This window comes from Nonomuraea sp. NPDC050691 (assembly GCF_040654455.1).
In the GTDB taxonomy this organism is placed as follows: domain Bacteria; phylum Actinomycetota; class Actinomycetes; order Streptosporangiales; family Streptosporangiaceae; genus Nonomuraea.
In genome coordinates, this window is the sequence record NZ_JBFAIA010000059.1 from 1 (window position 1) to 44,574 (window position 44,574).

The 44,574-nt window shown below is 68.9% G+C and carries 41 protein-coding genes, 1 tRNA gene and 4 pseudogenes; 27 read left to right on the top strand and 19 right to left on the bottom strand.

All coding sequences use genetic code 11. From position 1 onward, the window contains the following. From AB0H81_RS21820 to AB0H81_RS21835, 4 genes are all read left to right on the top strand, one after another. The coding region (locus AB0H81_RS21820; RefSeq protein ID WP_358377322.1) for a thiolase family protein at positions 1-796 on the top strand (796 nt) is incomplete at its 5' end. Beyond that, on the top strand, positions 797-1,471 hold the full coding sequence (locus AB0H81_RS21825) for an ABC transporter ATP-binding protein (RefSeq protein WP_358377325.1): 675 nt from the start codon (positions 797-799) through the stop codon (positions 1,469-1,471). Then, positions 1,468-2,073 (top strand): energy-coupling factor transporter transmembrane protein EcfT, encoded by a 606-nt coding sequence (locus AB0H81_RS21830; protein ID WP_358377328.1) that lies wholly within the window; start codon positions 1,468-1,470, stop codon positions 2,071-2,073. The genes AB0H81_RS21825 and AB0H81_RS21830 overlap by 4 nt, the downstream gene beginning before the upstream one ends. A 165-nt stretch (positions 2,074-2,238) precedes the next feature. Beyond that, the gene (locus AB0H81_RS21835) at positions 2,239-3,141 is read left to right on the top strand and encodes a GNAT family N-acetyltransferase (protein WP_358377331.1); all 903 of its coding nucleotides are present in this window, start codon (positions 2,239-2,241) and stop codon (positions 3,139-3,141) included. A 71-nt stretch (positions 3,142-3,212) separates the two neighbouring features. On the opposite strand, the gene AB0H81_RS21840 is transcribed toward AB0H81_RS21835, so the two are convergent. The 3 genes from AB0H81_RS21840 to AB0H81_RS21850 are packed head-to-tail and all read right to left on the bottom strand — an operon-like array spanning position 3,213 to position 5,618. Beyond that, a complete protein-coding gene (locus AB0H81_RS21840; RefSeq protein ID WP_358377334.1) occupies positions 3,213-3,920 on the bottom strand; it encodes a TIGR04282 family arsenosugar biosynthesis glycosyltransferase in 708 nt (235 codons plus the stop codon). After that, positions 3,917-4,582, bottom strand: coding sequence for a glycosyltransferase family 2 protein (locus AB0H81_RS21845; protein WP_358377337.1), 666 nt, complete (start codon positions 4,580-4,582; stop codon positions 3,917-3,919). The genes AB0H81_RS21840 and AB0H81_RS21845 overlap by 4 nt, the downstream gene beginning before the upstream one ends. Before the next feature lie 31 nt (positions 4,583-4,613). Continuing rightward, the gene (locus AB0H81_RS21850; RefSeq protein WP_358377340.1) at positions 4,614-5,618 is read right to left on the bottom strand and encodes an NAD-dependent epimerase/dehydratase family protein; all 1,005 of its coding nucleotides are present in this window, start codon (positions 5,616-5,618) and stop codon (positions 4,614-4,616) included. A 191-nt stretch (positions 5,619-5,809) separates the two neighbouring features. On the opposite strand from AB0H81_RS21850, the gene AB0H81_RS21855 reads away from it, so the two are divergent. The 7 genes from AB0H81_RS21855 to AB0H81_RS21885 all read left to right on the top strand — a co-directional run bounded on the left by AB0H81_RS21855 (position 5,810) and on the right by AB0H81_RS21885 (position 14,735). Next, the gene (locus tag AB0H81_RS21855) at positions 5,810-7,309 is read left to right on the top strand and encodes a hypothetical protein (protein ID WP_358377342.1); all 1,500 of its coding nucleotides are present in this window, start codon (positions 5,810-5,812) and stop codon (positions 7,307-7,309) included. Positions 7,310-7,491: 182 nt separating this feature from the next. Further along, positions 7,492-8,877, top strand: a complete 1,386-nt coding sequence (locus AB0H81_RS21860) for a molybdopterin-dependent oxidoreductase (protein ID WP_358377345.1) — start codon at positions 7,492-7,494, stop codon at positions 8,875-8,877. A gap of 8 nt (positions 8,878-8,885) precedes the next feature. Further along, positions 8,886-9,440, top strand: coding sequence for a hypothetical protein (locus AB0H81_RS21865; RefSeq protein WP_358377348.1), 555 nt, complete (start codon positions 8,886-8,888; stop codon positions 9,438-9,440). Between the two features lie 10 nt (positions 9,441-9,450). Continuing rightward, positions 9,451-11,253 carry a glycoside hydrolase family 15 protein gene (locus AB0H81_RS21870; RefSeq protein WP_358377351.1) on the top strand — a complete coding sequence of 601 codons (1,803 nt, stop codon included), beginning with the start codon at positions 9,451-9,453 and terminating at the stop codon, positions 11,251-11,253. A 116-nt stretch (positions 11,254-11,369) separates the two neighbouring features. Further along, a complete protein-coding gene (locus AB0H81_RS21875) occupies positions 11,370-11,894 on the top strand; it encodes a LacI family DNA-binding transcriptional regulator (RefSeq protein ID WP_358377432.1) in 525 nt (174 codons plus the stop codon). A 60-nt stretch (positions 11,895-11,954) separates the two neighbouring features. Next, entirely contained in the window at positions 11,955-14,225 is a 2,271-nt protein-coding gene (gene yicI, locus AB0H81_RS21880) for an alpha-xylosidase (RefSeq protein ID WP_358377354.1), read from the top strand. Positions 14,226-14,504: 279 nt separating this feature from the next. Further along, entirely contained in the window at positions 14,505-14,735 is a 231-nt protein-coding gene (locus AB0H81_RS21885) for a hypothetical protein (RefSeq protein WP_358377358.1), read from the top strand. 165 nt (positions 14,736-14,900) lie between these two features. Here AB0H81_RS21885 and AB0H81_RS21890 read toward each other — a convergent pair whose 3' ends face one another. From AB0H81_RS21890 to AB0H81_RS21910, 5 genes are all read right to left on the bottom strand, one after another. After that, positions 14,901-15,815 (bottom strand): LLM class flavin-dependent oxidoreductase, encoded by a 915-nt coding sequence (locus AB0H81_RS21890; protein WP_358377360.1) that lies wholly within the window; start codon positions 15,813-15,815, stop codon positions 14,901-14,903. 67 nt (positions 15,816-15,882) lie between these two features. Beyond that, positions 15,883-16,974 carry an FAD-dependent oxidoreductase gene (locus tag AB0H81_RS21895; protein WP_358377363.1) on the bottom strand — a complete coding sequence of 364 codons (1,092 nt, stop codon included), beginning with the start codon at positions 16,972-16,974 and terminating at the stop codon, positions 15,883-15,885. Between the two features lie 100 nt (positions 16,975-17,074). Then, complete coding sequence (locus tag AB0H81_RS21900; RefSeq protein WP_358377366.1) at positions 17,075-17,545, bottom strand: MarR family transcriptional regulator; 471 nt, start codon at positions 17,543-17,545, stop codon at positions 17,075-17,077. 44 nt (positions 17,546-17,589) lie between these two features. Beyond that, a complete protein-coding gene (locus tag AB0H81_RS21905; protein WP_358377369.1) occupies positions 17,590-18,633 on the bottom strand; it encodes a Gfo/Idh/MocA family oxidoreductase in 1,044 nt (347 codons plus the stop codon). A gap of 106 nt (positions 18,634-18,739) precedes the next feature. Beyond that, positions 18,740-19,000: a hypothetical protein gene (locus tag AB0H81_RS21910; protein ID WP_358377372.1), complete on the bottom strand. Its 261-nt coding sequence runs from the start codon at positions 18,998-19,000 to the stop codon at positions 18,740-18,742. 348 nt (positions 19,001-19,348) lie between these two features. On the opposite strand from AB0H81_RS21910, the pseudogene AB0H81_RS21915 reads away from it, so the two are divergent. After that, positions 19,349-20,379: pseudogene (locus AB0H81_RS21915) on the top strand (cytochrome P450). A 117-nt stretch (positions 20,380-20,496) separates the two neighbouring features. Continuing rightward, complete coding sequence (locus AB0H81_RS21920; protein WP_358377375.1) at positions 20,497-23,655, top strand: BTAD domain-containing putative transcriptional regulator; 3,159 nt, start codon at positions 20,497-20,499, stop codon at positions 23,653-23,655. Here AB0H81_RS21920 and AB0H81_RS21925 read toward each other — a convergent pair. Together AB0H81_RS21925 and AB0H81_RS21930 are read right to left on the bottom strand one after the other, a co-directional pair. Beyond that, positions 23,639-24,334, bottom strand: a complete 696-nt coding sequence (locus AB0H81_RS21925) for an ABC transporter permease (RefSeq protein ID WP_358377377.1) — start codon at positions 24,332-24,334, stop codon at positions 23,639-23,641. The genes AB0H81_RS21920 and AB0H81_RS21925 overlap by 17 nt on opposite strands. Before the next feature lie 50 nt (positions 24,335-24,384). Continuing rightward, positions 24,385-24,480, bottom strand: a pseudogene (locus AB0H81_RS21930) (ABC transporter); the annotation flags it as partial. A 17-nt stretch (positions 24,481-24,497) separates the two neighbouring features. Between AB0H81_RS21930 and AB0H81_RS21935 the strand changes: the two are divergent. Both AB0H81_RS21935 and AB0H81_RS21940 read left to right on the top strand, forming a co-directional pair. Next, positions 24,498-24,785, top strand: coding sequence for a hypothetical protein (locus AB0H81_RS21935; RefSeq protein ID WP_358377380.1), 288 nt, complete (start codon positions 24,498-24,500; stop codon positions 24,783-24,785). A 151-nt stretch (positions 24,786-24,936) separates the two neighbouring features. Beyond that, a pseudogene (locus AB0H81_RS21940) lies at positions 24,937-25,811 on the top strand (amidohydrolase family protein). A gap of 85 nt (positions 25,812-25,896) precedes the next feature. On the opposite strand, the gene AB0H81_RS21945 reads toward AB0H81_RS21940, so the two are convergent. Continuing rightward, positions 25,897-26,463, bottom strand: a complete 567-nt coding sequence (locus tag AB0H81_RS21945) for a GNAT family N-acetyltransferase (RefSeq protein WP_358377383.1) — start codon at positions 26,461-26,463, stop codon at positions 25,897-25,899. Between the two features lie 166 nt (positions 26,464-26,629). Between AB0H81_RS21945 and AB0H81_RS21950 the strand changes: the two genes are divergently transcribed. The 9 genes and pseudogenes from AB0H81_RS21950 (at position 26,630) to AB0H81_RS21990 (ending at position 31,970) form a co-directional block, all read left to right on the top strand. Then, a complete protein-coding gene (locus AB0H81_RS21950) occupies positions 26,630-27,217 on the top strand; it encodes a CGNR zinc finger domain-containing protein (RefSeq protein ID WP_358377386.1) in 588 nt (195 codons plus the stop codon). A gap of 159 nt (positions 27,218-27,376) precedes the next feature. Next, positions 27,377-27,961, top strand: coding sequence for a hypothetical protein (locus tag AB0H81_RS21955; protein WP_358377388.1), 585 nt, complete (start codon positions 27,377-27,379; stop codon positions 27,959-27,961). A gap of 143 nt (positions 27,962-28,104) precedes the next feature. Beyond that, positions 28,105-28,671 (top strand): DUF4291 domain-containing protein, encoded by a 567-nt coding sequence (locus AB0H81_RS21960; RefSeq protein ID WP_358377391.1) that lies wholly within the window; start codon positions 28,105-28,107, stop codon positions 28,669-28,671. A 169-nt stretch (positions 28,672-28,840) separates the two neighbouring features. Further along, positions 28,841-29,209, top strand: coding sequence for a nuclear transport factor 2 family protein (locus AB0H81_RS21965; protein ID WP_358377393.1), 369 nt, complete (start codon positions 28,841-28,843; stop codon positions 29,207-29,209). Positions 29,210-29,262: 53 nt separating this feature from the next. Further along, positions 29,263-29,624: pseudogene (locus AB0H81_RS21970) on the top strand (DUF1330 domain-containing protein). A 66-nt stretch (positions 29,625-29,690) separates the two neighbouring features. Continuing rightward, positions 29,691-29,978, top strand: a complete 288-nt coding sequence (locus tag AB0H81_RS21975; protein WP_358377396.1) for a hypothetical protein — start codon at positions 29,691-29,693, stop codon at positions 29,976-29,978. An 84-nt stretch (positions 29,979-30,062) separates the two neighbouring features. Next, entirely contained in the window at positions 30,063-31,115 is a 1,053-nt protein-coding gene (locus AB0H81_RS21980) for a protein kinase family protein (protein ID WP_358377399.1), read from the top strand. Positions 31,116-31,149: 34 nt separating this feature from the next. Further along, positions 31,150-31,752, top strand: a complete 603-nt coding sequence (locus tag AB0H81_RS21985; protein WP_358377402.1) for a helix-turn-helix domain-containing protein — start codon at positions 31,150-31,152, stop codon at positions 31,750-31,752. Next, the gene (locus tag AB0H81_RS21990) at positions 31,749-31,970 is read left to right on the top strand and encodes a DUF4267 domain-containing protein (RefSeq protein WP_358377405.1); all 222 of its coding nucleotides are present in this window, start codon (positions 31,749-31,751) and stop codon (positions 31,968-31,970) included. Before AB0H81_RS21985 ends, AB0H81_RS21990 begins: the two co-directional genes overlap by 4 nt. Positions 31,971-32,033: 63 nt before the next feature. Here AB0H81_RS21990 and AB0H81_RS21995 read toward each other — a convergent pair whose 3' ends face one another. Continuing rightward, complete coding sequence (locus AB0H81_RS21995; protein ID WP_358377407.1) at positions 32,034-32,285, bottom strand: DUF2637 domain-containing protein; 252 nt, start codon at positions 32,283-32,285, stop codon at positions 32,034-32,036. 371 nt (positions 32,286-32,656) lie between these two features. Between AB0H81_RS21995 and AB0H81_RS22000 the strand changes: the two genes are divergently transcribed. After that, positions 32,657-33,229 (top strand): Pycsar system effector family protein, encoded by a 573-nt coding sequence (locus tag AB0H81_RS22000; protein ID WP_358377409.1) that lies wholly within the window; start codon positions 32,657-32,659, stop codon positions 33,227-33,229. A 38-nt stretch (positions 33,230-33,267) separates the two neighbouring features. Here AB0H81_RS22000 and AB0H81_RS22005 read toward each other — a convergent pair whose 3' ends face one another. The 4 genes from AB0H81_RS22005 to AB0H81_RS22020 are packed head-to-tail and all read right to left on the bottom strand — an operon-like array spanning position 33,268 to position 37,614. After that, complete coding sequence (locus AB0H81_RS22005; protein WP_358377412.1) at positions 33,268-34,038, bottom strand: hypothetical protein; 771 nt, start codon at positions 34,036-34,038, stop codon at positions 33,268-33,270. 4 nt (positions 34,039-34,042) lie between these two features. Continuing rightward, positions 34,043-36,130, bottom strand: coding sequence for a hypothetical protein (locus tag AB0H81_RS22010; protein WP_358377415.1), 2,088 nt, complete (start codon positions 36,128-36,130; stop codon positions 34,043-34,045). Next, on the bottom strand, positions 36,127-36,885 hold the full coding sequence (locus AB0H81_RS22015) for a hypothetical protein (RefSeq protein ID WP_358377418.1): 759 nt from the start codon (positions 36,883-36,885) through the stop codon (positions 36,127-36,129). The genes AB0H81_RS22010 and AB0H81_RS22015 overlap by 4 nt, the downstream gene beginning before the upstream one ends. Positions 36,886-36,942: 57 nt before the next feature. Continuing rightward, positions 36,943-37,614 (bottom strand): Crp/Fnr family transcriptional regulator, encoded by a 672-nt coding sequence (locus tag AB0H81_RS22020; RefSeq protein ID WP_358377435.1) that lies wholly within the window; start codon positions 37,612-37,614, stop codon positions 36,943-36,945. Between the two features lie 1,259 nt (positions 37,615-38,873). Here AB0H81_RS22020 and AB0H81_RS22025 point away from each other — a divergent pair. Beyond that, a complete protein-coding gene (locus AB0H81_RS22025) occupies positions 38,874-40,394 on the top strand; it encodes a hypothetical protein (protein ID WP_358377420.1) in 1,521 nt (506 codons plus the stop codon). A gap of 33 nt (positions 40,395-40,427) precedes the next feature. On the opposite strand, the gene AB0H81_RS22030 is transcribed toward AB0H81_RS22025, so the two are convergent. Both AB0H81_RS22030 and AB0H81_RS22035 read right to left on the bottom strand, forming a co-directional pair. Further along, a complete protein-coding gene (locus AB0H81_RS22030) occupies positions 40,428-41,948 on the bottom strand; it encodes an AAA family ATPase (protein ID WP_358377423.1) in 1,521 nt (506 codons plus the stop codon). A 756-nt stretch (positions 41,949-42,704) separates the two neighbouring features. After that, positions 42,705-42,776, bottom strand: a tRNA-Arg gene (locus AB0H81_RS22035). A gap of 116 nt (positions 42,777-42,892) precedes the next feature. On the opposite strand from AB0H81_RS22035, the gene AB0H81_RS22040 reads away from it, so the two are divergent. Continuing rightward, entirely contained in the window at positions 42,893-43,279 is a 387-nt protein-coding gene (locus AB0H81_RS22040; protein WP_358377426.1) for a response regulator, read from the top strand. On the opposite strand, the gene AB0H81_RS22045 is transcribed toward AB0H81_RS22040, so the two are convergent. Beyond that, positions 43,276-44,574: response regulator transcription factor (locus tag AB0H81_RS22045; RefSeq protein ID WP_358377429.1), on the bottom strand; the 1,299-nt coding region annotated here is incomplete at its 5' end. The genes AB0H81_RS22040 and AB0H81_RS22045 overlap by 4 nt on opposite strands.

A 44,574-nucleotide genomic window follows, 5' to 3' on the forward strand; every position in this document is an offset into this window, starting at 1 on the left:
CACCGCGCCGCTGCGGGCGCACCGCGGCGGAGGGGACGCGCCGCCGGTGCCGTACGAGCGGGCGCCGTTCGCGCCGGACGGACACCCGGACCCCGACATGGGCCCGGCGGCCGAGGCGCTCGCGGCCTCCCGCGGCGTGAGCCGCGAACGCCAGGACGCCTACGCCCACCAGAGCCACGCCAAGGCGCTGGCCGCGCGGGACGCGGGCCGCTTCGACCGGGAGATCGTCGCCGTCGGCGGCCGGACGGCCGACCAGCGGCCCCGGCCCCTGCGGCTGGAGTCGCTGTCGCGGCTGCCGCCCGCGTTCGTCGCCGGAGGCACGGTGACCGCCGGCAACTCCTCCCCGGTCAGCGACGGCGCCGCAGCGGTCGCCCTCGTCCCCGAACGGTTGCGGGCCGGCCTGCCCGGGCTGCGGCTGCGGGCGGGCGCGGTCGTCGGCTGCGACCCGTCGCTGCCCGGGTGGGGGCCGGTGCCCGCCGTCCGGCGCGTGCTCGACCGCGCGGGCGTCACCCTGGGGCAGGTCGCGGCCGTGGAGATCGTGGAGGCGTTCGCGGCGCAGGTTCTGGCGGTGACCGACGCGCTCGGGCTCGACCCGCTGGACGGCGACCGGGCGCGGGTGTGCGCCGACGGAGGCTCCCTCGCCCTCGGCCATCCCTGGGGCGCCAGCGGCGCCGTCGTGGTCACCCGGCTGTTCGGCAGGCTCGTACGGGCGGGCGCACCCGTGGGAACTCTGGGGCTGGCGACGGCGGCGGTCGGCGGGGGCCTCGGGGTCGCCGCGCTGTTCGAGGTGGTGTGAGTGATCGAGTTCACCGACGTCCATGTCCGGCTCGGGCGGCGCGACGTGCTGCGCGGCGTCACGCTGTCGCTCGCGGAACGGCGCGTCGGCGTGATCGGCGCCAACGGCTCCGGCAAGAGCACCCTCGCCCGCCTGATCAACGGGCTGGCCCTGCCGAGTTCGGGCAGCGTGACGGTGCTCGGGCGCGACACCCGTAAGCACGGCGCCCGGATCAGGCGCGAGGTGGGATTCGTCTTCACCGACCCGGACGCCCAGATCGTCATGCCGATCGTGGCCGAGGACGTGGCCTTCTCGCTGCGCCGCAAGGGGCTGCGGCCCGAGGAGGTGGAGCGGCGGGTCCAGGCCGTGCTGGCCGAGAACGGCCTGTCGGAGCACGCCGACCATCCCGCCCACCAGCTCTCCGGCGGCCAGAAGCAGCTGCTGGCCCTGTGCTCGGTCCTGGTGCTGGAGCCCCGCGTCCTGGTGATGGACGAGCCGACGACGCTGCTCGACCTGCGCCACTCCCGCCAGTTCGCGGGCCTCCTGCGCGGCCTGCCGCACCAGGTGGTGGTGGTCACCCACGACCTCGCGCTGCTGGAGGACTTCGACCGCGTCGTGGTGCTGGACGACGGCCGCGTGGTCGCCGACGACGAGCCCGGCGCGGCGATGCGTCACTACCGGAAGCTGATGGCGTGAGCGGGCTCACCGGCGCCTACGTTCCGGGCCGGTCACCGCTGCACCGCCTCGGCGCCGGCGTCAAGCTGCTCGGGCTCGCGCTGTCGTGCACGGCGCTCGTGCTGATGGGCTCCCCACCGGCGCTCGGGGGCGCCGCGGTGGCCGTGGCCGTGCTGTACGCCGTCTCGGGTGTCGGCTGGGCGGCGGGCTGGGCGCAGATCCGGCCCGTCCGCTGGTTCGCCGTCGCCCTGTTCGCCGGGCAGGCCCTGACGGCGGGGCTGCCGGTCGCGGTGACGTCCACGCTGCGGATGGTGCTGGCCGTCGCCCTGGCGGGACTGGTGACGCTCACCACCCGCACCGCCGCCATGATGGCCTGCCTGGAACGCTGCCTGGCGCCCGCGAGGTTCGTCGGCCTCGACCCGTTCCGGCTGTCGCTGCTGCTGTCCCTCACCGTGCGCAGCGTGCCGGTCGTCTCCGGCCTCGCGACGCGGGTCAGGGAGGCCCAGCGGGCCCGGGGGGTCGAGTGGAGCGTCCGCGCGTTCGCCGTACCGCTCCTGATCAGCGTCCTGCGGCACGCCGACACCCTGGGCGAGGCGCTGCGCACCCGCGGCGTCGACGACTGACCCGTGATCCTTCCTGCTATGCTGCTCCGGCGCTCTCGATGAGACGAAGTGAGACCGAGGAGGTGGAGACCATGACCACGATGACTGTCATGCGCTTCCGCCTCGTTCCGAGGGCGCCGAGGGTCTGAACGGGAGCGCGTCGCCACCCGTAGAAGGACTTTTCGCATGACCGATCTGGTGATCCGTCCCCTCGTGGCAGGGGAGGAAGACCTCTTCGACTCCTTGCCGGACCCCGGGCTGGTGGGCTTCGCCGCGTTCGGCGACACCTACGCCGCCATGGCCGCCGCCGGCGAGTACCGGCCGGAATGGTCGTGGGTGGCCCTGCGCGACGGCAAGGTCGTCGCCCGAGCCGCCTGGTGGGCCGGGCCGGACGACGCCGAGCCCATGGCGCTCGACTGGTTCGACTTCACCGACGCCGGCGCGGCGGTGGAACTGCTGCGCACGGCGCCGCTGCGCGCCGAGTACTCCATCAAGCTGCCGACGGGCTGGCGGGAGAACCCCGAGGCGCGCGAACAGGTGCAGGCCCGCATCGACGCGGCCGTGACCGCGGGCATGTCCGTGCTCGTCGAACGCTACCGGTATGAGTGGACGCCCGACTGCGGCCTGCCCGAACGTCCGGGCCGGCTCCGGTTCCGGCCCGAACCCGACGACGAGGTGATCCTGGAGGTCCTCCGCCGCGTCGGCCAGGGCAGCCTCGACGCGCACACGCGCCGTACCGTCGCCGAGTCCGGGGTGGACGCGGCCGCCCGGGAGGAGCTCGACCTGCTGCGCTGGCTGCCGAGCCCGCGCGAGTGGTGGCGGCTGGCCTGCACGCCCGGCGGGGACCTCGTCGGGCTGACCGTCCCCGCCGCCAACCACAGCGCCCCGATCGTCGGCTTCATCGGCGTGGTGCCCGAGCACCGCGGCAACGGGTACGCCTACGACCTGCTCGCCGAGGCCACGCACCTCCTGGTCGCCGAGGGGGTGGAGCGCATCGTGGCCGGCACGGACCAGACCAACCTGCCGATGGCCGCCACGTTCGCCAAGGCCGGCTACCCGATCGCCCAGGAACGCATCGACCTGGTCTGAGCCGAGGATCCCGGTCCGCGAGCCGGAGCACATCGTCGCATCGGACCGCCGGGAGTGCGCGGGCGCTCCCGTCAGTCGAGGTGCGGACCTGACGTCGTTCCGGCGAGGGCGGCGGCGAAGGCGGAGCGTGGAGCGAGAGCCGCCACCGCGTACGCGTCCGCCGCGGTGTCGACGTCCGTCAGGCACGGCAGCATGGCCACGCTCAACCCGGCCTCGGTGAGCCTGCGCAACTGGGCCTCACCCGTGGTCGGCTCCGACATCGGGACGCCGAGGAGCAACGCCGGTTCGGGAACGCGCAGCCCGAGCAGCCAGAATCCGCCGTCCTCCGCCGGGCCGAACACCGCGTCGTGGGGGCCGAGCGAGGACAGGGCGGTGGTCAGCAGGTCGGGCGTGACCTGCGGCGTGTCCATGCCGATGAGCACGGTGGGGGCGGGCAGGAGGCGGTGGGCGTCGTGGAAGGCCGCCGCGAGCCGCTGGTCCAGTCCCCGGCCGCGCTGCGGCAGCACCGTGAAGCCCTCGGGGAGCCAGGCCCCTGGAGTGCCGTCGAGTACGAGCACGTGGCGGGTGGCCGGCACGCGGGCGACCGTCCGCAGCGTGTCCGCCAGCGCGGCGGCGGCCAGCGCCGCGGCCTCGCCGGGGGTGAAGGGCGGGATCAGCCGGGTCTTGACCTTGCCCGGCACCGGCTCCTTGGCGAACACCACGACCTGGGCCGCGCTCTCGCCGTGCCCTCCGGCCGCGGGCCCGCTCTCGCCGTGCCCTCCCGCCGCGGGCCCGCTCATGCCCTGCCCTCGCGGCCGGCCATGACCCGGCGCATGTCCGCGATGGCCCGGAGCGTGCCGCGCACGGTGCCGGTCACCTTCGAGCGGCCCGTCCGGGGCAGGTAGTCCACCTCGGTCTCCGCTATCCTCCAGCCCGCGGACGCCGCGCGCAGCACCATCTCCAGGGGATAGCCGCAGCGCCGGTCGGCCAGCCCCAGTGCCACCAGGTCGGCGCGGCGGCACGCCCGCATCGGCCCCAGATCGTGCAGCGGGGCGCCGGTCCGGCGGCGCAGCCTCCAGGCCAGCACCGCGTTGCCGAGCCTGGCGTGCGCGGGCCACGACGCGCCGGGGGCGAGGGCGCGGCGGCCGAGGACCAGCTCCGCCTCGCCGTCCAGGACGGGCCCCGCCACCAGCGGCAACTGCCGGGGGTCCAGCGACGCGTCGGCGTCCATGAAGCAGATCACCTCGGTGGTCGCGGCCATCAGCCCGGCGTGGCAGGCGGCGCCGAACCCGCGCCGGGGCTCGCTCACCACCGTCGCGCCGAGCTCGGCGGCGACCCGCGCGGACCCGTCGGTCGAGCCGTTGTCGACCACGATCGGCCGGAAGCGGTCCGGCATGCGCCCGAGCACCCAGGGCAGGGCGGCCTCCTCGTCCAGGCAGGGCAGCACCACGTCGAGCCTCATGGATCGACGCCGGAGCCGCGGGACGTCCTCATCACGCCAGGTGCTCCACGGCGAACTCCCGCATGCCCGCGGCGAAGCCGATCTCCGCGCGGAAGCCGAGCTCACGCGTGGCGCGGTCGGCGGCGGCGACGATGTGCCGCACGTCGCCCAGGCGGTACTCGCCGGTCGTGACGGGATCGGGGCCTCCGTACGCGGCCGCGAGCGCGGCGGCCATCTCCCCGACCGTGTGCGGTTCTCCGCTGGCCACGTTGCAGGTCGTCAGCGTTCCCGGGGCGGTGCCGGCTTCGAGGGCCGCGAGGTTGGCGCGGGCGACGTCCCGTACATGCACGAAGTCGCGCCGCTGGCGGCCGTCCTCGAACACCCGAGGGGCCCGGCCCGCCTCCAGAGCCGACCGGAAGATCGCCGCGACGCCGGAATACGGCGTGTCCCGGGGCATCCTCGGGCCGTACACGTTGTGGTAGCGCAGCGCGACCGGCGTCCCGTCCGTCTCCCGCGCCCAGTTGGCGGCCAGGTGCTCCTGAGCGAGCTTGGTGGTCGCGTAGACGTTGCGGGGGTCCGGGCGCGCGTCCTCGTCGATCGCGACGGGCGCCGGTTCGGCCCCGCAGCGCGGGCAGCGGGGCTCGAACGTGAGGCGGGCGAGATCCTCCCGCGCGCGTGGGCCCGGCCGGATCAGGCCGTGTCGCGGGCAGTCGTAGGCGCCCTCGCCGTACACGACCATGGACGAGGCCAGGACCAGGCGGCGCACGCCGTGTTCCGCCATGGCGGCGAGCAGCACGGCGGTGCCGTGGACGTTGACCGACGTGTAGTCGGGCAGGTCGCGGACGCCGGTCCCGAGCCCCACCTTCGCGGCCTGGTGGACCACCGCGTCGACGCGGCGCAGCAGACGGCCGAGCAGGTCCGCGTCGCGCACGTCACCGACCACGTGACCGTCACCCGCCCGGCGGTCGAGGCCGGACACCTCGTGGCCGGCCGCCCGCAGCGCCTCGGCCACGTGACTTCCGATGAACCCGGCCGCACCGGTGACCAGTATCCGCACCTGACCGACGCTATTGCCGGGTCTCCGGCGAGGAGGGGGCGTCACCTGCCGCGCGGATGGTCCTTGACCGTGTCGAGACCGATTCATGCAGCGGCCTCGGCCGTGCCGCCGGCACTTCGTCGTTAACGTGACCGGTGTGGCCGCGGACGTCGTCTTCCTCTCGTCTCTCGAACCGAAGCCGTGACCACGGGGTGCGGCTCGGCCCGGTACGGGTGGCCCGGCTTCCGCACCTGCTCGCTGCGACCACGGGACTCGCCGCGATCTCGGTGTGCGCGTACGTCGCCGTGAGCCGCATGGGCTACCCGTACGCCCTGGAATGGCTGGAGGGCAACTCCCTGGTCGAGGTGGGACGTCTGCTCGCCGGCCGGCCGCTCTACTCCGCCCCCACGGCCGACTACGTGCCCGACGCCTATCCTCCGTTGTACTTCGCCGCGTCGGCGGTGCTGGCGGGCCTGCTGGGTCTGTCCTATCTTCCGCTCCGGCTGCTGTCGCTGGTCGCCGCGCTGGGCTGCTTCGTCCTCCTCGCACGGCTGGTTCAGCGCGAGACCGGGGATCTGGCCGCGGGGGTGGCGACGGCGGGGCTCTACGCCGCGACCTACTTCGCCGCCGCCTCGTGGTTCGACTTCGCCCGGGTGGACTCGCTGTTCCTTCTCCTCAGCCTCGCCGGCCTCCACACGGCTCGCTGGATGCGCCGGCCCGGCCAGGCGGTGGCCGCCGGGCTCCTGCTCTCGGCCGCCTTCCTCGCCAAGCAGAGCGCGCTCGCCGAGGCCGCGGTGATCAGCGTGACGCTGCTGTGCGGGCCCCGGCGGCGTCTGGGAGGGCTACTGGCGGCGACGTTCGCGGCGGTGGTGGGCCTGACCACGCTCGTATGGGGCTTGGGCAGTCACGGCTGGTACGTGTTCTATGTCTTCCGGATCCTCGCCCAGCATCCGCTCGACCGCTCCGCGCCGGCCGGGTTCTGGACCTGGTACCTGCTGCCCACGCTCGGCATCGCCCTGGTGGCCGCCCTGCTCGCGGTGCGGCGGACACCGCCGGTCGTCGCCCTGGGTTGCCTCGCGCTGGCCGTGGAGGGCTACGCCGGGCTTCTGCACTCGGGCGGCGCGGTGAACAACATGCTCCCGGTCTACGCGGCCGTGGCGTTGCTCGCCGGCATCGCGATGGGCGGCGCCACACCGAGCCCGCGCACGCTGGTGGCCGGGGCACTGGTCCTGGCCCAGTTCGCCGTCCTGGCCATGGGCGCCTCCGCCGCCGGCAGGACGATCCCGGACGCCGCGGATCGCCGTGTCGGTGACCGGCTGCGCGCGTGGCTGGCCGGCTTCGACGGGCCGGTGGCGATCCTCTCCGATCCGGGGCTGAGCGTGCTGGCCGGGCTTCCGCCTGTGGCCCATCGGGCGGCCGCCGCCGACGTCCTGCGCGGCAGCGGTTCCGCCGCCCGGGAGGCACTCGAACGCAGCATCCGCCGGGCTGTGACGGAACGTCGGTTCGCGGCGATCGTGGTCGGGCGGCCGGCCGAGCTCCGGGGATTCCCCGCCGACCTGACGCGGTACTACCGCCGCTGCCCGGAGAGGCTTCTGGCGGACGTCCCGCGCGGCGTGTTCCGGCCGGTCGGCGGGGGGCCGCCGGCGCCTTCGACGTTGTGGCTGCCCATCGGGCGTGATTCCTGCGCGGAGGCCGCACGGCGGCTCGGGTGAACGCCGCACGGCGGCTCGGGTGAGCGCCGCACGGCCGCCACACTCGGAGCATGGTCGCAAGCTGTGAGTTACGTCGCGACGACGTGCGGGTATTTCCGGCAAATAGGACGGGAAGTTCGTTTCCCGGCATTGATGGCTGGGGGCTCGCCCGCTTCGGCGGAACGCATGGTTGGGGTGATTCGGTGTCTGACCGGCCGTCCCGAGGGGACGCTCATCACGACCGCGAGCCCACGTCGGGGGCGGACCGCACGACCGGACGCCCCGGACCTCCCGGCCGGCAAGCCGCCGCCTGGCTGCGAGACCATCCTCCGCCGGGTCCGTTCCGGCCGGAGTTCTGGCGCAGCCCACTCCGCGGCCCCTGGCTGACGTCGGTCTTCGGGCTGGTCCTGCTGGCCGGCATCCCGATCCTCGCGATCACGGGGCTGCTGTCCTACGCCGCCTACGATCCGCGGGTGCCGGACAACGACACCACCCCCGAAAGGGGACTGCTGGGCTTCTACCTCTTCGACTGGCCGACCTACCCGGCCTCGCTGTATCGGGTCACCCAGGGAGTGCACGTCGTCCTGGGGCTGACGCTGACCGCGGTGCTGCTGGCCAAGCTGTGGTCCGTGATCCCGAGGCTGTTCATCTGGCCACCGGCCCGCTCCGTCGCCCAGGCCGTGGAGCGGGCCAGTCTGCTGCTCCTGGTCGGCGGCGCGGTGTTCGAGTTCGTCACCGGCATTCTGAACATCCAGCTCTTCTACGTCTTCCCGTTCTCGTTCTACCCGGCCCACCTGTACGGGGCTTGGATCTTCCTCGCGGCCTTCGCCGTTCACGTGGCCCTCAAACTGCCGAAGATGGTCCGATCACTGCGGTCACGGAGCATCCGGCGCGAACTGCGGACCGGGCTGGACGCCACCCGTCCCGAACCGCCCGATCCGGACGGCCTGGCGCCTCTGTCCCCGGCGGAACCCACCATGTCCCGGCGAGGCGCGCTCGCCTTCGTGGGCGGCGCCTCGCTGATCACGTTCGGCCTGTCCGTCGGCCAGACCATCGACGGGCCTCTGCGCCGCACCGCGCTGCTGGCCCCGCACGGCCGGGACTACGGCACGGGCCCCAACGACTTCCAGGTCAACAAGGCCGCCAGCGCCATGGGCGTCCATCTGGCGGATACCGGCCCGGGATGGAGGCTGGAACTGGCCGGCGCGCGTCCGGCGCTCCTGAGCCGCGCGGACCTGCTGGCGATGCCGCTGCACACCTACGTGCTGCCGATCGCGTGCGTGGAGGGGTGGTCGACGGAGCAGTCGTGGACGGGCGTACGGCTGGCCGATCTGGCCCGGCTCGCGGGGATCACGCCCGGCACGGCGTACGCCCTGGTCGAATCCCTGCAGCGTGGGGGCGCCTTCGGCCAGGCATCGCTGGGCGCGGGCCAGGTGGCCGACCCCCGCTCCCTGCTCGCGTTGCGGGTCAACGGCGCCGACCTGTCGCTCGACCACGGCTTCCCCGCCAGGATCATCGTCCCGAACGCCCCCGGTGTCCACAACACGAAGTGGGTCCGCAGGATCAGCTTCCGTCCCACGGCGAGATGAGTGACGACATGCCTTCCAGGATCCGCCGCGCGTACCGCTGGACGGCCGCCCGTTACGGCGCCGATCCCCTGCACCTCCTGGCGCTGCTCGCCTGCTTCGCCCTGGCCGGATACGCCGCCACCCGGGTCGTCGCCGCGGGCATCTGGGCCGGCTTCGCGGTGTGGTTCGTCGGCGCCGCCGTCGTCCACGACCTGCTGCTGTATCCGCTGTACGCCGTCGCCGACGTCGCGGCCCAGCGGCGGCCGTGGCGTCGCCGCCGGCGACCGTCCGGTGACCCCGGACGGCCACCGCCGATCAACTACCTGCGCGTGCCGGCCGCGCTGTCCGGTCTCCTGTTCCTCATCTGGTTCCCCCTCATCCTCGGCCTGGCCGACGACACCTACCACCGGTCGACAGGGCTGGACACGAGTCCGTACCTCGGCCGGTGGCTGCTGGTCACCGGCGTGCTCTTCGCCGGGTCGGCACTCGCCTACGCCATCCGGCTGCGCCGGCACAGGGTCGTCGCCGGGCCCCGGCTCCATGTCCGGGCGCCGCGATCCCCGCGATCCTCGCCGAGCGGTTGACGAGGCTCCCTTGAGCACCCGGCCGATCAGCGACCACGCCCTGCTCGGGGACTGCCGATCGGCGGCCCTGGTCACCTCCGACGGTTCGGTGGACTGGCTGTGCATGCCCCGCTTCGACAGCCCGTCGATCTTCGCCCGGGTGCTCGACGAGAGCGCCGGGTACTGGTCCGTCCGCCCCACCCGGCACACCGAGGTCACCCGCAGGTACCTGGACGGGAGCCTCGTGCTGGAGACCACCTTCCACGGCCCGGACGGAACCGTGGTCCTGGTGGACGCCCTCGCGCTGGGCCGGCGCGAACGGGGGCACTCGATGGGCGCGTCCTCACCGGGCGTCCTCCTGCGCCAGGTGACCTGTGTCGAAGGACGGGTGCCCGTGGAGGTGGCGTACTCTCCACGGCCCGAGTTCGGGCTCGTCAAGCCGCTGATGCGGCCGGTTCGCGACGGCCTCGTCGCCCACGGCGGCGCCTGCGTCCTCACCTTGTCGACGCCCGTCGAGCTGCGCGTGAGCGGGGCGGTCGCCGACACCACCCTCACGCTGGGAGCGGGGGAACACCTGGAACTGGCTCTGGGGACCGGCTGGACCTGGGGTCCTGAACCGCCGCCGCTGAGTCCGCGCCACATCCGCCGCCGCCTCAGGGACACCGTCGCCGGCTGGCGGTCCTGGTCACGGCTGCACGCCCGCTACCAGGGCCCGTGGGAGGAGCAGGTCGGCCTGAGCGGCCGGGTGCTGCGCGCGCTGACGTTCGCCCCCACCGGGGCCATCGTCGCCGCGGCCACCACCTCCCTGCCGGAGAGCGTCGGCGGGGAGCGCAACTGGGACTACCGCTACACCTGGATCCGCGACACCAGCTTCACCCTGCAGGCGCTCGCCACGGCGGCGTGCGAGAGGGAGGAGACCGCCTTCTTCGCCTTCCTCGCCCGCGCCTCGGCGACCCAGCTCGACCGCGGCGCCGATCTGCAGATCATGTACGGGGTCGGCGGCGAGCGGGACCTGAGCGAACGGCCGCTCCCCCACCTGACCGGCTGGCGGAGCAGTTCCCCGGTACGCGTAGGCAACGACGCCTGGCAGCAGCGCCAGATCGACGTCTACGGGGAGTTGCTCGACGCGGCCCACCAGATCTACCGCGACGCGGGCACGCTCGACACCCTCACCCGCTCCTTCCTCGTCGGCGTGGCCGACGCCGCCGCCCGGCGCTGGCCGGAACCGGACCAGGGGCTCTGGGAGGTACGTGGCCCCGGCAGGCACTTCCTGCACTCGAAACTCATGTGCTGGGCGGCCCTGGACCGGGCGATCACCCTGGCGCCCCTGCTGGGGGCCGACGGCCACGTCGCCGGCTGGAGGCGCACCCGCGAACAGATCCGCGCCGCGATCCTGACCCACGGATGGAACGACGAGGTGGGCGCCTTCACCCAGGCGTTCACCGCCCCCGACCTGGACGCGTCCGTGCTGATGATGCCCATGGTCGGGTTCCTGCCCGGCGACGACCCACGCGTGCGGGCCACCGTGGACGCCGTGGCGGCGCATCTGACCGACGCCCGCGGCCTGGTCCATCGCTACCATGCCGCCGACGGGCTTCTCGGCGAGGAGGGGACGTTCCTGCTGTGCACCTTCTGGCTCGCGCACGCCGCGGCGCTCACAGGCCGGCGCGCCATGGCCAGGCACGTGTTCCAGACCGCCGCCTCGTACGCCAACGACGTCGGCCTGCTGGCCGAAGAGGTCGATTCCGCCACGGGAGAAGCCCTCGGGAACTTCCCGCAGGCCTTCAGCCACATCGGCCTGATCAACGCCGCCCGCGCGATCCGCGACCTCTGAGCAGGACGAACCTCCGGCTGCTCCCGCTGTCCGGCCGGAACGCGTGGCGGGTGTGACACCATCGACGTGACACCGGCAGGCGGGGGCGTCGTGGTGGAAGCTGGGAAGTGAAGGACATGAACCGGGCACCAGGCATGGTGGACGTGGCACGCGAGGCCGGGGTGTCGCACGTCACCGTCTCCCGCGTCCTGAACGATCACCCTTTCCGGAGCCGAGCTGTACGAGCTGCCCCGCATCCTGCGCGGCGTGCAGACCGCGGCGCAGCGGGCCGGATACTGGGTCAACCTGGCCGCCTGGCAGGGCGGCACCACCAGGGATCTCGCCGAGACATGGACGGCGCCGGCGAGCTGCGCATCTTCGGCCGCATCGTCCTGCCGATGATGGTGCAAGGACTCGTGAACGTGTCCTGCTGCAGTTCGTCGGCATCTGGAACAACTTCCTGCTGCCCTTCATCATGCTGTCGGACCAGGACAAGTACCCGATCACCCTCGGCCTGTACACGTTCCTGGGCAAGGGCGCGGGAGACGGCGACCTGTACTCACTGGTCATCATGGGCTCGGCCGTGTCCGTCATCCCGCTGGTCGTCCTCGTCCTGGTCCTGCAACGCTTCTGGCGCGCCGACCTGCTGGCCGGCGGGCTGAAGGGATGACGGCCGGAACGCTCCCCCGGCCGGCAGCGTCGTCTGAAAAGGATCTCCACCGATGAAGTTCACCGACGGGCTCTGGCAGATGCGCCCCGGAGTCACCGCGTTGTACGCCGCCGAGGCCCATGACATCTGGGCGGAGGGCAGGGCGTTCACCGTCACCGCGCCCACCACCGTCATCCGGCGCCGGGGCGACACGCTCAACCGGCCGGTGCTCTCGCTGCGGCTGTCGTCACCGCTGCCGGACGTGATCCGCGTCCGGATCGACCACCACGTGGGAGGCGGCGAGGCACGCGGCTTCGACCTCGTCGGCGCCGAGGACGGCCACGGCGTCGTCGAGACGGACGACGCCGGCGGGGCGACGCTCACCAGCGGCGCGCTGAGCGCGACCATGACGCCCGGAGCCCCCTGGAACCTGTCCTTCCACGGTGACGGCCGCCCGCTGACCTCCAGCGGCCACAAGTCCATCGGGTACTTCCGGCTCGCCGACGACGCGCAGGTGGACCGCGGCCCCGTCGGCAACGCCCGGGGCGGCACCGGCGGGCCGCGCTCGTCGGTCCACCTCGCCCAGCAGCTCACGCTCGGGGTGGGCGAGGTGGTCTACGGGCTCGGGGAGCGCTTCGGGCCGCTGGTCAAGAACGGCCAGACCGTGGAGATCTGGAACGCCGACGGCGGGACCTCCTCGGAGCAGGCCTACAAGAACGTGCCGTTCTACCTCACCAACCGCGGATACGGCGTCTTCGTCAACCACCCCGGGCACGTCTCGTACGAGATCGGGTCGGAGGCGGTGCAGCGCGCGCAGTTCTCGGTCGCGGGCGAGAGCCTCGAATACTTCGTGATCCACGGGCCGACGCCCGAGCGGATCATCGAACGGTACACCGCGCTCACCGGCCGTCCCGCGCGCCTGCCCGCGTGGTCCTACGGCCTGTGGCTGTCGACCTCGTTCACCACCGCCTACGACGAGCGGACGGTGACCTCGTTCATCGACGGCATGGCCGAGCGCGACCTGCCGCTGTCGGTCTTCCACTTCGACTGCTTCTGGATGCGCGAGTTCAACTGGTGCGACTTCCAGTGGGACCCGCGCGTCTTCCCCGACCCCGAGGGCATGCTCGCCCGCCTGCACGCGAAGGACCTGCGGGTCTGCGTGTGGATCAACCCCTACATCGGCCAGCGCTCACCGCTGTTCGCCGAGGCCGCCGAGCGGGGCTTCCTGCTCAGGCGTCCCGACGGGTCGGTCTGGCAGTGGGACCTGTGGCAGGCCGGCATGGGGCTCGTCGACTTCACCAACCCCGGCGCGACCCGCTGGTTCCAGTCCAAGCTGCGTGCCCTTCAATGTCAGGGAGTCGACGCTTTCAAGACCGACTTCGGGGAGCGCATCCCGCTCGACGTCGCCTACTTCGACGATTCCACGCCCGAACGCATGCACAACCTCTACACGCACCTCTACAACACGGCAGTGTTCGAGGTGCTCCAGGAAGAACGCGGTCCGGGCGAGGCGGTGCTGTTCGCACGGTCGGCGACCGCGGGCGGTCAGCGGCTGCCGGTGCACTGGGGCGGCGACACGGGGTCGAGCTACGCGTCCATGGCCGAGACCCTGCGCGGCGGCCTGTCGCTCGCGTTCTCCGGCTTCTCCTTCTGGAGCCACGACATCGGCGGTTTCGAAGGCACGCCGGACCCCGGCGTCTTCAAGCGGTGGGTCGCCTTCGGGCTCATGTCCTCGCACTCGCGGCTGCACGGCTCGTCGTCCTACCGGGTGCCGTGGGCCTTCGACGAGGAGGCGGTCGAGGTGACCCGGCTGTTCACGAAGCTCAAGCTCCGGCTGATGCCGTACCTGTTCCAGGCCGGCGTCCAGGCGCACGAGCGCGGGACGCCCGTCATGCGGCCCATGGCGATGGCGTTCCCCGGGGACCGCAACGTCGCCTACCTCGACACCCAGTACATGCTCGGCCCCGACCTGCTCGTCGCCCCCGTCTTCACCCCCGACGGGACGGTGGAGGTCTACCTGCCGGACGGCACGTGGACGAACTACCTGACGGGAGAGCGGGTCGAGGGCGGAGGCTGGCGCACCGAGACCCACGGCTTCACCTCGATGCCGATCTACGTGCGGGAAGGCGCCGTCCTGCCCGTCGGGGCCACGGACGACCGGCCGGACTACGACTACCTCGACGGCCTGACCCTGCGCGTGTACCCGGGACCGGACGGCGAGACGACCCTCACGGTCACCGACCACGCCTCCGGCGAGGCGACGCCGTTCACCGTCACACGCTCCGGCGGCGAGGTCTCGGTCTCCTCCCCCCTCGCCTCCGGCTGGACCTGGGAACTCGCCTGACGGCACCACGAAACGAACTCGCCCGACGACGCCACGGACAGGTTGAGGGCGCGGCCCCCGAGGACGGCCGCGCCCCGTCCGCCTGGCACCCCTTCCCGCACACCCGGCAATGTGCGGAACGGCAAGCACGGCACAAGCCGATTTCCCCCGCGCTGTTGATGCACAGTAAAAACGACTGTTGCTGACACCTTGATCGAATGCGGTTATCGTGAGGGCGTTTCACGTGCACAGCGTCGTCGTTCGCTCTGGTCCAAAACCCGTTGACCTGGAGGAACCTTCGTGAGAATCAAGCGTGGGATCATCGCGGCGGCGTTGGCCGCCGGTCTGCTCGCCCTCGGCTCGACCCCGGCTCATGCCATTCCTCCTCCCCCGCCCGGGGGCGACCTCCTCACCGTCATCAGCTACTACGCCGGTGACACGCTCGTCGGGCAGCGCTGGTTCGGGTGCAACCAGTCGGGCCAGTGGGGATCTCTGGAAGGCCAGGCGAAAGTCTCCTGGGTAGCCTGCTGAACAACGGAAATTGCGCATTCCCAGCCCTTGTAAGGCAGGGATCGTGAAACCGCTCGAGCGTTGAGCGAACCGCTCGGGCAAACCTCGGAGTCGCCTGTGGCGGCTCCGGGGATTCACGGACGATCCCGTCCCGATCGAGCCGTCACCGGCGACGAGAGGCCGACCTCAGCCGTTCCTCTTCGAGATCGCTTCGCGGACCGCCGGGACGATCTCCTCGGCCCAGCGGCGGAGGGTGACGAGGTCCGAGGCGCCATGATCGGTGGAGAAGAGGATGAAGCCCGACGCGTCGTGCTCCAGCACGGCCCCGGTCAGTTCCTCGACCCACTGGTCGACGGAGCCGCCGATCCAGCGGCCGTCCTGGTCGCGGGTGGCGGACAGGGGACGCTCGGTGATGCGGCCGGGGAAGTTGTAGATCGTGCGGATCTCGCGCGGATCCCGGCCCACGGCGGCCGCCGCCTCGTCGATGATCGGCCGCGAGGTCCGGTAGCGCTCGCTGCGCCAGTCCGCCGCGTGGCCGGGGAGCCAGCCGTCGGCCACCCTGCCGGTGGCGGCCAGGGATTTCGGGCCGTTCGATCCCGTCCACACCGGGGGCGCGGCCACGGGGGCGGGCTCGATCTGGCGCACCTGGTAGTGGCGGCCCTGGTAGGTGACCGGCGGGCCGCCGCCCGACAGCTTCTTGACCAGGATCATCGCTTCCTCGAAGGCGTCCACGGCATCGCCCGGCGACAGCCGTGGGACGCCCATGTCGGAGATGCGGTCCCACAGCCCGCCGGCGCCCATGCCGAGCACGACGCGGCCGTCGGACAGCGCAGACAACGACGTCACCGTCCGGGCCAGCATGGGAGCCGGGCGGGTCGGCAGGTTGGTGACGTTGACGAGGCCGGCGATGTGCTGCGTCCGCCCGAGGATGAAGCCGAGTGCGGCGTAGGCGTCCAGGCGCCCGCCGATGTAGGGGTGGTCCGACAGCGAGAAGAGGTCGAGCCCGTCGCGGTCGGCCTGCTGAGCCATGCCCAGCAGTTCCGGCGCCTCGTGGATGCCGCTGTGCGCCCCGAAGCCGAAGATGACGTCGTGTCCGGACAAGGTTCTGCCTTTCCTTTCGAAGGTTCTGATCACCGGTGATGCGTGTCCGTCCCCGTCGGACCGAGTGTCAGGCGGAGCCGAACTGTTCGGTGAAGCGGCCGGTGAACAGGTCGGCGCCCTTGTACGCCGACACGGTCTCCGCCGGGACGACGGCCGGCCCGTCGGGGCCGGGCAGCTGGCCGACGCCGCCACGCGGTCCGAGCGGAAGCAGGATCAGGGGGTCGGGCAGCGGCTGGTAGGTGGCCGTGGGCCGCTCGCCGTGCAGGTGGGCGATGATGTTGCGCGCCACCACCTCGGCGTGCTGCATGGCGTACCCGGCCATCTTGGCCTCGGGGACGTCGGTGATGTCGCCGATCGCGTAGACGTGGTCGTACCCGCGGACGTTGAGGGTCTCGGTGACCGGGACCTGCCCTTGCGGGGTGCGGGGGGTGAGCCGGCCGTCGGCGAGGTAGTCGCTGTTGGTGCGCACGCCGTGGGCGCGGAACCAGATGTCGGCGGTGATCTTCTCCCCGCCGGTCGTGGTGACGGTGAAGGTCTGGACCTGGCCGGGCTCGGTCGCGGGCGGCGCGGTCAGCTCGGCGCCCAGCCGCAGGTGGATGTCGAGCTCGTCGAGCTGGCGGTGCAGGTCCTGGCGCAGTTCCGGCCGGAACGCGGGCAGCAGCCGCTCGGCCGGGTCGACGACGGTCACCTGCTTGTGCGGCCAGACCTCCTTGATCTCGCCGGCCAGTTCCAGGCCGACCGGCCCGGCGCCGAGGATCAGCACCCGTTCGGCGCCGGCCAGCTCCTTGCGGGTCCGGCGGAGGTCCTCCAGGACCTGGTCGGCGGAGTCGGCGACGGGCTTGGCCGGGTAGGCATAGCTGGAGCCCGTGGCCAGGACCAGGTGACCGGCCTCGACGCGTTCACCCGAGACCAGGGTGACGCCGCCGGGGTCCACGGATACCGCGCGATCGCGGATCACCGTGCCCCGCGTCAGCCACTGGTCGTAGGGGAAGAACATGTTGCTCCCCCACTCGGGCCGGGTGAGCGCCCGCAGCGACCCGGCCGTGTTGACGAACGCGTCCCGGGGGTCGATGAGGACCACCTCGACCTCGGCGTCCAGCGCCTTGGCGAGCGCCGACCCTCCGTAACCGCCGCCGATGACCACCACTGTACGACTCATGATTTCACGTCCCGATCAACGAAAGAGCTTAAGTTCGTGCTACGAACCATATTAGTTCGTAGCACGAACTGCAGCGCGCGGGGCGGTTCTCATGCTCGCGTCACACGCCGGCGCCTTCGCCGGGCTCCAGGAAGACCACGGGGACCTTGTTGTCCCGCACCACGCGGCCGAGCAGGCCGGCGAGCATGTCACGGTCCCCGTCGGCCAGGCCCGTGGTCAGGTTCTCGATCCGCCTGCAGGCCTCGACGTAGAACTCCTCCGCGACCTTGGCGCCCTTCCTGGTGAGCGCGATCCGCACCGCACGCGAGTCCTGCGGATCGGGATTGCGCTGGACCAGGCCGTTGCGCTCGGTGCGGTCCACCAGGCCGGTGAGGCTGGACTTGGCCAGCCCCAGCACCGCACCCAGCTCACTCATGCCGTACGACTGCGCCATCAGCACGCACAGCAACTGCCCCTGCTGCGAGGTGATGCCGTACTCCCGGGCCGACTCGGCGTACACGGCGTTCACCAGGAACGTGGACCGCACCAGCGCGGCCACCACTCCGATCTGCCCTTCATCATGCTTTCCCACGCGCTCAGAGTAACATTCCAAGGCTCGAAAATTCGCAGGACGAACTACCTCTGCGGGCCCCCGGCACCTCCTCCACCGAGAACGGAGCGCCCCTTGATCTCGGACAGGGCCACGGGCCTGCGCTCGGCTCGGGACAGCTCGCACGCCTCGGCGACGCGGAAGGCCTCCAACGCGTCGCGGACCGTGCACGGCGAGGACCGCTCCCCGCGGGCGACCTCGGTGAAGGCCGTCAGCTCGGCCTGGTACGCCGGCAGGAAACGCTCCATGAAGGACCACTTCCGCGGGCCGCGCGGGAAGTCGGCGCCCTCCTCCGCCGAGCGCATCGCCAGCGAGTGGTCCAGGCCGACGGCGATCGTGCCCTTCTCCCCGTGGACCTCCATGCGCACGTCGTGGCCGCCGCCGTTGTAGCGGGTCGAGGAGATCAGCACGATCGTGCCGTCGTCCAGGGTCAGCAGGGCGCCGCCGGTGTCGACGTCGCCGGCCTCGGCGAAGAAGGCCGCGCCCTTGTTGGCGCCCGTGGCGTAGACGGTGGCCACCTCCCGTCCGGTGACGAAGCGCAGGATGTCGAAGTCGTGCACGTTGCAGTCCCGGAAGATGCCGCCGGAGGTGGGGATGTAGGACGCGTGCGGCGGTGCCTGGTCGTGGGTGCCGGCCCGGATGGTGTGGATGAACCCGAGCTCGCCGGAGGCCACCGCGGCCCGCGCGCGCCGGTATCCGGCGTCGAAGCGGCGCTGGAAGCCGACGTGCACCGGCACCGCGGAGGTCGCGGCGAGCTCGGCCAGTTCGAGGGTCTCCTTCAGGGTGGCCGCCACGGGCTTCTCGCAGAAGGTGGGCACCCCGGCGGCGACGGCCCGGCGCAGCAGCGGCGCGTGCCCCGGGGTGGCGGTGGCGATCACGAAGCCGTCGACGCCCGAGGCGATCAGCGCATCGACGTCCGGAGCCACCTGGAGCCCGAGCTCGGCGGCGACGCGTTCGGCGGCCTGCGGGTCGGCGTCCGTCACGACCACCTCGTCGACGTGGTCGAGAGCGGCCAGAGTCCTGGCGTGGAAGGCGCCTATCCGTCCCACGCCCGCGAGCCCGATGCGCATGCAGCACCCTGTCCGTTCCCGTCGTCGCCGCGCGGTGGTCCCGCGCCGCCTCGCTCAACACCGGCAATCATGAACGCGCGACCGCCCCCGTCAGTCGCTCACCTGATCAGTCGCTCACCTGCCGGAACACCACGGTCGCCCGGTAGGCGCCGTGCGGGCCGGCGTCAGCGTCGAGCTCGACATGGGTGCCGAGGATGTGAACGCCGGTGTTCTCCAGGGTGGGGCCGTAGAAGCCGCGGGCCTCCTCGAGCGCCCGTCGCCGGATCTCTTCGGGAGTCCGGCCGGTCACGGTGGCGTGGAAGTCCAGCGGGAAGTTCTCGGGGTCGTCCAGCATGACGAGGCGAGTGTGCACCTGCGGAGTGTTCATGATCGGCGATCTCTTTCGCGAGGGGATGGGATCTCGACGCTTACACCGGACATATCCAGGATCACGACCGGCAATCTGTGATCATGAAAAAGGGGGAGGACGGCCGGCCACCCGCCCGGCGGCTGTCTCGACGCGCCACCACCCTGCCTCGTCACTCGCCGCATGACCGAGGGAGCACAGTTCTCGACGGCCGCCGAGTGCCAGACGTGCGGTGCCGTGTCAGCGGCCGTGTCAGCACGGCGACGGTCCGGTGTCAGGGCGGCCGGCGATCGTGGTGGACGCCATGAACGGTTCAGCCCTGACGACCGCGGGGCTGCGGAAGGCGCGCAAAGACAGCCGACGAGAGGAATGACCATGGAGCACACCGTCACGACGATGCCGACGGCGCGTCAGTCCGGCTGTCCCTTCGACCCGCCCAAGGAGCTGATCGAGGCCCGCGAGCAGAGCCCGATCAGCCGCTTCCCCTTCCCCAGCGAGCACCAGGGCTGGCTGATCACCGGCTACGACCTGGTCCGATCGGTGCTGGCCGATCCTCGGTTCAGCTCGCGCAGGGAGCTCATGCGCCACCACCCGCTGGTCGACTACGGCGACATCGAGGTGCCCCCTGCGCCGCCCGGCGAGTTCCTGCTCATGGACGAGCCGCAGCACAGCCGCTACCGCAAACCGCTGGTGGGCAAGTTCACCGTCCGCCGGATGCGGCTGCTCACCGAGCGGGTCGAGCAGATCGCCGCCGAGCACCTGGACGCGATGGAGAAGGCCGGACCGTCGGCGGACCTGGTGACGGCGTTCGCCAAGCCCATCCCCGCCATCACCCCACCGACGACGTGCTCAGCGACCTGACCGACGAGGAACTGCAGGGGATGGCCCTGATCCTGCTGTCGGCCGGGTTCGACACCACAGCCAACATGCTCGCCCTGGGCACCTTCGCCCTCCTGCGGAACCCGGACCAGCTCGCCGCGCTGCGCGCCGAGCCCGCCCTCACCGACCAGGCCGTGGAAGAGCTGCTGCGGTACCTGAGCGTCGCCAAGCAGTTCCACCGGGTCGCGCTGGAGGACGTCGAGCTGGGCGGCCACACCATCACAGCCGGTACGACGGTCATCCTGTCCCTCAACACCGCCAACCGCGACCCCGAACGCTTCCCCGCCCCCCACACACTCGACCTCTCCCGGCGGGACGGCGGCCACCTGGCCTTCAGCCACGGCATCCACCAGTGCCTGGGTCAGCAACTCGCCCGCGTCGAGATGCGGGTCGCGTTCCCCGCGCTGATCAACCGCTTCCCCACGCTGCGCCTGGCCGTACCCGCTGAAGAGGTTGCCCTGCGCCCGGAGACCGCCGACACCTACGGGGTGAAGAGCCTCCCGGTCACCTGGGACGCGTGACGGCGAGCGGCACTCGGCGAGGCACTCGCCGCGGGAAGACCCACCAGCGCCGGCAAGCTCGGGGTGTGCGCGGTAGCGGTTGGCCGGACCTCGCCACGGTCCGGCACAATCACTGGCATGCGAGTCGAACTGCTCGGACCGTTCGTGGTCCGGAACCACGATGGGGCCGTGGTCGAGGTTCCGGGGATTCGGCTGCGCGCACTGCTGGCCGCGCTCGCCCTCGAACCTGGCCGGATCGTCTCGCGGGCGAGGCTGGTGGACTGGATCTGGGGGCCTCGGCCGCCCGCGGACGAGGTGAACGCCTTGCAGGCGTTGGTGTCCCGGCTGCGCAAGGTGTTGCCGGACGGTGTGATCGAGGCGGTCTCCGGCGGGTACCGGCTGGCCTTGACCGCTGACGCCGTGGACGTGTGCCGGTTCGAACAGCTCGTCGGTCAGGCCCGCGCCGCCGAGCCCGCGGCGCGGGCGGATCTGCTGCGCTCGGCCCTGACGTTGTGGCGCGGTCCGGCCATGGCGGACATCGCCCTGCAGGACAGCGACGCGTTCGACGCCGTGGTCACGCGTCTGGACGACCTCCACGTCGCCGCGCTCGGGGACCGGGTGGATGCGGACATTCGTCTCGGCCGCGGCTCGGAGTTGGTCTCCGAGCTGACCGAGCTGGTCGCCACGTATCCGCTGCGGGAGGGGTTCGTGGCGGCCCTGATGCGGGCGCTCGCCGAGGCGGGGCGCGGCAATGAGGCGTTGACCGTGTACCAGCGGACCCGCGAGCGGCTCGCCGAGGAGCTGGGCGCCGATCCGTCGGCCGAGCTCTCCGCGCTGCACACCGCGTTGCTCCGTGGCGAGCTGGGCGAGCGGGCGGAGAACCGCAGGACGAACCTGCGCGCCGAGCTGACGAGTTTCGTCGGCAAGGACGACGACATCTCCGCGGTCGCCGGCCTGGCCGTCAAGCACCGCCTGATCACGCTGACGGGGGCGGGCGGCTCCGGCAAGACCAGGTTGGCCGGCGAGACCGCGCGGACGATGCTCGCCGAGGTGCCGGACGGGGCGTGGCTGGTCGAACTGGCCTCGGTGCGGGCGGGCGGTGAGCTGGCGCAGGCCGCCCTCACCGCGATCGGCCTGCGTGACCAGGCGTTGCTCGGTGGTGCGCGGGACGGGGACCCGATGGATCGGCTCATCGCGGCGGTCCGGGAGCGCGCGATCCTGCTGGTCCTCGACAACTGCGAGCACATGATCGAGGCGGCCGCGGCTTTCGCCGATCGGCTTCTGGGCGAGTGCCGGAGGCTGCGGATCCTGGCCACGAGCAGGGAGCCGCTCGGTATCACCGGGGAGGTGCTGTGGCAGGTCGAGCCGCTCGCGCTGCCCGCGAAGGACGCGGACCCCGCCGAGGCCGGGTCCTCGCCCGCGGTGCGGCTGCTGCGGGACCGCGCGAATCTGGTGCGCAAGGACATCGGCTCCGACGCGCACACCATGTCGGCCATGGTACGGATCTGCCGGGCGCTCGACGGGATGCCGCTGGCGATCGAACTGGCCGCGGCACGGCTGCGCACCATGTCCGTCGATCAGCTGGCACGCCGGCTCGATGACCGGTTCCGTCTGTTGACCAGCGGCAGCCGTACGGTGCTCCCCCGGCACAAGACGCTGCGCGCCGTCGTGGACTGGAGCTGGGATCTGCTGACCGAGGCCGAACGCGGCGTGCTGCGGCGGCTCTCGGTGTTCTCCGGCGGGGTGAGCCTGGAGGCGGCCGAGCGGGTGTGCGGGGACGAGGTCGCCGGAGAGCCGGTGTTCGACGTGCTGACCACGTTGATGGAGAAGTCCCTGCTGCTCGCCGACGGCGAGGACATGCCGCGCTACCGGATGCTCAACACCATCAGGGAGTACGCGGCGCACCGGCTCGCCGAAGCCGGGGAGTCCGAGCCCGCGCGCAGGGCGCACCTCGCGTACTTCACCGAGCTGGCCGAGACGGCCGACCCGCACCTGCGCCGGGCCGAGCAGGTGGAGTGGCTGTCCACGCTCGAGGCCGAGCACGACAACATCGGGGCGGCCCTGCGCGGGGCGATCGCCGAGGGATGGGCTGAGGAGGCGATGCGGCTGGCCGCGGCCGCCGGCTGGTACTGGTACCTCAGCGGGCACAGGGCCGAGGGCACCGAGTTGTGCGTCGCGGCCGCCTCGCTGCCCGGTGAGGTGCCCGGTGAGGTGCCCGACGAGGTGCGGGCGTTGGCGTACCTCATGGTGACGTTGTTCGTGACCGCGGGGGTCAGCGGCGATCAGTATCAGGCGCGGGAGTGGATCCAGGAGGCGCACCGGCTCGCCCGGCGCAGCGGGTCCCGCCACCCGCTGCTCGGGTTCGCCGGGCTGCTGGAAGCGACGCTGCGGGGCCCGACGGAGTTCCTGCCCGCGCTCGAGCCGCTCATCGCCGACGACGATCCGTGGGTGCGCGCGCAGGCCAGGCTCACTCGTGGCCGATTCCGGTTCATTCTCGGCGGTGACGAGACCGACGTGGACGTCGACGCCAAGATCGCCCTCGCCGAGTTCCGCACGCTGGGTGACCGGATGGGGATCTCGTTGGCACTGACGTTCCTGGCCGATCGGCTCGCCATGCGCGGCGAGTTCGCACGCGCGTGCGAGCACTACGAAGAGGCGGCCACGGCGCTGACCGAGGTGGGCGCGATCGAGGACGTGGTCGGCATGCGGGCGCGGCTGGCTCAGCTGTACTGGCTGCTCGGCGATGAGCCATCCAGCGTGTCCGCCGTGGCGGAAGCGCAGCGGATCGCTGACCGGATCGTCTGGCCGGACGCTCTCGTCGAGCTGGCGCTTTCGAAGGCGCAGCTGGCGCGCCTGCGCGGCGAGCCGGACCAGGCGCACGAGCACCTGGCCAGGGTGCGGGCGGTGCTGGGCGACACGGACATGGCCGACTCCGTCCGTGCCCAGACCATGGACCTGTACGGCTACCTCAGCGAGGATCTCGAGAAGGCCCGCGCGTATCGGGCCGAGGCGTTCCGCGCGGCCACGGCCGTGGAGCACACGCATCCCCCGACGATCGCCAACGTGCTGATCGGGCTCGCGGATCTCGCGCTGCGCCAGGGACAGGACGAGCAGGCCGTACGACTGCTCGCGGCGAGCGACAGCGTGCGCGGCACGCCGGACCGTTCGCAGCCGGACGTTTCCAGGATCATCGCGGAGACGCGGAATCGCCTCGGCGAACCTGTGTTCGCCGAGGCGACCCGCGACGGGCAGCGGCGGGACTGGCGGGAGCTGGCCGAGATCACGCTCGCTTCGTGAACGACGCACGCGCCCACAGGTAGCCGATCAGCGTGAGTCCCGCACACCAGGCGGCCGCCGTGATGGCCGTGCCCGTCGACGGCGTGCCGGTCAAGAACCCGCGCAGGGTTTCGATGATCGGGGTGAACGGCTGGTACTCCGCGAATTCCCGCACGCCCGGCCCCATCTTGTCGGCCGGCACGAACGCGCTGCTCAAGAAGGGAAGCAGCATCAGCGGAACGCCGAGGATGCCCGCGGTCTCCGGTGACTTCGCCGCGAGACCGGCGGCGATGGTCAGCCAGCTGATCGCCGGCACCGCCAGCACGACGATGCCGATCGCGTCGAGCCACTCCGGGAAAGTCGCCGACGGGCTGAACCCCGTCAGGAACGCGACCCCGATGACGAGCGTGATGGCCACCAGGGTCCGCAGCATGGTCGCGATCACATGCGCGGTCAACACCGCGCCCCGTGACACGTCCATGACGCGAAGCCGGTTGATGAATCCGGTCGTCATATCGGAATTCACCCCGGTCGCGGTGGGGCCGATCCCGTAACCGATGGTCATGATGATCAGACCTGGCGTCGCGTAGTCGACGTAGTCGGTGCCGACGCTGAATCCGCCACCGAGCACGTACACCATGAGGAACATCAGGAAGATCGGCATGATGATGGCGTTGAGCAGGGTCAGCGGATTTCGCAACGTGTGCCGGATTGCAGGACCTGTGCCGCGACGTCGAGTTCGTGCCGGTGGGCGAACCGCAGCCGGACATGGCCGCCGGGCACCCGGCGCTTGAGCTCAGCGGCGGTACCCTCGGCGACCAGCCGGCCCTGATCGAGGACGGCGACGTGACGACTACGAGTCGATGTTCCAGCAGGTGCTGGAACGCGGGAAGCGGACGGGCCAGTTCCAGATCGATGATCTGTCGACCACCCGGATGGCGCTGCTGGAGATGTGCAACGGAGTCTCCGACTGGTACCGCCCCGGAGGTCGCCTGTCGGTGACCGAGATACAGGACCGGTTCGCCGATCTCGCGGCCCGGCTCGTCGGCTGCCCGCCGGTGCCGCCGGCGGAATGCGGTACGGATCTGCGGGTCGCCGTGCTCGACTCCAAGCCGCTCGACCGTCACGCCGACGAGGGCGCCCTCGCATGACGACGATCATCGATGCCCGGGTACGGCTGCCGCAGGAGCTTCGGGCCCGGCCCGCTACCAGGTCCCGGCCAGGCAGGCCGAGCAGTACGACCGGGTGCTCGATCTCGACAGGAAGATCAATGAGGGCACCCTGCGAGACCTACTGAAGATCATGGACGATGGGGGGATCGCCCATGCCGTCGTCCACGCCGAGTCCGAAGGCGGTGAGTCCGCGCAGGCGTTGAACGACGCGCTGCTCGCCTTGCTGGCCGACCACCCCGGCCGGCTCAGCGGCGTCGGTGCGGTCGACCTGCAGCCCCTGTGGCCGACCCGGGCGGCCAAGCAGGTCGCCGCGGCGGCCGCGTCCGGCTTGCTCGGCATCTCCGTCCAGCCGGCCTTCTTCGGCCTGGACATCGACGACCGCGCGCTCTACCCGATGTATTCGCGGGCCGAAGAGGTCGGCCTGGTCGTCGCCCTGCACACCGGCGTCACCTATGCGTCACGAACGACCGGAACTCCTCGACCAGGTCGCCTGCGACTTCCCCGAACTCAAGCTCATCGCCTGCCATGCCGGTTGGCCGTGGGTCACCGAACTGTGCGCGGTCGCCCCGCCGCCATCCCACGGTGTACCTGGAGTTCGGCGGGCTGGCCCCCAAGTACGTGGCCAGAGCGGGCACCGGCTGGAACACGCTGTTCACGATGATGCCGAACGTGCTGCGTGAGCAGATCCTGTACGGCAGCGACTGGCCGGTCATGCATCCACACCGCGCGCCGGCCGAGTGGCGGCAGTCCGGCCTGCCCGCTCCGGCGCTCCAGGCGTTGTTCGCCGACAACGCGGCCCGGCTGTTCGGCCTGAAGGTCGCGAGCGTCACCGCGGGGGATCTCATCGATCACTGCGCCCGCGCCACCGCCAGGCACATGGTCCCCCGCTACGTGGAATTCCTCCCGGCCCTCCCCAAGACCCCGACCCAGAAGATCGAGAAGTTCCGCCTCAAGCAACGCGGCATCACGCCGCAGACCCATGACATGCAGAAGGACCGGGCGTAGACACGATGCCGCCCAGGGCACCGATGGCCTTATAGGGCGGCGTGAGCGGTGCTCGCGTCTCCCGGCGGCACGAGCCGTATTTCGCTTACGTGCGCTCCAGCAGGAAGACGACGACATCCGCCTCCGGCCCGGTCAGCCGCTGCCAGCCGGTTCTCTCATACAGCCGGATCGCGTCGCCTGCCTGCGGCGCGGTCAGCAGCCAGCTGCGGGTGGCGCCCTCGCAGAGCAGATCGAGGATGCGCCCGGCCAGCCCCTGCCCGCGAGCGTGCGGGCTGACCGCCAGCTCGTCGACCTCCAGGGCTCCGACGAGGCGTGCCTCCGCCGACGCGCCGAGCGCGCGACGCACCCGGTCGTAGGCGCGGCCGGAGGGGAAGGGGCTCGCGGTCTGCCAGACCGTACCGAAGCCGACCGGCCTGCCCTCCCAGGTGGCCAGCACCGCGACGAAGCCCGGACGGCGCACGTCGCCGGTCAGGCGCCGGGCGAAGTCGGCTGCTCCACACTCGTCCTCGTTCCAGGGCGGCCCGCTGAACGCGGTGCGGTAGATCTCAACCAGTTCGTCGGCGCGGGCGAAGGCCTGGTCTCCGGCAAGCCGTTCCAGGTGAGGTGTCACACCCTTGTCGGCCCGCTCTCCCCTCCACCGGTCCGGGGTCATCGTGGCGCCCGGTAGCTCGGCCAGCGGGACCCGATGTCGTAGCCGAGCCCGGCGGCCCGCTCGAAGGCTGCGGGACTGAAGGAGATCGTCGCATGAACTGGTTCAAGCTGATGCCACACGTGCCTGGCGAGCATGCATTTCCTCACTGTCTATATACACTTAGCCAGTGACTCTAGATTCCGTGCGCATCACTGGTCAACCAGATATAGACAGTTACGTCTCCCGGTCGGTGGACCTGGCCGCCGTCCTGGTGAACGGTCTCACCGTCACCTCCGCGCACGGGCGCCCCGTCACGCCCCCGCCCTCTCCCACCGCCCGCCTCGCCGCGATCGCCTCCCAGTCCTCCTCCACCAGCCTCACCCCCGCCGATGCCGACCGTCTTACGGACATCGCCGCCCAGCTCTCCCCCGCTTTCAGCAACGGCGAACCACCCCCGGACGTCGCGGCGCGACTCAACGACCTCCTGGCCCGGCACGGCGCCGTTCCCAACCTCCACGGCGCCCCGGGCGGCCCCCTCACGCTCGCCTTCCACCGATCCGACGCAACCCTCGTCGACGCCTGGGCAGCGGACCTCGGCACCGCCCTGGTGATGGTCATCGGCGTCGGCCAGGCGGCCCGGCTCGGCAGATGCCGAGCCGATGCGTGCGACCTGGTGTTCTTCGACACCACGCGCAACACTTCGCGCCACTTCTGCGACCTGTCGTGCCAGAACCGCGCCAAGGCCAGCGCCTACCGCGCCCGGCGGCGAGCCTGAGCAGGCGGCGCCCCCTTCGACCGGCAGGACCGAGCTGCGCCTTGTGTTTCGCGCGGACTTCTGAGAACCGGGAGCGCGTTCTTCACAAGTTGCCTGGTCACCGGTTGGCCGATCGGTGGCGCAGGGTTATGGGTGTCGTGCCAGGCTGGGGAGGTTGCCATGTTGTTCGGGGCGCGGACCGGATTCGGGTTGGAGTTCCATGTCGAACAGGACCCGGGGCTGCTGTGCGTCGATGTCTTCGTCGGCGGGCTCCATGTGAACACGTGGGACAACGCGTTCTACCCGCCACTACTGGTCAACAAGCTCAAGGACGAGCTCAGTCGCTTTCGCACGCCGACTGCGCCGCCGGTGGGGTTCACCTCGCCGTCTGAGTCCTTCCGCATCGCCGAGAGCTGGATGTACGACGACGCCACTACCGGGACCTCATCCGGGGCCGAGGCGGCACTCGCACGGTGTGTGTTCCTGGAGTGGGGGGAGTGCACCGACGAGGTGACAGCGTTCGCGTTCCCGGACGGGGACCGGGTGCACCTCGCCTGTCGGGTACGCGACGGAGGCGGTCCCGCCTGGGGCACCGAGGCCCGGCATGAGCCAACGGTGGCGTCGGTGAGCCGGACGTCGCTCGTCAAGACGCTGGAGGACAGCCTCGTCATCGCCGAACGCGAGTGGTCTGCCCGGCTCGCCGCCATCAAGGCCCGCAGTGACACATGTGACGGCGAGGACGTGTCCAGCGTGCGTTCTCCTTAGTGCTCCAGCCGTAGACCATGATCATGGGCCGCCGCCTGTCAGGCCGCCGGAGCCTGGTGGGAGGGATGCAGGGCGGCGGGGTCCCGGCCGGAGGCGGGAAAATGCCTCGCGATGCGAGTGCACCGGATGGCAGGGTGCGGCGCATGGCACCCCGGTACCAGATCCGCGCAGACTACGACGCTGACACGATCGTGGTCTACCAGGCATACGCGCCTGCCATAGCCGACGCAGCGCTGCGAGCGGGCCGCTTCGTTGCGCCGTTCTCATTCCACAGGATGACCTGGATCAAGCCCTCATTCCCGTGGCTCATGCACCGCAGCAACTGGGCCCGCAAACCCGGCCAAGAGCGCGTACTCGCAGTACGGATGACCCGGCAGGGCTGGGAGGAAGCTCTGTCCCAGGCTGTGCTCACGACCGCGGATCCGGCAGTTTTGGCACAGGCGGCCGTACATGTCCAGTGGGACCCGGAACGCTCGTTGCGCGGAGCGGCACTGAACCACTACAGCATCCAGGTCGGCATCGGCCGCAACCTGATCCGCACGTTCACCGACGAGTGGATCGTCAGCCTCACCGACCTCACCCCCCAGGTCCGCAAGGCCGCGGCACTGACACAAACCGGGCACGCCACCAAAGCCCAGCGGCTATTCCCCGCCGAGCGGGTGTATCCACTGCCACCGACGCTGCAGAGCCTCCTTTTCCCGGGCGGATGACGGCCGACCGGCGAGGGGGCCGGACAGTCTGACGGGCACGGTGATCGGCGTGCGGGCTGGCCGCGTACTGAAGGCGTGGGCGAAAGTACTTAAGCACGTCAGATTCCCCGTCGTTCCCGTCTTCCTCATGTGGTGGTCACAAGAGAGCACGACCACTGAGGAGACAGACATGAGCGACATGAACCAGCTGGTCCAGCGCTACCTCGCCGCGTGGAACGAGACCGACGCCGCCGCGCGGCAGGCCGTTCTGGCGGAGGTCTTCGCCGAGGAGGCGGTGTACACCGACCCGATGGTCTCCGTTCAGGGCAGGGACGGCCTCGACGCCACCATCGCGGCGGTCCAGGGGCGGTTCGGCGGGCTGGTCTTCAGCCTCGGCGGCGCCGTGGACGCCCATCACAACATCGCGCGGTTCACCTGGCACCTGGGACCTGAGGGCGGCGAGCCGATCGTCATCGGCTTCGACGTCGCGGTGATCGGTGACGACGGGCGCATCAGCCAGGTGCTCGGCTTCCTCGACAAGATGCCCGCCGGAGCCTGAACACCATCGCCGGGCCGATCAGCCCTGCCCATTCATGAATCCAAGGAGGAACCATGACCGCCTATGCGATCGCTCACCTTCGGGACCCGGAGAAGCTGCACCCGGACGTGGCGGAGTACCTGGAGAGGATCCAGTCGACGATGGACCCGTTCTCCGGCCGCTTCATCGTCCACGCGGGACCGGTGGACGTCCGCGAGGGTCAGTGGCCCGGGAGCGTCGTCATGCTCGAGTTCCGTCGGTGGAGAACGCGCGGGACTGGTACGAGTCGGCCGCTTACCAGGCGATCCTGCCGCTGCGAGCGGGCCACCTGGAGGGCGAGTTGATCATCGTCGAGGGTGTCGGGCCCGACCACGACTCGGCCGCGATGGGCGCCGAGCTGAGGAAACGGCTCGTCTCCGGGCCGAAGGCGACATAGTCAGGCATGGAACGAGGGCCCAGATGTGACGGCGCATCGGCTCGCTGCGCCGGGCATGCTGGAGTCATGAGCGATGATCAGGTAGCCGCTGCTGTCCGCGTACTGATCAATCAGTACGACCCCGAAGGTCTGCTGGGCATGGGGGCTCCTGAGGACGAGTACGACCCTGAAGTGCGTGATCTCACCGCCCTGGTGTGTGGTGAGGAAGAGATCACCGCCGACACCGTGGGCTCCGTCTGGAATCGATGGTTCAACGAGGTCTCCGAGTGGTGCGCCCGGAGACCTGAGCAGGTCAGTGAGGTTGCGGCCGCGCTGGAGAGACTTCGTGTCCAACGACAGCGCTCGGAGCGCTGAAGCCCGCCGCCGAAGGGGACCACGTCCCCGATCCAGGTGGCCGCCAGGCAAGGGCGGCCGTCATCGGCCAATAAAGTGATCACGATGATGGACGCGCGGCTGACCACCCACTGTGACGTTTCCACGATCACGGCCCGCTACGACGACCGGGAACTGGCCAAGCTGGTGGAGCGCGAGGCGGTGCCCCTCGGCACCGGCATCGGCGGGGCGTCCGCGCGGCTCGAGGTCGGCGGCACCTCGGTCTTCGTCAAACGCGTTCCCCTCACCGAGCTCGAACTGCGCCATCCGCACTCGACGGCCGACCTGTTCGGGCTGCCGCCCTTCTGCCAGTACGGCATCGGCTCCCCCGGCTTCGGCGCCTGGCGCGAGCTGGCCGCGCACACGATGACCACCGAGTGGGTGCTGACCGGCCGGTTCCCCGGCTTCCCGCTGCTGTATCACTGGCGGGTGCTGCCCAACGCCGAGCCCGCCCCGCTGTACGGGGTGCTGGCCGACATCGATCGGACGGTCACTTTCTGGGAGGGCGCACCCGGCGTGCGCCGCCGCCTCGAGGCGCTGGCAGAGGCTCCGGCGAGCCTGACGCTCTTCCTGGAGTACTTCCCCTGCACCCTGCACCAGTGGCTGGACGAGCGGGTGCGCGCGGGCGACGCCGACCGCGCCTGTGCCCTGGCGGACCAGAGGCTGCGTGAGGCCGTGTCCTTCATGAACGCGGGCGGCCTCCTGCACTTCGACGCGCATTTCGGGAACATCCTCACCGACGGGCGCCGCTTTTACCTGACCGACTTCGGGCAGGCCGTGTCGACCCGGTTCGACCTGTCAGAGGAGGAACAGGCCTTCTACCGCCGGCACCTCACCTTCGACCGCACCTACACGCTGACGTACCTGGTGAACTGGCTGGCCGGCGCCTTCCACGGCGCCGACTGGCCGGGACGGCGCGAACTGGTGCGGGAATGGGCGGCGGGAGAGCGGCCGGCCGGCGTGCCCGACGGGGTCGCCGCCCTGCTGTCGCGGCACAGCCCGCTGGCCACCGTGCTGAACGACTTCTACCACGAGTTGCAGAGTGGGAGCAGGAAGACGCCGTACCCGCTGGAGAAGATCCGCCGGGTCGCCGGACGGCACGCCCTGCCGCTCGAGTAGGCCCGGAAATGCCCACGAGTACGGCAGCGCTGACATGGATGGTGAGGGCCTGCACGAGCGTGCCGCCGTGGGTGAACACCGCGTACGCGCCGCCGAGCGGCATCAACGTCGCGATCAGGTTGACGATGCCCAGCGTGCGGCGGTGGCCGCGAGTCAGTCCAGGTCGCGCCAGTCGGCCACTCATCCGAATACGAAACTTGTGTTGCGTAACTCTCGGGACGGCTGGAGCTTCTATTTCGCTACCTCTGTATCGGAATGGGAGGACATGATGACACCTCGCGGACGCCCGCGTGACACGGAGGTGGACGAGCGTGTGCTGCGGATCGCCGCCGCCTTGATCTTCGAGCGCGGCTACGCAGGCCTGTCCATCGATGAGGTGGCCGAGCAGGCGGGCGTGGCCAAGACCACGCTGTACCGCCACTGGCCGACCAAGGATCACTTGGCCGTCACGGTGGTGGCACGGCTGCAGGCCGATCACGAGATCACCGAGACCGGCGACATCCGAGCCGACCTCGTCAACAACCTGGACAAGATCGCCACCGCGCTCAACCGCATGCGCGCGGCGGGCGGCCGCGAAGGCCCGTCCGCGGGGGTTGCCGGCGAGAGGGAGCCCGGGACCTGGCGTCCGGCCTGGTGATTCTCACCGTCCTGGTGACAGGCAACCGCCGCGTCCTGGGGTGGGTCATGCTGGCTACGGCGCTCACCCCGATCGGCGACATGTTCATCGTGCTGCTCTCCGGCGGAGAACCCGCGACCGCCTTCGGCGTGCACGGCGCCACTGCCGCGGCAGTCATCCTTGCCGGCGGCCTCCTGCTCAGCGGTTCCCGAACCCGGTCACCGCAACTCGTCGCCTGACAGCCAAGCCAGCAGTGCAGATTCCGGCAGAGCCGCGCTGGGCAGAGGTTCGGATCTGGCTCATCAGCAGAACCCACCACGTGAGCCATCCCGGCTCGCAAGGAACAGCGGCATCGACGCGGCCACGATCGTGCCGTCCACCGCCAAAGGGATCAGCGTCGCAGCCGGCAGATCCTCACCATGCCGGAGCGCCAGATGGCGCATGTGGCGGAGCGGGACGACCGCCGCGATCCCCGCGACGAGCAGTACGGAGACTGGGGTCGTGCGCCGTATATAGCGATCCGAGCGGCCGTGACAGCCGGAGGACGCGCTCATGAGCTCACGTCCTCGGCGCGCCTGGCGGCGAGGGAGTGGACGAACGGCCTTGATGATGACAGATCGCGAACCGGCCGGAGTGCAGTGGAACGGGGCCGTGACGACCCCGTTCCACTGTTCCGTGTGCCCCCTGTAGGACTCGCACCTACGCACCCGGCTCCGGAGAGCATTGCAGGTTTTGCTCGTGGACATGCCCTTGACCAGAGGGAATTCACGAATATCACTCGGTCAAAGCCATGGATGGCCCACGATCATGCAGAGAGCCTTCTGTTGACTTGAGGTACAGCGGGCGCGAAGCACATCACGGGCTTCAACCCACGGCGGTCGTGGAATGTTCTGCGTTGTGATCGCCCCCGGCCAGGAGGTTCCTCGTGTTCCACAAGATCCTGCGCGCCCTCACCCAAACCACTCCAGACCAAAGGCAGGCAGCCGAGGACGATGCGTGCGCCTACGGAACGCAGTTGCTCAGAGAGTCCCGCGAGGAGCTCAACAGGGCGGACACCAAGGCCCAGGTCCTTCTCGGCATCGTTGGCATCGGCCTTGGCGCCGTCACTGGCGGCCTCCTCGCGGGAAGCTGGTCACCTTTCGCGTTATCGAACGCCGTCGAGTGGTTGTGGTGGGTTGGGGCGGCGGCAGCTCTGGTGTCCGCGGTGGTGCTCGCCGGCGCGGTCTATCCGCGGTTGGATCGGCGAAAAATTCATGGCGCCGCCATGTACTACGCCGACATCCTTCACCTCGACTCCCCGGCGACCGTCGCCGACGCTCTCATGCGGTCCTCGACACTGGACCTGGAGCGGGTCGCTGATCAGCTGTACCGGGTCAGCCACATCGTCGGGCAGAAGTATCGCCTTATCCGCTGGGGGTTCTGGCTGCTCCTCGGTGGAATGGCGGCCACGGTGAGCGCGGCGCTCATCAACGTCGTGCTCACCGGATCTTCGCCGTGACCGCGCGGTCGCTGGATGGCGTCGCACCGGCGAGCACCTCACGCTCGGCCTACCAGCAGCGTGTCGTCCTCCAGCGGCGGAACGGGCAGGCCGAGGAGTTCCAGGGTCCTGCGGAGTACAGTTTCGTTGCTGACGACGAAGTTGAGCATGTCCACCGTCTCGTAGCTCTGCATGATCGAGTCGACGGTGCCGAGCAGTTGTTGCGCTCCCTGCTGGCGCTGCTCGACGAGCTCCGCGATGATCTGCGGTAGTTGCTCCGGGGAGACAGCCAATTTGATCGCGTGCTCCACCTGGGCGCTTCCCATCACGGTGGTGAGAAAGTCCTGCCACTTCTTCCGGACCTCGTCGGTGCTCTTGATTTGGAGCAGCGCGGCGTCGGCGTCGGCTCTGATGTCATGCTGCTTTTTGTGGGCAGCCCGGTTGAGCTGGCGTATCTCCTCGGGAACGTTGACCTCGGCTCTGACCGCCCACCGGTAGACACCTGTCATCGAGCCTGAGCTCGCCTGGAGTCTCTCGTTCGTGGCCTGCTCCGCCGCGCCCGGCGCGGTGATCTCGAATCGCCGGGTGGTCGAACGTACCTCCTGACACGCGCGCTGGAGGACCGCCTCCGCCTCGGGCACTTCATCACTGAACAGAGCTGAGGTCCGTTTCCCGCCCGAGGTCGCGGTACGGAACAGGGTGACGGAGAAGTCGTAAGCGTCGCCCTTGGCGGGCGAGGACAGCACGAACGGCGCGATGTCGATGGGCGGTTCGGCCTCGGGCTGGTTCAGCTGGACGCGGTAGAGCATGGGTGCCAGCCATTTGCGCATGAGATCAGCTCCTGTGAACGAGTTGACGCAGGTGATGGTGAAGTTCGGCGGAGATCTCGCCGTGGTGCCGCCAGAGCCGGAGGTAGAGCAGTGCTCGCTCGGCGTTCCGCACATCGATCAGGCTGAAGATCTGGTCCGTGATCTCCCGTACGGTCGGCCGCTCGCCGTAATGGCGCAGCCATTCGTTCAGCAGCAGGTCCCAGGACTCGGGCACCACAAGGCGCCCCTCTTCCTCGTAACTGAGCGCGTTGCGCCAGAGCATCACCAGGGAGGGATGGGGATCGAGGTCACTGGGATGCGGCCGCTCGGGGCTCGAAACGGGCAGCGCGGCCAGTCGTCCGAAGGCGAGGGCGGCGCCGCGACGACCGACCGCTCCTCCGTCACGAACCCAGTCAGCGAGATGGTTCATGATGGTGGGCGCGGTGTTCCTGCGATAGAGGTAGGCGATGGACTGGGCCACGTCGCGGTGGAACTTGACACCCCTGCTCAGGACCAGGGTCCTGAACGCGGCGAGGGCTTGGTCGGGTGCGGAGAGGCCGACGGACGAGGCGTAGGCGCGGATCGCGATCGCTTTCTTCGCGTCGTTCCCATGGATCATCGAATCGAGATGGAGATGGACGCGGCGGGTCATCGATGGGTTCTCGGCGGCGGCTTCCAGTGCCAGGGCGGCGAGTTGATGGTCCCTGGGTCGGCGGGAGCGGCTCCACACCTCCAGGAACCGTTCGTTGACGAGGGAGAAGTCGAAGGTAGCGAGCTTTCCGACCGCGTGCCCGACCTTGATCCTGGTATGCCAGGATCCCTCGCTGCCGAGCCAAATCAGCCAGTCGACCAGCGAGTCGCGGATGGTCGGCTGGTCCTCCCAGATCACACGCAGCATGACGGCCGCCAGCTCGGGGCGTCTCAGCCTGATGCTTCGCCCGCCGCCGGGCCCGGCGGGTGTGGCCTCGGCATCCACGTACTTCAGCCAGGCCGGCAGGTTCTCCCAAAGCTGGACCGATTTCGGCGAATGATCACGACGCCACTTCTCGTCGAGCCGTTCGGCCAGGGCCAGGGCCGCGCCGGAGATTTCCGCCTCGGGCAGACCGTGAAGTACGGCGATGCTGGTCATGAAGCACCGGCCCAGAGTCGGCCTGCGCTTTTCGAGGTTCTCGCCCACCCTCGCGCGCATTCGATGGAATCGCCGGTTCAGCATGGTCTCGATGGGGCTGCCGGACTCCATCGTGGCGGCCACCTGCCTGACCAGTTCGACCACCTGCCAGGGCGCGGAGAGGACGCGGAGCTCCTCGTCCAGAGTCTGCTGATCGTCTGCGGCAAGCTGTGCGCCCGATGCCTGAACGGACAGATGCTTGGTGAAGATCCGGCGGTTCGACGGTGGGTCGTGTTCGATCACGGGCGCGATGGAGGACTGGATGTGCTCCGGCACCAGGACGATCATCCTGTAGTCCGCGTTGACACCGGCACGCTTGAGACTCGTGGTCACCCTGTCGACGGCATTGGGCGTATCGACCAGGTCCAGCAGATAGCCGTGCCCCGATTCCAGTTTCCAGTCGCGGGGGTTCGGCGTGCTCGCTCCGTACGGCATGATCCAGCTCACCCTGCCACCCCAGTCGAGCAGCGCCGCCAGGGCCGTGGTCGCCTTTCCCGTCTCTGCCGCTCCACCGAGCAGGATCAGGCGTTGGCTGTCGAGCAGTCTGCGTATTTCGGTTTGTGACTGGGTCGGTACCAGCGTTCGCCGTAGGTCCGCGATCTCGGTTTCCGTCAGTTCGTTGATTGTCGCTGTCGGTTGTGGCCGCCCCTGGCCTACGTGGATGTCGCCCTGGGCGAACCAGAGGTTTCCCTTCTTGACGCGGTTGCTCACGCGGCCGCTCAGGTCCCGGGTGCCAGGGCTGGACAGTTCGTCGGCGTACAGGTCGTCCAAGCTCTGCCGGCGTTCCTGCCACTCCTGCCGGGAGGTGGCCATTTCCTGACGGATTGGCTGGTTGTCGGGTTCCTGAAATGTCTCGTCCTCCTCCTTGGGCGAGGCGTCCTCGATCAGCGGTTCTTCCGGCTGCGGGACTTCAGGGCCCGATTCCTCATGCGGGGAGTCGCTCATTTCTTCCTCCGCTCCGAGTCCCGAGTGACGTTGATGTCCCCTTGCGCGAAGAGAATGTCGCCTCTCTTGGCCTTGTTCGTGATCGATCCGCTCCTTGGCGACGGTGGTGACGGATCGTTCTTTCTGGATGGCGGGGGCTCCGGAACTTCCATGTCGTGGACGTCGAAGTGCGGCACGTACAGGTAGGCCGGATATTCCTGTCTCTTCTCCGCTACCGCGACCTCCAGGAACTCCGACGGCCTCGGCCGTCCCGGTCCCTGTGACACGTAGTCGCGGAACACCTCCCGCGAGATGATCAGCGCCAGGTCGGCGTCGCGGAAGGTGTCGAGCGCGGCCCGTATCGGTGCCGAATCACGCATTCTCGCGGGCTGCACGGCATGTTGCCCGGCCCACCCAGCCGCGCCGTCCAGCTGCAGCGGTCCAACGTGGATGGCCAGCCGAATGCGCATCCGCGCCCAGGTGGGGTCGCCGCGCCGGCTGTTGTGCGCTGCAATGGCCATGTCCAGCTCGGTCAGGAACTGGTCGAGGAGAAGGGGAATCGTGACGAGAGGGCCCGGTTCGGCGGGAAAAACGGCGGTCAGCGAATCACCTCCCACCTGGAGCGACCATGACTCCCGGTTTAGATGAACGCGGTCCGCCGCCGTCTCGATGGCGCCGATCAGACCGGACTGGAGGGTGCGCTGCTGGGCGTCAGTGCGGCCGCCGTAGTTCTCGATGTCGGCTGTGAGCAGGACGCGGTAATCGTGCATGACCATGGCATCTCCAATGAGCGGGTGGCCTCTACCGTGAGGCACCATCCGGCGGGAGAAGCCTTAGAAATATGGCTTAGCGAGGAACGGGAGGTCGGCAAGCGCAGTCAGTCCTGTCAGGTCCTTCACTACCACGTCGCGGTGCCCTCGCCGGATGACCCCCTCCGCGGCCAGTTCGCGCAGCGCCTTCTGCGTCGTGATCTCCTTGGCGCCCACCAGCATGCCCAGTTCGGCTCTCGTGAGCGGGACACCTATGCTCACTCCGTCATCCGTGGCGCAGCCGTGCCGCGAGATCAGCGCGATCAGCACGCGTGCCAGGCAGACCTTCGTCTCATACCCGGCGAAGTCGAGGCGCCGTTGATTGGCCCAACGCAGCCGCTCGGCCACGACCTGCGTCAGCGCCAGCGCCGCGGCCGGGCGCCGGGCCACGAAGGAGCGGAACACCGGGCCCTTGACCTGTTGACAGACAGCCCGCCCGCAGGTGGTCACGGTCGCTGACCGCGGCGACCCATCCATAGCGGCCATATCACCCACGATGTCACCCGACACCCGAATCGCCAGGGTCGCCTCCACACCGTTCTCAACGCCCCCGGTCACCTTGACCAGCGCGTCCAATAGGATCCAAACCGATGTGCCGCGATCGCCCTGACTGATCAGCGCGTGCCCGGGTGGGAACGAACGCAAGGTCCCGAGCCCCAGGAGCTCCGAGCGCAGCTCGTCCGTCAAACGGTGCATGAAGGTGCCGGTCGGCCATCGGTTGGGTGCCAAAGTTTCCTCCAGCGGGCGATGTCTCACACATATGCCAGCCAGGTTGCCTCGGCAAGGGAGTCAGACGTTCGCCTCGTCGGTGGGACCTTCGCGCCGGTAGTCCACAATCTGTGAGCGTCAACGAGAACAGGCGAGACCCCCTGAAACTGGAGGCCCGCCCCTTGTCCGGTGTTCACCCTGGTCAGCGACCAGGACCGCCGTTCAAGATCGTGCGCCCCTGTAAGATTCGAACCTATGCACCAGGCTCCAGAGGGGGTTGCGCCCTGCCATAGCCCACCTCTATGACCTGGGACTACGCCTCACTCTCCCGGAAACCCCTTCTCTGGTCCACAAAGGGTCCACGATCAAGGCTGTACATACGTAGCAGCTTCTCGCCGCCGGCTCAGAGCTTCCTCGCCCATGGCATCACGACCAACAACACGTGCCTGCAGCGCGGTCTCAGCGACTCATCCCTATAGAGTCCAGCTCGACGCCTATGGGTTCGAAGCTGTGAGCACCGGATTAGAAGACCATGTGATGCACCAGCCAAACGAAGCCTCTGAACTGCAGGAATGACTCAAACCCCAACCGCACAGAACCTGATCGGGCGCCCATTGGGCAAAGTTCCCAGCCAGGCGAAAGCTACTGACAGCTCCTTACCTGGCTCTTCAACTCACTGGACTCCGATGTAACCAGGCCACACGAACTGGTGTCCGAGGAGCTCTGACGGCCTTGTCATTAAATCCGTGGACGTGCCTCGTCACCCTGCGAGAAGATCTAGGTGACCGTCAGCCGCTTACAAAAGGTGCAGGATGGGGCGGGCAAGTCGTCGCAAGAGACAGCAGAACAACGGCAGCAAGGTGGACATGCGCAGCCAGCATAGGAGAGCTGCGCTAGCAAATAGGCGTGGGCGCTATGTTCCACCGACAATTGAAGCCTTCGAGGCCGCAGCCGCCAGAGGCGTGGATGCCATCATGAAGATTCTGATAGCTCGCGCCACCCTGCGCATGGAAAGGCTTGCACGACCGAATAATGTGGGACATGAACTTATTCGTTCTACCCTAGCCCCTCTCCCCGTAGTCGATCTATGGCTACGAAAGCTTGGGGCAGATAAGAGTCGCCCTCCTATCTCATACGGCGACACTTGGCCCGATCACCTTGCGTGGGGTATCAGTAGCATCATCTCAATCGCGCGCCTAATTTATGCTGGGCAATATGTAGGGGCCGCCCTACTGACGAGAACACAATTGGAGCGCTGGACCGGAAACCTAGCTTTCAATGCCAGCCTCGATCAATACCCCGGCGAATCCACTGCCGCCTTCATCGGACGTGTTTGGGCGGCAGAGGCTCACCTCAAGGTCTCGGGAAAGGAACGCCGGGGATCGACGATCGAGGACTCCCCTACTTCTGGCAGCGGGATCCGCGCCGCTACCCGCCTCGATTTGGGGACGCAAGAGAACGATCCACGATACTTGATAACCACGACAGCACTTCCCAAAGAAGGCTCCCATACCAGGCACCATTCTGAGCAGGAGGGCGAAACAAGACGTTCAATTGATGCACACGCTATTTATGTGGCCCTGAGCGAGCTGCTACACGCGCGTGGCGATATGACAAAAGTAGCGCATTGGGAGTCTTGCGACCTTCTAGATCCATACGAGTGCCCCGGATCAGAACTCGCCACGTTGAAGCAATATCTTGCCGACGCACTCGCCTTAATCATTAGTCACCTTAAGGCCAGCGTCGCTTCACTCCTTGCCGAACAAGGTCAGCATGAATTTGCAGCAAACGTGCTATCACTTCCGACGCGTTTCCCCGCTGGACATCACGCAACTGCAGAGCCTACGCTCTGGCCCCTCCTACCGAGTACTGGACTTCAAGAAGACCTGGTAGATGAACTTATCGCGACGTCAAAGGCATACGAAGCCGTGGGGCAGGGGAAACGCCCCATAGGACGGCTCTTTGGCAACGATGAGCTTCTCGACGTAATGTTTGTCTCACACCGCGCGCAATCAGCACAGCTAGCTCTTGATGCTTTCGAGGAAGAGCGCCGGCGTCTTGGTTCTGCATTCACCTTCGATCCCATCCATGATCGATCGGTGTGCATGACGACGGTCACAGAGGCGTGCAGTCTTATATCAGTGTGGTCCAAGGGAACACCGCTGGGGGATGCTGCCTCAGTAGCTGCTACAGCGCTGCGTAGTGCCTTTTGGCTTTGGCTGGAAGATGATGACAGAGCTATGGCGCTGCTGCGCATTGCACTTGAGCAGACCGCACGAATACGTGCTTGGCGCACAAAGCCAGACGCTAGCCGGCGCTTGGAAGAATCGCCCAAGACGACTCCCAGAGATTGGCTAGAAGCCGCTAGTTTGCGCAGGCTTAGTGCCTTGAACCGAGCAGTTGGCGAATTTGCTCATGTTCGGATTGGATCGCGATGGCTTGGTGCGAGGGACCTGATCATCGACTTGCAACCTCGCCCGGACGGAGAGGAAGCGGTAGTACAAACAGGTAGAGGCATGGCGTTAGCTGGAGTCACGCAACTTCTTGCCCGCGAGGTCGTTTTGGTGGCAGAGACACATTCCACCGCCATTGCGGAGGCTTTTAGGGTCGCATTGGGACACGACAGCGATTCCGAACGTGAAATAGACGAGTGGCTTGAGTATATCTGGAGCCGTCGCAATTCCTCACTCGGCGAATCTACTTTTGAGGGGCCCGCTGTAGAGCGTGCTCGGGGCCGCAAGAGCCAAACTTCCCAGCTCCTCGAGTGAGCACGGCCCGAGTTCTACTCGGGCCATCGAGTGTCAGCTAGATCGGCGCGCTGCGCTTTTTTTCCAGGAAGGGTTCTCTAGAACCTGCCTAATGCCCCTCGCGATGTATTCCACTTCCTCGGGGAATCGTTGAGCCCATATCGCCAGAAAGGCATCCTGTACAACTTGGGCCGCAGTGTAGTCGAGCTCGTCGCCTACCTGCTGAAAGAAAAGATGTCTGTCTCGGATGGTTGCATTGATCTTTCGGATTACCTGCTTAACCCTATCCTGCATACTGGTCGGGAGCTGAAGACTTAGGGCGAGGCGCGAGGCTTCTGCGTCGAGAACGTCTAGGATCCTGCTAATAACGTGGACTTCTGGAGCGGTATCACCAGGAAAGGCAAAGATTCCCTTGCCCGCATCCGCACGATCGTGCTGATCCCCATCGAGAATACATATGGAAGGAAAACCGACAGACGGATTCTTGGAATGCTGAACGTGTACAGATATGGCAGGCTCCCAGCCGCCCATGCCGTGAACTTCGATTCCATCCGCCGATAGATCATTAGCGTATCGCATAACGACACGCGTCATGCTTTCAGCAAAAGAGTCCTCGACGAAGATAGCGGCACGCGCATCGACTTGGCCTACGAGCGTCCTGAGAGCCTTAACGTCAAGCTTCCCTTGCAGGAGTCGTCCGTTTACTGCAGCCCAGATTGCTTGCGATGGCAGCGGAGCAAGCGCATCGTTCGAGTGCGTCGTGAAAATGACTTGAGCCGATTTGCGGCGCGCAATAGTCACTAGGTATTCGACGAGCTTGCGCGTTGCTATAGGATGAAGGCCGTTTTCAATCTCCTCGATGAGTAGTAGCGAGTTTTCGGGCGCCTGCTCCATCTCGGAGACGATCCGTATTACACTGGCCTCGCCAGCTCCAAAATGGAACTCTGAGTACTTGAGGCCGCTACTGTCTTCGGCGGCGAAGAGACTAACGCGTCCTTCTCTGTCCATCTGCAGTCGTCGGCAATCAGTGAATTCCTTGCCTAGAATCCGAGCTACCTCCCTCAATATCTCCTGCTGTAGATCTATCTCGAATGGCGCTTCGAATTTGCCGGACGCGAACTTGCTAAGGGCCTTGCGCTCACTCGCAGGAACTGTTCGGTCAACACCGAAAATGACGACACGTCGCTCTTCGGCGTTCCTATTCCACTTAGACTCAGTATAGCTGGCAGTGCGACGCACTGGCAGTCGCGGATTGAGATCCTTGTCGGTCACTTCGTATTCGACGCGCCAGTTCTTCATTGACGTATCGTACTTGCCGCTTTTTAGGAAGAAGCGCCGCGGTTCGACCTCTCTATAGATCAGTCCGGCTGCGCCTAGAATTGACGTCTTTCCGCCCCCATTGGGGCCAACCAATGCCGTCACGGGGAAGTCAAAAGATATCTCCTGGTTTTCGAAGCCCCGCAATCGCTCTATAGCGATTCGATGAAGATACTTGCCGTAGCTCCGCCTGGAAACCTTTTCGCGGAGTGCGGTAATGTCGCTGTCTCGAATTTCTGAGAGAAACTCAACTGTCATTGATTTCCTGCGGTAGAGTGGGGGCGTATTGGTATGGCACCGCTGCAAGAGCGAGGCGTGAGACTCGCTATGCTACCCCTTGATCGCTGTAGCGAAGGGGAAACGTTCTAGTTACAGTCCTGCACTGAGTAGACCACTCGAACTGGAGCGGCAGGAGGCCGTCGGTGAGCACGGAGAAGTGAGGCCCTTCGTTGCCTCGCGGCTCACGATGGCCCTTCGATGATGAGTTCCACATAATCGCCGCGTAGCACCTTTCGGTGCTTTCGTGCCCCAGGGATGATCTCAAAGACGGGTACCCCCTCGGGCATGCCGCCGAACTCGCGCAGTTCTGCGGGAGTGGCAAGATCGCGCCGCTCATCCGGGGTAGGCATGCGGTGACCACTCGGGCCCCGGGAGGGACGCGGTACGGCTCTCGGGTTGGCTCAGCGGCCACCATTGATCCCCGCTTGCGTACCGTGGTGATCATTCCCTCGGTCCTCAGGTAGGCAGGGCCTCGCGAACGGTGTCTCGGCCTACCTCGTACACCAGCACCTGGTTGATCCGGCTGATCTGCTCAGCTGCTCCGATCTCAATCGCATCTGAGGAAGCACGGGTGGCATGGGGCCGCCTCGCCGTTCGACGCTTGGATGGAAGCTTTGTCGTGGCCCACAACCAGCGAGCGTCAACGAGAACGGGCGGGGCTCCGTGAGATCGGAGACCCGCCCGTTCCTGTGTCGTTCGCCCTGGTCAGCGGCCGGAACCGCCGGTCAGATCTTGTGCCCCCTGTAGGATTCGAACCTACGCACCCGGCTCCGGAGGCCGGTGCTCTATCCCCTGAGCTAAGGGGGCCGAACGTGTGACAAGGCTATCAGTACTCGGGGACCACTCCGCACCACGATAAACCTCCGATCACACATCGCCGGAAAACCGCACGTGACCGCGCCACTACGGGTAGCTTTGCCGCCGTGGGTGAGGTTCTTGGGAGAGTGCTGGTCGTCGACGATGACGAGGTCATCCGTCAGCTCATCGCGGTCAATCTGAGCCTGGAGGGGTTCGAGGTGTCGACCGCCACCGATGGGCAGGACTGTCTGGAGCGGGTGCTCGACGTCATGCCCGACGTGATCACGCTGGACGTGATGATGCCGCATCTCGACGGGTGGGTGACGGCGGAGCGGTTGCGGGCGGATGAGGCGACGAGTCACATCAAGGTGGTGCTCATCACCGCGCGGGCGCAGGACGACGACAAGCGGCGCGGCATGAACATCGGGGTGGACGCCTACCTCACGAAGCCGTTCGATCCCGCCGAGCTGATCCAGGTGGTGCGCGACCTGGCCGCTCTGGCCAGGAGCTAGGTCAGCAGGCCGTGGGCGCGGGCCGTGGCGGCGGCCTGGGTGCGGGTCGAGACGTCGAGCTTGCCCAGGATGTTGGAGACGTGGACGCTCACCGTCTTCTGGGCGATGAACAGCCGTTCGGCGATCTCCCTGTTCGTGAGGCCCTCGGCGACGAGGTGGAGCACTTCCAGCTCGCGTGCCGTCAGCCCGCCGTTGGTTGACTCCGGGGCCGCCGGGCGGGGCCCGGTGACGGCGGTGAAGCGGGCCCGCTTGCCGAAGTCGGCCAGGGCTCGTTCGAGGGGGGCGGCGCGGAGCGTGGTGGCGGCCTCGCGGGCCAGCGCCCACTCGGTCTGCGCGGCCTCCCGGTCTCCGGCGGCGAGCAGCGCCTCGGCCAGGCGCCAGCGGGCGCGGGCCGTCTCGTAGACGAAGCCGTAGTCGAACGCCTCCACCACCCGCCGCCACAGCTCCGGGTCGAGCCGGCCGTGGACGCGGTGCCACTCGGCCTCGACGCGCAGCGCCCACGCGCGCCCCTCCAGGCCCATGGGGCCGCGCTGGCCGATCGGGCCGGAGGTGACCGCGAAACGGGCCTGCTCGACCATCTCGTCGGCGTCCTCCACGACGCCGAGGTCGCCGAGCGCCCACAGGCCGACGGCGGCGATGCGCAGGCAGCCGGGGTCGCCGGGCTGCAGCACGCCGAGCGTGGCGCGTACGTGGGTGAGCGCGAGCTCGGGGTCGCCCTGCCAGAGCGCGTGCTCGGCGGCGAGCCCGCGCGACATGTACGCGACCAGCCCGTCGGACCAGAACGGCCGCAGCCACCCGAGCCTGCTCTCCACGGCGGGCAGCCCGCGCGCCACCTCCAGGAACAGGGCGAACGACGACAGGGTCGCCTCCGGCGCGGTGCCGACCCGCGCGCCGAAGGAGGCGGCCACGGCCTCGGCCTGGTCCCACTCCCCCGCGACGTAGTGGATGAGGAAACGCAGGAAGCGCAGGTCGGTGCCGTAGGTGCTCCACGTGAGGCCCGTCTCGGACGCCAGCCGGATGCCCTCGTCGGCGGCCGTGGCCGCGTAGGCGAGGTAGCCCGTCTCGTAGTGGATGCGGGCGTGGTGGAAGCGGGCGCGCAGGTCCATGGCGAGGTCGCCGGTGCCCTCGGCGGACGCCACGGTGACGAGGTCGTGGGCCTGGTCGGTGTCGCCCTGCAACTCGGCGTGCAGGGCGAGGATCAGCAGCGCGCCCACCTCGGCGTCGCGCGCGCCCGCGGCGCGGGCGACGTCAAGGGCGCGCTTCGCGAGCTCCTGGCCCTCGGCGTGGCGGGGGCC

What these genes read in the sequence shown, in the direction of transcription:
- AB0H81_RS21835 (WP_358377331.1), top strand. Translation starts at nt 2,239, where the DNA reads ATGACCGATCTGGTGATCCGTCCCCTCGTGGCAGGGGAGGAAGACCTC.
- AB0H81_RS21840 (WP_358377334.1), bottom strand. Translation starts at nt 3,920, where the DNA reads ATGAGCGGGCCCGCGGCGGGAGGGCACGGCGAGAGCGGGCCCGCGGCC.
- AB0H81_RS21845 (WP_358377337.1), bottom strand. Translation starts at nt 4,582, where the DNA reads ATGAGGCTCGACGTGGTGCTGCCCTGCCTGGACGAGGAGGCCGCCCTG.
- AB0H81_RS21865 (WP_358377348.1), top strand. Translation starts at nt 8,886, where the DNA reads ATGCCTTCCAGGATCCGCCGCGCGTACCGCTGGACGGCCGCCCGTTAC.
- AB0H81_RS21875 (WP_358377432.1), top strand. Translation starts at nt 11,370, where the DNA reads ATGAACCGGGCACCAGGCATGGTGGACGTGGCACGCGAGGCCGGGGTG.
- yicI (WP_358377354.1), top strand. Translation starts at nt 11,955, where the DNA reads ATGAAGTTCACCGACGGGCTCTGGCAGATGCGCCCCGGAGTCACCGCG.
- AB0H81_RS21895 (WP_358377363.1), bottom strand. Translation starts at nt 16,974, where the DNA reads ATGAGTCGTACAGTGGTGGTCATCGGCGGCGGTTACGGAGGGTCGGCG.
- AB0H81_RS21905 (WP_358377369.1), bottom strand. Translation starts at nt 18,633, where the DNA reads ATGCGCATCGGGCTCGCGGGCGTGGGACGGATAGGCGCCTTCCACGCC.
- AB0H81_RS21910 (WP_358377372.1), bottom strand. Translation starts at nt 19,000, where the DNA reads ATGAACACTCCGCAGGTGCACACTCGCCTCGTCATGCTGGACGACCCC.
- AB0H81_RS21920 (WP_358377375.1), top strand. Translation starts at nt 20,497, where the DNA reads ATGCGAGTCGAACTGCTCGGACCGTTCGTGGTCCGGAACCACGATGGG.
- AB0H81_RS21935 (WP_358377380.1), top strand. Translation starts at nt 24,498, where the DNA reads ATGTTCCAGCAGGTGCTGGAACGCGGGAAGCGGACGGGCCAGTTCCAG.
- AB0H81_RS21945 (WP_358377383.1), bottom strand. Translation starts at nt 26,463, where the DNA reads ATGACCCCGGACCGGTGGAGGGGAGAGCGGGCCGACAAGGGTGTGACA.
- AB0H81_RS21955 (WP_358377388.1), top strand. Translation starts at nt 27,377, where the DNA reads ATGTTGTTCGGGGCGCGGACCGGATTCGGGTTGGAGTTCCATGTCGAA.
- AB0H81_RS21960 (WP_358377391.1), top strand. Translation starts at nt 28,105, where the DNA reads ATGGCACCCCGGTACCAGATCCGCGCAGACTACGACGCTGACACGATC.
- AB0H81_RS21965 (WP_358377393.1), top strand. Translation starts at nt 28,841, where the DNA reads ATGAGCGACATGAACCAGCTGGTCCAGCGCTACCTCGCCGCGTGGAAC.
- AB0H81_RS21975 (WP_358377396.1), top strand. Translation starts at nt 29,691, where the DNA reads ATGAGCGATGATCAGGTAGCCGCTGCTGTCCGCGTACTGATCAATCAG.
- AB0H81_RS21980 (WP_358377399.1), top strand. Translation starts at nt 30,063, where the DNA reads ATGATGGACGCGCGGCTGACCACCCACTGTGACGTTTCCACGATCACG.
- AB0H81_RS21985 (WP_358377402.1), top strand. Translation starts at nt 31,150, where the DNA reads ATGGATGGTGAGGGCCTGCACGAGCGTGCCGCCGTGGGTGAACACCGC.
- AB0H81_RS21995 (WP_358377407.1), bottom strand. Translation starts at nt 32,285, where the DNA reads ATGAGCGCGTCCTCCGGCTGTCACGGCCGCTCGGATCGCTATATACGG.
- AB0H81_RS22005 (WP_358377412.1), bottom strand. Translation starts at nt 34,038, where the DNA reads ATGCGCAAATGGCTGGCACCCATGCTCTACCGCGTCCAGCTGAACCAG.
- AB0H81_RS22010 (WP_358377415.1), bottom strand. Translation starts at nt 36,130, where the DNA reads ATGAGCGACTCCCCGCATGAGGAATCGGGCCCTGAAGTCCCGCAGCCG.
- AB0H81_RS22015 (WP_358377418.1), bottom strand. Translation starts at nt 36,885, where the DNA reads ATGGTCATGCACGATTACCGCGTCCTGCTCACAGCCGACATCGAGAAC.
- AB0H81_RS22020 (WP_358377435.1), bottom strand. Translation starts at nt 37,614, where the DNA reads ATGCACCGTTTGACGGACGAGCTGCGCTCGGAGCTCCTGGGGCTCGGG.
- AB0H81_RS22030 (WP_358377423.1), bottom strand. Translation starts at nt 41,948, where the DNA reads ATGACAGTTGAGTTTCTCTCAGAAATTCGAGACAGCGACATTACCGCA.